Genomic DNA, 57,148 nt, shown 5'->3' with positions numbered 1-57,148 from the left:
GCTGTCCGTGCGGACGGCCGCCGCCGAGAGCCGGCTGCGCACGCTCGAGCGCACGGCCCCGGCCGTCCGTGACACCGTGGCCCACGGCACGCCCTCGGGGCACGACGTGACCGTCGAGCGGGCACGAGCCCGGTGGGCGCCCGGGGGTGCGCTCACGGAGGAGCTGTCCGTGCGCCTCGCACCGGGGGAGCGCGTCGCGGTCGTGGGACCGTCGGGTGTGGGGAAGTCGACCCTGGCTGCCCTGCTGCTCCGCTTCCTGGACCCCTCCAGCGGAAGGGTCGTGCTCGGCGGGTGTGACACCCGGTCGATGCTCCTGGCGGACGTGCGCCGGACGACCGGTCTGGTGGACGACCACCCGCACGTCTTCTGCACCACACTGGTGGAGAACGTGCGCCTTGCGCGTCCCGGAGCCACCGACGCCGAGGTGGAGGCCACCCTGCGGCGGGCGCGCCTCGGCGACTGGTTGGACGCTCTCCCCGACGGGATGCACACGTGGCTGGGTGACGGGCACGCCGCCGTCTCGGGTGGCGAACGCGCCCGGATAGCGATCGCCCGGTCGCTGCTGGCCGACCAGCCGGTGCTGGTGCTGGACGAGCCGACCGCCCACCTCGACAGCGCGACGGCGTCCGAGCTCGCCCGGGAGCTCCTCACCAGTGACCGTGACCGCTCGGTCCTGTGGATCACCCACGGGACCGTCGGCCTGGACCTGGTGGACGGCGTGGTCGACCTCGCCGAGCCGGCGCGGGGCCCGATCCACCGGTGAACGGCATGGTGCGCCGAACGAGCACCTAGGCTGTCCCGCGTGCTCCGCGAGCTGAAGCCGTTGCCCTACCACTCGGCGGTGACCACGATCCTCGAGGGCGAGCACCCGAAGGCGTTCGCCGCCCTTCGCTCGGGCCCCATCGGCGGTGACGACCTCGACCAGGCACTGCTGCGCTCGACCTACCGGCTGGACCCGACGAGCCATCCCGAGGCGCACGCCCAGCTGACGCGCGCGGCCGGGGCACTGGGCGTCACGGTGCCCGTGGAGCTCTACGCGGGGGAGTCGGCCGACAAGCCCAACGCCGAGCTCGTCTTCGTGCCCGACCGCGCGATCGTCGTGCTGACGGGTGGGCTGTCCGACCTGCTCACGGGTGACGAGCTCTGCGCGGTGATGGGCCACGAGCTGTCGCACCACGTGCTCTGGTCGTCCGACGGCGGACGCCACCTGGTCGCCGCGCGCCTGCTCGAGGCGAGCGAGACCGACGCCCGGACGAGCGGGGAGCACCTCGAGACCGCGCGCCGGTTCCGGCTCGCCACGGAGCTCTACGCCGACCGCGGCGCGCTGCTCGCGACCGGGACGGTCGAGCCCGCGGTCGGCGGCCTGCTCAAGCTGGCGACCGGGATGCGGCAGGTCGACCCGGCGGCCTACCTGCGCCAGGCCGCCGAGGTCGACCTGACCTCGGGCAGCGCCGGCCAGACCCACCCGGAGAACGTGCTGCGCTCGTGGGCGCTCCAGCAGTGGCACGACCACGGCGACGAGGCCGAGGAGGCGGTCGCGGCCGCGATCGGCCCGCCGCTGGACCTCGCTGCGCTCGACCTGCTCGGCCAGGATGCGCTGCACGAGCTGACGCGTGAGCTGGCCCGCGAGGCGATGCAGGTCGAGGGCCTGCGGGCGCCCGAGTCGATCGAGATGGCGGAGCGGTACGGCGCCGTGGTGCCACCGACAGCCACCCCGCTCTCCGAGCTGACCGACGACGACCTCGGCGCCCTGCCGCCCGACACCCGCCGCTACCTCTGCGCGGTGCTGGCCGACCTCGCGACGAGCGACCCCGACGCCTCGCGCACGGCGCTGTCCGCGGCCGTCGCGGTTGCGATGGTGAAGAAGCTCGACGGCGACCTGGTGAAGTTCCTCGTGGCCGAGCTCGGTCTGGGCGACCGCGAGCGGACCGCCGTGGTCGCCGGCGCCCGCGAGCTCCTCGCAGGGGTGGCGTGATGCGCGACCTCGTGCTCCGGGCCGTCGAGCTCGGCGGGCTGCCCGTCGACGACGTCCTCGCGTCGACGCTCCCGTTGATGGAGCAGGTGGCCGCGGCGCACCAGCTCGGCAAGGTCGCGCCGCTGCGCGGTCTCGGGCAGCTCCGGCTGACCGAGGACAACCGGATCGAGTTCGACGACGCAGCCGCGAGCGCACCGCAGCACCACCGGTCGGCGATCCACGAGGTCGAGCGCGAGCTCGCCTCGGCGGGCCTGGACGTCCGGCGCGGGGGAGACCAGCTGCTCGACCTGGCCAGCGGTCGGCGTACGGCCACCACGCAGGCCGCGACCGAGGGCACCCGGGCCCGGCTGGTGCCGGGCTGGCAGCGGTGGGAGCACCAGGTCGGTCACCACGACGAGCTCACCGACGTCGCGAGCGTCGGCGAGCTGCTCGCCGCCCTCCTCTGCGGGCTCGACCTCGCCGACGAGGACCACGTGCTGAGCCTCGAGCAGCACCACCGCAACCTCTTCGCCCTCGCGCCCGGGCTGCACCCGGTCGTCGCCGGACTGGTGACCTCGATGATCGAGCCGGACCGTCGCCGCCGTGCCCAGGACCTCGGCGACCTCATCGAGCGGCTGCGCACCTACCGCGACCAGCCGGAGGACTTCGACCTCGAGCGGGTCCTCGGCTCCACCGGCGACCGCGACCGGCGCACGGTCGTGCTCGAGCACCTGCGGGACCGGTTGTTCGACCTCAGCCGTCGCAACCCGCTCCTCCACTTCCGCAGCACCGGTCGCACGCTCAACCTGACGCAGGCCTCCGTGCCGCTGGTGCTCGACGTCCGCTCCATCCGCGCCGAGCAGCTGTTCACCTGGGGCGGCCCGGCCTCGCGCCGCCTCGTGGACGGCAAGACGGTCGAGCTCGGCTCCGTCGTGCGCTGGGACGACGCGCCCTACGCCGAGCAGGCACTCGACGCCGTCCGCTCCCAGGCGCAGCGCGACCGGGCGGAGTACGGCCAGGACCAGCTCCGGGTCGTGGTGGCGTTCCTGCGGTGGCACGACGTGCACGACGACCCCGACGTGCCGATCCTGTCGCCGCTGGTGCTCGCCGCCGCCGGCCTGACGAAGGCCCGTGGGGTCCGGCAGTCCTACAAGCTCCAGCTGGTCGATCCCACGCAGGCCGAGGTCAACCCGGTCCTGCGCCACCAGCTCCGCAGCAGCTACGGCTTCGACCTCCCGCTGACGGTCGACCTCACCGACCCGGGCGCGGTCGACGCCCTCCGCGCCGACATCGAGCGCCAGGCGCAGCAGACCGAGCGCGGCGTCTCGGTCGTGCTGGTCGACCGGCCGCGCATCGACCTGATCCGCTCCCGCGCGCAGGTCGCCCTCCAGGCCTACCGCCGGCGTCGCAGCGGCAGCCGGCCGAGCATCGGTCGTCGGCACTACGCCTACTCCTACACCCGACCTTCGTGGCAGCCGCTGGGGATCCAGATCTTCGAGGACCGCCTCGTCCGCTCCCCGCTGGCGCTCGGGGTCGAGCTCGGTGACGCGCCGGCACCGCGCACCCAGGCGGCCGGCGAGGTCGAGCAGGAGCTCTACACGCTGTCGGAGGGCGAGACCAACCCCTATCGCTGGGAGGTCGACCTGTGCGCGGTGACCCTGGCGAACTTCAACTACCGCACGCTCAGCCTGGTCCGCGACTACGACGCCCTGCTCGAGGCGCCGCGGGCCCAGCCGGTGTTCGACGAGCTGTTCTCGACCGAGCCGCGCGAGACGCCAGCGGCGACGGCGCCGGTGGAGCCGCAGGACCGCTACCTCGTCGTCACCGCCGACGACTCGCAGATGGCCGCGATCGCCCAGGCGCGCGCCGAGGACACGTTCGTCATCCAGGGCCCGCCCGGCACCGGGAAGTCGCAGACGATCACCAACCTCGTCGCCGACTACCTCGCCCGCGGAAAGCGGGTGCTGTTCGTCTGCCAGAAGCGGGCGGCGCTCGACGTCGTGCACGCCCGGTTGCGCTCGCGGGGCCTCGACGAGATCTGCACGCTCGTCCACGACAGCCAGGCGGACAAGAAGGCGTTCGTCCACGGCCTGAAGGACACCTACGAGGCGTGGACCGGGTCCGAGGAGGACATCGCCCTGCTCGAGGGGGAGCGGGACGCCCTCGTCAGTGAGCTGGTCGGCATCCGGGCAGAGGTCGAGAGCTACGACGACGCGCTGGTCGGGCAGGGGCACGACGCCCGGGGGAGCCGGGTCGTCGACCACCTCGACCGGCTGGTCGCCCTCCGCGAGTCCCGCTGGGGCGACGACCTGCCGGCCGACCTGCTCCAGGTCGTCCCCGCGCCGGACGCCTGGAGTGCGGCCCGGCCGGCGGTCGACCGGCTCGGCGACGCACTCGCGCGCACGGGCCGCGACCGCGTGCTGGCCCGTACGCCGCTGGCCGCGATCCGGGGGGACGTGCTTGCCGAGGCGCGCGCCGAGGTCGCCGTCGCGTCGGCGGCCGAGGCGGCCACCGGCTCGTTGGGCCGCGTGCTGGGGCTGCTCTCGACCGCGGGCGGACCCGAACCCGGCTCCCTCAGCGTCGCGCAGGTCCGCGAGGTCGCCGGGCTCCACGCCCTGCTCGACCCGCTCGCCCGCCGTGGTGCCCTCGGCGTGCTCTCGGGCCGGTCGACGGCTGCGACCGAGCTGACCGCTGCCCGGCGGCACCAGGGCGAGGTGCACGCCGCCGCGGCGTCGGCGGCCGAGGCGGCCTCCCGGTGGACCGAGCCCCTCCAGCCCGACGACGCCGTCGACGCGCTCGACGTCGCCCGCCGCAAGGAGGATGCGGCGTTCCGGTTCCTCAGCGGCGAGTGGCGTCGCGTGAAGGCGATGGTCGAGCGCGGGTGGACCGGCGCCCCGATGCCGGCCAGCCAGTCGCTCGGCCTGCTGGTCGCCCAGCACACCTCGTACGCCGCCGCGGTCGCCGCCGACGCCGAGGCCGAGCGCGCCTACGGTCACGTCGACCTGGGCGCGCTGGCGGACGCCCTCGCCGCGGCCCGCCGGCTCGAGGAGCCGCTCGCCCCCTGGCGCGACCTGCTCGCCTCCAGCGACGACCGTGCCCGCGAGGCGCTCGACGACCTGGCCCACGGCCTCGCCCGGCTCGACGAGGACCTCGCCGGAGTGCTCGACGTGGAGCGGCTGACGATCGACGCCGCCCTGGCTGTCGCGGCCGACCTTTCCTCGCCGGCGGGCCGCGACTCCGTACGCGCCGCTGCACCGTCGCTCCACGACATCGCGGCACAGCCCTCGGTCCACCGTGCGCTCCAGGTGCTCGACGCCGAGCCGGACCAGGTCGAGCACGCCGTCCTCACGGCCTCGCTGCGCGCCGCGCGGGCGAGCCACCCCGAGCTCGACCGGCTCGACGGTCGCCGGCTCGGTGACCTCGTCGACCGGGTGGCCCAGCTGGAGCCGGCCCTGCACAGGGCGAACGCCGCGGTGGTCGTCGGGCGCCTGCGTCACCGGTTCCGCGAGCTGGTCGAGCACAGCGGCCGCAGCGTGACCGGCATGGACGACGCGCAGCGGGCGACCAAGAAGACGTGGAGCACCGGTCGGCGCGAGCTCGAGCACGAGTTCGGCAAGGTCCGCGCCTACCGCTCGATCCGACAGCTGGCCAGCGGCGAGTCGGGCGAGGTGGTCGCCGCGCTCCGCCCGGTGTGGCTGATGAGCCCGTCCTCGCTGAGCGACACCCTCGAGATGGCGGGGTCGTTCGACGTGGTGGTGTTCGACGAGGCCAGCCAGGTGCCAGTGGAGGAAGCGGTCCCGGCGCTGCACCGGGCCGGCCAGGCGATCGTCGTGGGCGACCGCATGCAGCTGCCGCCGACCCGCTACTTCCGGAGCAGCGGCCCGGGTGTCGACACCGAGGTCGACGACGGCACCGACGACGAGGCCGCCGCGCAGGTCGGCGTGGTGCTCGACGCCGACAGCTTCCTCACCGTCGCCTCGACCCGGCTGCCGTCGACGATGCTGCTCTGGCACTACCGCAGCCGCTACGAGGCGCTGATCCAGTTCAGCAACGCGGCCTTCTACGAGGGTCGGCTCGCGACCGTCCCGGACCGGGTCCCGATGGCGGAGGGTCGACCCCGCCTGACGGTGACGAGAGGTGAGGCGCCCGACCCCGAGCAGGTGCGGACGACGACCGACGCGGTCCTGGACCGCAGCATCAGCGTGATCCGGGTGAGCGACGGCGTCTACACGCGGCGGACCAACCCGGCCGAGGCCCGCTGGGTCGCCGAGCTGACCCGCGACCTGCTGCTGCGTGGCACCGGGCTCACCCTCGGCATCGTCGCCTTCTCGGAGGCCCAGCAGACCGAGATCGAGAACGCCCTGGCGGCACTGGCCGACTCCGACCCCGCCTTCGCGGTGGCCTACGAGACCGAGGTCGACCGCGAGGAGGACGGCCAGACCGTCGGCCTGTTCGTGAAGAACCTGGAGAACGTCCAGGGCGACGAGCGCGACGTGATCATCATGAGCGTCTGCTACGCCCGCGGCTCCGACGGGCGGATGCGGATGAACTTCGGTCCGATCAACAACAGCGGAGGCGAGAAGCGGCTCAACGTCATCTTCAGCCGCGCCCGTCAGCACATGGTGCTGGTGAGCAGCATCGAGCCGTCGATGATCGTCAACACCTACAACGACGGGGCGGCGTCCCTGCGCGGCTTCCTCCAGTACGCCGACGCGGTGTCCGAGGGCGACCCCGCGGCCATGCGGTCCGCGCTGGGCTCGTGGCGCCAGCCCGGGGCGGGCACGGGGGAGACGCCCGACCTCGTCGACCAGCTCGCCGCGGCACTGCGCGGCCGCGGGCTCGACGTCGCGCTGTCGGTCGGCCAGTCCGGCTTCCGGTGCGACCTCGCGCTGCGCACCGCCGGCGAGCCCACCTGGCACACGGCAGTCCTGGTCGACCACGCCGCACGCGTCGACCGGGCCTCCGGCGAGCAGCGGCGCACGATCCAGCCGGCCGTCCTGCGCTCCGCCGGCTGGAAGGTCGAGCAGGTCCTGGCCACCGACTGGCTCGACGACCCCGACGCCGTGGTCGAGCGACTGGTGCGCAGCGTCGGATCGTGAGCCTGGACGACGTCCATTGACAGGCAAGTGACTACTTGCCTATTTTCGGGGAGTGGCGGACATCTTCAAGGCGCTCGCCGACGGGACCCGCAGGGCCCTGCTCGACGAGCTCCTCGAACGCGACCAGCAGACCCTCTTCGAGCTGTGCTCGCGGCTGGCGATGAAGCACGACCTCACCCCGACCCGGCAGGCGGTCTCGCAGCACCTCGACGTCCTGCAGCAAGCCGGGCTGGTGGTCGCCGAGCGACGAGGTCGCTACAAGTTCCACACCATCAACACCGCACCGCTCGCGCAGATCGCGGAGCGGTGGCCGACACGGAAGGCGGGCTCGTGAAGCTCCAGACCATCAGCATCTTCGTCGACGACCAGCAGCGGGCCGTCGACTTCTACACCGGAGTGCTCGGCTTCCAGGTGACGGCGGACGTCCCCCTGGGCGAGCACCGGTGGCTCACCGTCAGGCTCGGGGACGGCCCCGACGCCACCGAGGTGTCGCTCGAGCCCAAGGGCCATCCCGCGGTGGCTCCGTTCACCGACGCGCTGGCAGCCGACGGCATCCCCTGGTGCGTGCTCGGCGTCGACGACATCGAGGCCGAGCACGCGCGCCTCACCGGACGCGGAGTGACCTTCACGCAGCCCCCGACCGACGTGGGCCCGGTCATCGTCGCGGTCCTCGACGACACGTGCGGCAACCTGCTCCAGCTGGCCCAGCTCACCGGCTGACCTGCTCCCGGGCCGTGGACCACGCGTCCTGCGCCACCGTGCGGTGCACCTCGTCGCCCAGGCGGCGCCACCACGTGCCACCCGCCTCGAGGTCGTAGCGGTCCTCGGTCAGGACCTCCGCCGGGAGGTCGAGGCCCAGGGCCAGCACGGAGGCGACCACCCGGTGCAGTCCGAGGACTCCCCGCGCGGTGGACGGGTCGACGGCCAGCTCCTCGACCACGAGGGGTGACGCGTCCTGGTCGACGACCTCGAGCCGCTGCACCATGCGACCGCCCGGCTCGCCGTGGCGGCCCCGGACGAGGGTCTCCCGGAGCGCCAGGCGCGCCCCGGTCCCCACGCGCACCCGGGTGTGTCGACGGACATCGGCCCCGGCGGCGAGGACAAACGGCTCCCCGCCCCAGACGAGTCGCGCGTGGTCACCGAGCGTGACGTCGACGTCCCAGCGAGCCGTGCCGCCCCTCATGTCGTACGCCACTGTGCCGCCGGGCTCCACGAGCTCGAGGCCGGCGCCGGGTCCGACCTCGACGACGAGCTCGACCTCGTCGTCGGCGAGGAGCAGCGCCCCCTCGGGCACGAGGCACACCCGCGCGGACGTGGTCGTCGACGACAGGAGCACCGGTCGGAGACGAGGCCTCGACGGGTCACCCGACGTCCGGGTGTGCACCCGGACGCGACCGTGCGGATGGAGCTCGACCCGCACCGTCGTGCGCGAACCTGCGGCCGTGCCGGCGTCCCCGACGTGCTCAGGAGGTCGTGCCGAGAGGGAGATGGTCATGGTGCTCCGTCAGGTGGCGGTCATCGCCGTGGTCGTGGCTGTGGCTGTGGCTGTGTCGGGCCATCGGGCCCGGGTCCGCGGGCACGAGCGTCCCCGTCCGTTGCCGGTGGAGCTGGCCGCGGACCCAGGTGACCAGCCGGTTCACCGAGGCACGGTCCGAGCGCGAGAGCCCGATCACGACGCGTCCGTCACGGGCGAGGGAGGCGTCGGCCACCATCTGCTCGTGGTCCACGCTGACGTACGGCGCCAGGTCGGTCTTGTTGACCACCAAGAGGTCCGCGCGCTCGATGCCGGGACCGCCCTTGCGTGCCACGTCACCACCGCCCGCGACGTCCAGCACGAAGACCTGGGCGTCGACCAGGGCCGGCGAGAAGGTGGCGGTGAGGTTGTCACCACCGGACTCGATGAGCACCAGGTCCAGTGGCGCGAACCGCTCCTCGAGGTCCTCGACGGCGATCAGGTTCGCCGTGATGTCGTCGCGGATGGCGGTGTGCGGGCAGGCTCCCGTCTCCACGGCCTCGATCCTGGCCGGGTCCAGGACGCCCGCGGCCCGCAGGAAGCGGGCGTCCTCGTCGGTGTAGATGTCGTTGGTGACCACGGCGATCTCGAGCTCGGCGGACAGCTCGCGACACAGCAGGGCGATGAGTGAGCTCTTGCCGGTGCCGACCGGTCCGCAGACACCGAGCCTCAACGTCCGGCGGGTCGGGTGGGGTTCAGGCACTGAACAACCTCCGGGTCGTGCGGGCGTGGGCCTCTGCCCACGCCTCGATCTGGGGTGCCCCGCTGGCGGGGATGTCCTCGGCGAGCGCCAGGTGTGCGAGGTCCGCGGACATGACGTCGATCGCCGGCAGCGCGCGGAGCACCCACGCGGCGACGTCGGAGGGGTCAAGGGGGAGGAGCTTCAGGGCGGCCGAGGCCACGGTCTGGACGTCGTCGTAGCCGACCAGCCGCGCCAGCTCGCGCGCAGGGAGGTCGCCCGCGGCCGCCACGGCGCCCAGGGCCACGGCCCGCGAGGCCCGGGGCACGCCCGAGACCGTCGCCACGGCGGCGTCATCGGGCCACAGGGTGCGGGCCAGGCGCAGGAGTGCCCGGCCCTGGGCGCGCGACGTACGTCGCATGGCCGGGCTCGGCGTTCGCGCGGCCCACGCCGCCTCGACGACGGACGTCGACAGCCCGGCGCGCAGGTGGTGCCGCGCGACCACGGCCGTGGCCGCCTCCACCCGGGCGATCGTCGACAGCCGGGTCGCGACGTACTGCTCGACCTCGTCGGGCGCCAGCCCCAGGCGGAGCGCCGGTTCGAGCCCGGCGGACTGGGTGTGACCGGCCACGGGCAGCCGGGCGTCGGCCAGCAGCATCAGCAACAGCTCCGCGGACGCCATGGATCAGAACATCGCGTAGAGCTGGGCGAGCGGGAGTCGCTCGGCCGGGGCGGGCTCGACCAGCTCGCCGTCGATCGTGATGGCGAATGTCTCGGCGTCCACCTCGATCATCGGCAGCGCGTCGTTGTTGACCATGGCGGCCTTGCCGACCTCGCGCGTCGGTCGCACGCCGACCAGCCGTCGTCGCAGGCCGAGCCGGTCAGCGAGTCCGTCGGCGATCGCGGCCGGGGCGACGAACGACACGGCGTGGTCGGCGCCGGTGTCCGCGACGAGGGTCGGACGCATCAGCACCGGCTGGGGGGTCGGGATCGATGCGTTCGGGTCACCGAGCGCGCCCCAGACGAGGGCTCCGCCCTTCATCACCACCGACGGGCGGATGCCGAAGAACCGCGGGTCCCAGAGCACGAGGTCGGCCATCTTGCCCGGCTCGACGGAGCCCACCTCGTGGTCGATGCCATGGGCGATGGCCGGATTGATCGTGTACTTCGCGACGTACCGGCGGGCGCGGGTGTTGTCGGCCGGACCGCCGAGGTCGCCCAGCCGGTGCTTCATCACGTGCGCCACCTGCCAGGTCCGGCAGATCACCTCACCGATCCGGCCCATCGCCTGGGCGTCCGAGGACGTGATGGACAGGGCGCCGAGGTCGTGCAGCACGTCCTCGGCGGCGATGGTGGTCGCGCGGATCCGTGACTCCGCGAAGGCGAGGTCCTCCGGCACGCGGGGGTTGAGGTGGTGGCACACCATCAGCATGTCGAGGTGCTCGGCGACGGTGTTGACCGTGTGGGGGAGCGTCGGGTTGGTCGACCCGGGGATGACGTGCGGGTGGGAGGCGATGGCCAGGATGTCGGGCGCGTGCCCGCCGCCAGCGCCCTCGGCGTGGAAGGCGTGGATGCCTCGTCCGGCGATGGCGGCGAGGGTGGACTCGAGGTAGCCGGCCTCGTTGAGGCTGTCGGAGTGGAGCGCGACCTGGAGGCCGTGCTCGTCGGCGGCGCGCAGTGCGGCGTCGATGGCAGCCGGGGTGGCGCCCCAGTCCTCGTGCACCTTGTAGCCTCCGGCTCCGCCCAGCGCCTGCTCGGCCAGGGCCTCCGCGCCGACGGTGTTGCCCTTGCCCATCAGCAGGACGTTGAGCGGCAGCGAGTCCAGCGCCCGGTGGACGGTGCCGAGGTGCCACGACCCCGGCGTGACCGTCGTCGCCTTCGATCCTTCCGACGGCCCCGTGCCCCCACCGCCCACAGTCGTGATGCCGGTGGCGAGCGCCTCGTGCAGCTGCGACCGGGAGAGGAGGTGCACGTGGATGTCGATGGCGCCCGCGGTCAGGATCTTCCCCTCACCGGAGACCACGTCGGTGCCGGGTCCGATCACGAGGTCCGGGTGGACCCCGTCCGCGATGTCCGGGTTGCCCGACCTGCCGAGGGCCACGATCCGCCCGTCGCGCACACCGACGTCGGCACGGACGATGCCCCAGTGGTCGAGGACCACCACGTTCGTGATCACGGTGTCGAGAGCGCCCGCGGCGCGGGTCCTGGTCGACTGGGCCATGGACTCGCGGATCGACTTCCCGCCGCCGAAGACCGCCTCCTCCCCGCCGAAGGTCAGGTCCTGCTCGACCTCGATCCACAGGTCGGTGTCGCTGAGGCGGACCTGGTCACCGGCGGTCGGCCCGTAGAGCGCTGCATAGTCGGTCCGGCTGATCTCAACCATTGCTCACCGGTCCGTCCTTCACCTGGATGCCGGGCACCAGCCGATGGCCGCGGAGGGCGACGATCGCGACCTCGCGGGAGGCGCCCGGCTCGAAGCGCCGGGACGTGCCCGACGGGATGTCGAGCCGGAACCCCGTGGCCAGCTCCCGGTCGAAGGCCAGTGCCTGGTTCACCTCGGCGAGGTGGATGTGGGAGCCGATCTGCACCGGCCGGTCACCGGTGTTGACGACGACCAGCGTGCGACGCTCGTCCTCGCCGCGGTCGGCGTTGAGGACGAGGCGACCCTCGCCGAGGCGCATCGCACCGGGCCCCTCCGAGCGCGTCGACATGGTCGGTCTCCTCACGTGGTCGTCGTGGTGGTGTGGTCGTCGCAGGCGTGGATCAGGCGATGGGCTGGTGGAGCGTGACGAGCTTGCGTCCGTCCGGAAAGGTCGCCTCGACCTGGATGTCGGTGAGCATCTCCGCCACGTCCGGCATGACCTGGTCGCGCGAGAGGACCTCGCGGCCGCTCGTCATCAGCTCGGCCACACCCACGCCCTCACGGGCGCGTTCGATCACCCACGTGCTCAGCAAGGCGACGGTCTCGGGGTGGTTGAGCAGGACGCCGCGAGCCAGCCGGTCGCGGGCGACCATGCCGGCCGTGGCCAGGAGCAGCTTCTCGACGTCGGCGGGAGTCAGGTGCACGACGACCTGCTCGCCACGCCCACCACCGCGTCAGCCTGCACGGCTGTCCCACCGCAGCGCGGAGCACCGGTGGCCGGCGGCGGTGCACCGGGAGCACACCACGATGGACCCGACGACGTCGGGATGCCACACGATCCTCGGCCTGCACCCTCCGCCCGAGCTCATCGACCTGGCAGGGACGATCAACGGCTGTTGCACCCGGGACTCGGCTCGTGGAGTTCGCACCCGGTCGATGATGGACCAGCGATGATTCAGCCGTGTTACGCCGGGTGACGCGCGCGTGACGTCTGGCTGTGCTCGGAGACCGGCTCCTGGCGGACCCTGCGAGAGTGGCGTGGTGCCCTCCATCTCGTCAGCCCTGACCCTCGCCGACTGGCGCGCCCGCGTCGCGTCCCTCTACGAGGCCGTGCGGGCCGCTGCCGATCCAGCCGAGGGGCATCGAGCCTGGCGCGAGGGCCGGGCCGACCTCTTCGCCCACCACCCGCAGAGCCCCACCGCCGGCGACCCCGAGCTGAGGGAGCGTGGCGTGGACTACTGGCCGTACGACCCGACACTCCGCTTCACGCTCGAGATCGAGCCGGCCGACGCCGACGAGCGGGACGTCGACGGTGGTGACGACGGCTCGGTCACGCTGCACCGGGTCGGCCTCGTCCGACTGCCGGAGCCGCTCGGCGGCACCCTCGACGTGTGGTGGCTGCACCAGTACGGCGGCGGGCTCTTCGTGCCCATGCGCGACGGCACCGCGGGCGACGGCAGCTACGGTGCCGGGCGCTACCTGCTCGACACGGCCAAGGGTGCGTGGCTCGGCGGTGACGAACAGAACCTGGTCCTGGACCTCAACTTCGCCTACCACCCGTCCTGCCGCTACGACGACCGGTGGCGCTGCCCGCTCGCCCCGGCCGGCAACACCATCGCGGCCCGCGTCGAGGCGGGGGAGCGGATGTGAGCAGCTGATCGATGCACCCACGCCCTGGTGACGATCAGCCGGTGGTGTGCCCGTCGCCCCACCGCGCGAGCGCGGCGATGGCGTCACGGAGCGCGAGCCCGCGCTCGGTGAGGACGTACGCCCGGGTGTTGTGGTGCAGGGGGATGCGGGAGAGCACGCCTGCCGCCTCGAGCTCGCGCAGCCGGGTGGCCAGCATGTTCGTCGGGACGCCGAGGTCGCGCTGGAGGTCGCCGTAGCGCTGCGGTCCGTCGAGCAGCCGCTCCACGATGAGCAGCGCCCACCGGGCCCCGACGACGTCGAGCGCCGTCGCGAGGTTGCTCACGTGGCGGGGGCGTCGTCCGGCTTCATCCAGAACGGCGAGTAGTGGTAGCCGTCCGGGTCGTCGAACTGGCGTTGGTACATGAACGGGTAGTCGTCCGTGTCGCCGACGCGGCCGCCCGCGGCACCGGCGCGCTCGACGAGCTCGTCGACCGCCTCGCGGCTGGGCAGGTCGAAGGAGACCGTGACCTTCGACGGGGTGTCGGGTCCGCCGACCAGGTCCTCGACGCCACCGACGCTCGCGTACATCTCGCGGCTGCCGAGCATGACGTACTGCTCGGGCGCGAGGGCGAAGCACGACACGTTGTCGTCCGACATGTCGGTGTTCAGGGTGAAGCCGAGGGCGCTGTAGAAGGCGGTCGCGCGCTCGACGCTCGCGACGGGGCAGGTGATGAAGAGGCTCATGGGAAGCGACACTTGCAAAATACAAGTAAGACGTCAAGGATGCGGTCCGAACCTTTGGTCGCTCCGGGAGCGTCGTGTTGAGTGACCACCCGTCACCCGTTCTCAGGAGCACAGATGCCTCGACGCGATCCGGCGGCCTTCGCCGAGTTCGTCGCCGCACGCTCGGCCGCCCTGCACCGCACGGCGTACCTCATGGTCGGCGAGCGCCAGCTCGCCCAGGACCTGTTGCAGGAGGCGTTCGCGAAGACCTACGTCGCGTGGCCGACGTTGCGGGACCCGGCCAAGGCGGAGGCCTACACCCGCAAGGTGATCACCACGACCGCGATCTCCTGGTACCGCCGCAAGTCGTGGCAGGAGCGGCCGAGCGACACGATCCCCGAGACGGCCCACGACGGGCACGCCGACGAGCTCACCCAACGTGAGTGGGTGTGGTCCGCGCTGCAGGACCTGCCCCCGCGGCAGCGGGCCTCGATCGTGCTGCGCTACTACGAGGACCTCACCGAGGCCCAGACCGCCGCCGCCCTCGGGTGCGCCGTCGGCACCGTGAAGAGCCAGGTGCACGCGGGCCTGGCCACCCTCCGCAAGACCCTCGACTCCCGCGGCGGGCACCTCGACCTGCTCCCCGCCGACCTGACGGTGGTGAACCGATGACCGGACTGCTCAAGGACGTCATGCACGACCGCGCCGACTCCCTCGACGCACCCGACCTCGACGTGGCTGCCATGATCCGCGACGGCGACCACCACCTGCAGCGCCGTCGCACGATGGCCGTCGTCGGTGGCGCGGCGGCGGCAGTGCTCGCCCTCGTCGCCGGGATCGCCGTGCCGACCCTGGTGGCCGGCGACTCCCGCGAGCCGGACGCCGCGACCCCGGTGGTGTCCTACGACCTCGCCTACGCCGTCGGCAGCACGATCCACGACGGCTCGCGCACCGTGGAGACGGACGTCGCGATCAGCGGGCTCGTGCAGGCACCCAGCGGGTACGTCGTCGTCGACCGGCAGGGTCGCGTGCTCACCGTCGTCGACGGCGAGTCCGAGACGGTCGGTCGACTCGCGGACGCCGGCCGGGGGCGCCTGGTCTCGGACGACGACGTCGTCGCCTGGGTGGATGCGGCCGACGGCGGCACGGTGAGCGTGCTCGACCTCGCCACCGGCGACCGTACGGACGTCCCCGTCGCGGACCTCCCCGGCGAGCCGGTCGCAGCCGAACCCGGCAGCGTGGACGCCGCAGGTGCCGACATCGCGGCCGTCGACGGTCGCACCGTCTACCTCTCCGACGCGCGGGGCGTGCTGGCCTGGGACGTGCTCGACGGCGAGGACCCTGTGCTCCTGCCCGCTCCGGACGGCGTCGATGTCCAGGTGCTGCAGGTCGAGGAGGGCGAGATCCTCCAGGTGGCGCGCACCTTCGAGCCGCAGGAGGTCGACGGGTCCACGACGATGACGCAGGTCGAGGAGCTGCGGGTCGGCCCCGACCTCCTCGACACCCGCGGCGTGCCGGGCACGGGCGGGGCGCTGTCCCCGGACGGGCAGCGGGCGGTGCTCTGGACGCGGGCGTCCCCGCCGGACGGGCTCAGCCACTACGAGACGGTGGTGGGCGACCTCGGGGGAGGCACGTGGACGCCGGTGGCACCAGGGTCCTACGACGGTGTGCAGGGCTACCAGTGGCTGGATGCCGACACCTTCGCCGCGGCGGCGACGGTCAGCACCGACACCTCCGCCCGCCAGGACCTCCTGACCTGCGAGGCCGACACGGCCACCTGCACCGTCGCGCTGCGCGGGGGTGGCGCCGACCGGCCCGTCGTCGCCACGGGCCGGGTCTCCGGCTGACCGATCAGGGGAGCTCGCGGTCCAGGTTGAGGATCGCGCTGATCATGCTGAGGTGGGTGAAGGCCTGCGGGAAGTTGCCCAGCTGCTCACCGTTGAGGCCGACCTGCTCGGCGTACTGCCCGAGGTGGTTGGCGTAGGTGAACATCTTCTCGAGGGCGAGGCGGGCGTCGTCGACCCGACCGACGCGGGTGAGGGCCTCGACGTACCAGAACGAGCACAGCGAGAAGGTGCCCTCGCCGGCCCCGCCCGAGGACCCGACCCCGTCGGAGAGGCGCTCGGCGTCGTAGCGGAACACCAGGCTGTCGGTGACGAGCCGCTCCTCGACGAGGGCCAGGGTCGAGAGGAAGCGCGGGTCGTTGGGGGCGATGAGCTTCACCATCGGCATCAGCAGCACGCCCGCGTCGAGCGTGTCCGACCCGACGTGGCTGACGAACGCGCGGAGGTCCTCGGACCAGCAGTCCTCCATGATCCGCGCGTAGATCTCGTCGCGGACCCGGGCGAGCTCGGTGAGGTCGCCGGGCAGTCCCCGACGGCGTGCGATGCGCATCATCCGCTCGACCGCCACCCACGACATCAGCCGCGAGGTCGTGTGGGCGCGAGGCTCGCCGCGCACCTCCCACATGCCGGCGTCGTCGCGGTCCCAGTTGTCCATCAGCCAGTCGGCGATGCGCCACAGGTCCTGCCAGGCGTCGTGGCTGATCCCGCGACCGTGCTTGTCGAAGAGGTAGACCGAGTCGATGAGCTCGCCGTAGACGTCGAGCTGGAGCTGGTCGACGGCCGCGTTGCCGACGCGGACGGGGCGCGAGTCGCGATAGCCCGCGAGGTGGTCGAGCTCGCGCTCGTGCGGCATCTCGCCGTCGAGGTCGTACATCACGCGGAGCGGGCCGAGGTCGTCGTCGGCGCCGGCCTCGCCCATCCGCTCGGAGAGCCACCGGACGAACGATGCGGCCTCCTCGGTGAAGCCGAGCCGGAGGAGGGCGTACACGCTGAAGGCCGCGTCGCGGACCCAGACGAACCGGTAGTCCCAGTTGCGCTCGCCGCCGATCTCCTCGGGCAGGCTCGTCGTGGGCGCGGCGACGATACCGCCGCTGGGCTCGTGGCACAGGAGCTTGAGGGTCAGCGCCGAGCGGTTCACCCGCTCGCGCCAGCGACCGGTGTAGGTGCACTGGGAGAGCCACGTGCGCCAGAAGGCGGCCGTGCTCTCGAAGAGGTCGTCGACGTCGTCCTCGCTGCAGCCCGCCGCGTCCTCGCCGGGCTCGAGCACCTCGAGCACGAAGAGTGCCGCCTCGCCCTCGCCCAGGTCGAGCTCGGCCAGGACGTCCGAGTCCTCGACCCTGACCTCCACGGTGCTCGACAGGGCGAGCTCGACGTCGCCGTCCGCGAACCGCACCACGCCCGCGTCCTGGGACAGCGTCGGCGTCACCGACCCGTACTCCGGGCGGGGGGAGACCCGCATCGACATCGCGACCGAGCCACGGACGTTGACGACACGCCGGACCAGACGCTGCCGGTGGTCCGGGTCGTGGGCACGGCGCACCGGCAGGAAGTCGTGCACCTCGGCGACACCGTGCTCGGTCATGAAGCGCGTGACGAGGATGTTGGTCTCGGGGACGTAGTACTGGTGGGTCCTGGCCCCGTCGTCGACCGGCGCGAGGCGCCAGCAGCCGGCGTCCGGGTCGAGCAACGAGCCGAACACGCTGGGACCGTCGAAGCGGCCCGGGCAGAACCAGTCGATCGTGCCGTCGGTGGCGACGAGGGCAGCGGTCCGCAGGTCGCCGATCAGTCCGTGGTCCGCGATCGCAGGCGCGTCCGTCACCCGAGCCGCCATCCGCCGGCCGCGAGGTCGAGCGCAGCCTGCGGGCCCCACGAGCCCGGCTCGTAGGGCTGCGGGTCGGGCATCGCGTCGAGCACCGGCTGGCACACCTCCCACAGCCGCCTGGTCTCGTCGGAGCGGGCGAACAGCGTGTGGTCGCCGCGCAGCACGTCGAGGATCAGCCGCTCGTAGGCCTCGAGCGGCTCGTCGTCGGGGAGCTCGTCGCCGAAGTCGAGCTGCATGGTCGCCGAGGCCAGCTCCATGTCGGGACCCGGCTTCTTGCCGGCGAGGTCGACCGAGATCAGCGCATCGTCGGTGAGCTCCAGGACGAGCTCGTCGCCGTCGGGGTCGCCGAAGACGGCCGACTCGGGAGCCCGGAAGCGGAGGGTGACCGTGCGCCGGGTCTCGGCCATCGCCTTGCCCGTGCGCAGGTGGAACGGCACGTCCTGCCACCGGTCGTTGTCGACGTACGCCGTCAGGGCGACGAAGGTCTCCACGTCGGAGTCGTCGTCGACGTCGTCCTCGTCGCGGTAGCCGTCGTACTGCCCGAGCACGACGTCCGAGGGGTCGAGCGGGCGGAGTGCGGTGAACGCGTCGTGGCGGGCCTGGCGCACCGCGTCGGCGGACCACTCGCCCGGGTCCTCGAGGGCGATGGTGCCGAGGATCTGGAACAGGTGCGTGGACACCATGTCGCGCAGGCACCCGGTCGACTCGTAGAACGAGCCGCGACCCTCCATCCGCAGCGTCTCGGGGACGTCGATCTGCACCTGGGCGATGCTGCGCCTGTTCCAGGCGGGCTCGAAGAGCGCGTTCGCGAAGCGGAGCGCGAAGACGTTCTGCACCGCCTCCTTGCCCAGGAAGTGGTCGATGCGGAAGACCTGGTCCTCGTCGACCTCCTCGTGCAGCGCGTCGTCGAGCTCGACGAACGACTCGAGGTCCAGCCCGAACGGCTTCTCGATCACGAGCCGCGCACGCTCGGTCAGACCCTCGCGACCGAGCATGGCGACCATGCCGGCCATCGCGGTCGGGGGGACCGAGAGGTAGACGAGACGGCGTACGTCGTCGCCGAGCCCGTCCTCGGCCTCGCGCACCGCCGCGGCCAGGTCGGCGCCGTCGTCGGCGTCGGAGGTCTGGAACGACACGCGACCGAGCAGGTCTTCGGCCACGGACTCGTCGAGGTCGTCGACGGTGTCGCGCAGCCCCTCGGCCACCTGCTGGCGGAACTCCGCGTCGGTGCCGGGGGAGTGGCGCCCGCTGCCGATGACCGCGTAGTCCGAGGGCAGCCGGCCCGCTGCGGCCAGGCGGTAGAGACCGGGGAACAACTTGCGGGCCGCGAGGTCGCCCGTCGCGCCGAAGACGAGGAGGACGTGGGGTGACAGGTCGTCACCGATCGGCGCGCTCATGAGGGGGTCCTTCCGTCGTTCGTCGTCGGGCGCTGCCGACGCTAGCGACCACCCGAAGGGGCGACACCGCTCGGAGAGGTGAGGGCAGGTCGCGATGGGCTGCCTACTGTCGACGCATGAGCGACCACCGGCACTACGACCTCGTCATCGTCGGCGCGGGCTCGGGCAACACGATCGTCGACGAACGCTTCGAGGACTTCCGCGTCGCAGTCATCGACAAGGGCCCGTTCGGCGGCACGTGCCTCAACCGGGGCTGCATCCCGTCCAAGATGTACGTCCTTCCGGCCGACACGGCCACGGCCGCGCGCCGTGGCGAGGCCCTCGGTGTGCCGGCGGAGGTGGGACCGGCGGACTGGGCGCGGATCCGGGACCGGGTCGTCGGGCGGGTCGACGAGCAGGCCGAGGAGGGCCGTCGCGGCCGCGAGGAGGCCGACCACATCGACGTCTACCGCGGCACCGCGCGCTTCACCGGCCCGCTCGAGCTCGCGGTCGACGTCGACGGCGAGGTCACCCGGGTCACGGCGGACCAGCTGGTGCTGGCCTCCGGGACCCGACCGGTGGTCCCCGACATCCCCGGGCTCGAGGAAGCGGGCTACGAGACGAGCGACACCGTGATGCGCCTCGACGCGCTGCCGCGCCGGCTCGGCGTCGTGGGCGGTGGGTACGTCGGCTCCGAGCTGGCCCACGTCTTCGCGTCCTACGGCTCGCAGGTCGTGCAGGTGGAGGCCGGCGAGCACCTGCTCGGCGACCAGGACGTCGACGTCGCGCGCCACTTCACGGCCGCTGCCGACGAACGGTGGGACGTGCGCCTCGGCACCGAGGTCACGGAGGTCAGCGGCGGCGCGGGGGAGCCGACGACGCTGCACCTCGATGACGGGTCGACGGTCGAGGTCGACGTGCTGCTGCTGGCCATCGGGCGCCGGCCCAACTCGGACCTGCTCGACCTCGCGCACGGCGGCGTGGACGTCGACGACGCGGGTCGGATCGTGGTCGACGAGCACCAGCGCGCGAGCGCTGCCGGGGTGTGGTCGCTCGGCGACGCCAGCAGCGACGTACCCCTCAAGCACGTCGCCAACCAGGACGCCCGCGTGGTCCAGCACAACGTGCTGCGCGCGCTCACTGACGGCGCGGGCGACACCGCGGGCTGGAAGGTCAGTGACCACCACGCGGTCCCGCAGGCGGTCTTCACGCACCCGCAGGTCGCGCGGGTCGGTCTCACCGAGGCCGAGGCCCGCGAGGAGCACGGTGACGACGTGGTGGTCGGGCGCCACGACGTCGCCGACATCGCGTACGGATGGGCGCTGGCGGGCGAGCTCGACGGCGACGGCGAGGCCACCGGGTTCGTCAAGCTCGTGGCGCTGCGCTCGACCGGGCGGCTGGTCGGTGCTCACCTGGTCGCCCCTGTCGCCTCGGTGCTGGTGCAGCCGCTCGTGATGGCGATGGCCCACGACCTGCCGGTGGCCGGACTCGCGCGCTCGATGTACTGGATCCACCCCGCCCTCACCGAGGTCGTCGAGAACGCCCTGGTGTCCCTCGAGTCGGCGCTGGCCGACCCCGACGACGCCGCGTAGCAGCGCTCGACCCGGCCTTGGCGCGAGCGGCGCGCCGAGCTCTTCGCCACGCATCTCCACTGTCCTTGGTCCCGCCACTGCGGGACCTTCGGCCTGCTCGCCTTCCTCCGGGGCGCTGGCACGCTGGGGGACATGCGCATCGTCGACCTCGCCCACGCCGCCCGCTCGGTGCACGAGCACTGCGGATCCCTCGAGGCCGGTGTCACGCCCCGGGTCGTGACCAGCGGCAACTTCGCGTCCCCGGTCACGCTGCTCGAGCCGCTGCTGGCCGGGCTCGCGACGGTGCGCCTGCACGCGTTGAACGCCCAGCGCGACCTCCCGGTCCACGACGGCGTGACACCGGAGACGACCTTCGTGGGACCGGGCTTCCGCCGGCACCCGCGGTTGTCCTACGTCCCGTGCCGTCTCTCGATGGTGCCGCGCCTCTTCCACGGTCCACTCGCCCCGGACGTCGTCGTCGTCCACACCACGACACCGCGCAACGGAGAGGTCTCCCTCGGCCTGGAGGTCAACGTCCTGCCCGCCGCGATCGAGGCGGCGCGTGCCCGCGGTGGGCTCGTCGTCGCCCAGCTCAACCCGCGGATGCCGTGGACGTTCGGCGACGCCGTCGTGTTCGTCGACGACATCGACCTCGGCGTCGAGGTCGACGTGCCCCTGACGACGCACGTGGCCGGGGCGCCGGGGGACGACGCCCGCCTCATCGGGTCGCGGGTCGCGGCGGAGATCGAGGACGGCGCGACGCTCCAGGCCGGCATAGGGGAGGTCCCGGACGCCACGATCGCCGGTGTCCTCGCGCGTCGGCACCTCCGCGTCTGGACCGAGATGTTCAGCGACGGCGCGCTCACGCTGGAGAAGGCCGGTGCCCTCGACCGCGGGACCCCGCTGCGTACGTCGTTCGTCTTCGGCAGCCAGGAGCTCTACGACTGGGTCGACGACAACCCTCGGGTGCAGATGCTGCGCACCGAGACGACCAACTCGCCCGCCCGCATCGCCGAGCAGCCGGGGATGACGTCGATCAACACCGCCCTCCAGGTCGACCTCTTCGACCAGGCGAACGCGTCGCGGATCGGGGCCAGGATCTACAGCGGCTTCGGCGGCCAGACCGACTTCACCGTCGGCGCCAGCCACGCTCCGGGCGGCCGCGCCTTCATGGCGCTGCGCAGCTGGCACCCCCGGGCCAACGTCTCCACGATCGTGCCGCTCGTCGACGAGCCGGTGACGTCCTTCCAGCACGGGGCGGTCGTGACCGAGCAGGGCATCGCGTGGATGTGGGGGCGTGACGAGCGCCAGCAGGCGCGCAACCTCATCGAGCACGCCGCCCACCCGAGCGCGCGCGACGACCTCTGGGAGGAGGCCCGGGCGCTGGGCCTCGCCTGACCCGTCGGCCCACGGTGAGGTGGGTCCGGCAGGCCGATGGCCTCGGTCAGGGTCGGTACTCGGTGCTCGGCACGACCACCGCGCGGCCCTCGATGGCGCCCGCCTGCAGCAGCTCGTACGCGGTGACCGCCTCGTCCAGCCCGAACATCTGGACCTCGGCGTGCAAGAGGCCTCGCGACGCGAGCCCGAGCACCTCGACCAGCTCGTGCCGGTTGCCCCAGTACGTCGACTGGACGCTCACCTCGTAGGGCAGCGAGAAGAACGACACCGGCAGGGTGCCGCCGCCCAACCCGACGATCGTGAGGTCGCCGAGCTGTCGGCTCATCGCCGCGCCGGCGAGAAGCGTGTCGTCGGACCCGACGAAGTCGAGCACCACGTCCGCGCCCGTCCCGCCGGTGGCCTCGCGGACCTGGGCGGCGAGGTCGGCCCCGGGTGCGAGCACCAGGTCGGCGCCACCGCGCTTGGCCAGCTCACGGGCGGACTCGCGCGGGTCGACGGCGATGACCGTCGCGGCCGTGGTCGCGCGCAGCACCTGCGCGCCGAGGTGACCGAGTCCACCGACGCCGATGACGACGGCGGTCGAGCCGGGCGTGAGCTTCGCCCACGAGCGTCGTACGGCGTGGTACGGCGTGAGGGCCGCGTCCGTGAGAGGGGCGGCGTGGGCCGGGTCCAGGCCGTCGGGGAGGACGACCAGGTGCCGCGCGTCGGGCACGAGGAGGTAATCCGCCATGCCGCCGTCCAGCCCGAGCCCGCCGCCACCACCCGGTGCGCGGGTGCGCTCCGGGTGGTCGCAGTAGGTCTCCAGGTCGGCCCGGCAGCGCGCGCAGGTGCCGCAGCCCCACGCGCCCACGACTGCCACCGGCTGGCCCGGTTCGAGGCCGGTGACGCCGGCGCCGAGGGTGTGGACCCAGCCGGCGTTCTCGTGGCCGAGGGTGAACGGGGGAGCCCAGGGGAGCTGGCCGTCCTCGAACTCGTGCATCAGGTGCAGGTCGGAGTGGCACGCTCCGGCGCCACCCACCTGGACGAGGACCTCACCGGGTCCCGGTACGGGCGTCTCGACGTCCCGCAGGACCGCCGGGCTCCGCCAGCCTTCAAGGCGTAGTGCCTTCATGTCGTCTTCCTCTCGTGGGGTGCCTCCCACGCTGCCGTCCGCACCGGCCGACGGGCAGGGGCCCACGTCGTACCGGTTCGGGACCAAGGTCCCGGTCGACGGGTGACCATCGTCCGGTGACCGCCCGGTCCGTCGTGCCTACCGTGGACGGATGGACGAGCCCACCATTCCCACCGTCGAGGCCCCGATCCGGGTCTTCCTGCTGGACGACCACGAGGTGGTCCGCCGCGGCATCAAGGACCTCCTGGAGTCGGCCGGCGACATCGAGGTCGTCGGGGAGTCGGGGTCGGCCCGGGAGGCCACCGCGCGGATCCCGGCGATCCGTCCCGATGTGGCGATCCTCGACGGCCGGCTGCCCGACGGTTCGGGGATCGACGTCTGTCGCGACGTCCGCTCGGTGGACCCGACCATCCGGGGCCTCATCCTGACCTCGTACGACGACGACCAGGCGCTGTTCGCCGCGATCATGGCCGGTGCGTCGGGCTACATCCTCAAGCAGGTCCGGGGGCACGACCTGGTCGACTCGGTGCGCAGGGTCGCCGCCGGGCAGTCCATGCTCGATCCCGCGATGACGGCACAGGTCCTGGACCGGATCCGCAACGGGCCGCCGTCGGACCACGAGCTCGAGGTGCTGACCGCGCAGGAGAAGCGGATCCTCGAGCACATCGGGGAGGGCCTGACGAACCGCGAGATCGCCCGCAGCATGGAGCTGTCGGAGAAGACGGTGAAGAACTACGTCTCCGCGGTGCTGACCAAGCTGGGTCTCACCAGCCGTACGCAGGCCGCCGTGTTCGCGGCCAAGCACCCGCAGGGGTAGCCGGTAGAAATGGCAGAACCGCTCACGTCCGGGGGGAACCGTGAGCGGCTCTGCGATCGCGTGGGTGTCCGTCGACACCACACGACTCAGGGGTGAGACGTGAGCAGTCGCGGATCCTGACGCGATTCCGGGGCTGAATTTCCGAGAAGCAGCAGGATCAGGTCGAACGGTTGAGCGTGTCCGAGGGTGCCTCACCGAAGGCGTTGCGGTAGGCGGCGGCGAAGCGGCCCAGGTGCAGGGCCCGAGCCCGGAGGCCACGGCACCGACCGTGGTGGCCCCTGGGTCGGTCGCTAGGAGAGTCTCGCGCGCTCGGCGGAGCCGGACGTCGCGCAGGTACGTCATCGGCGACGTGGCGAGGTCTCGACGGAATCCCTCCTGCAAAGTGTCAGCGCCATCGGCAAGGGCGGGCGCATCATCCGGCTCGCGTGTCGCGGGTGCCAGACAGGGACAATCGCTCCTGGACGCGATAGGCAGTGACGATGACCGACATGACGGACCCCTTCGTGCACGTCCGCGGCGCCAGCGAGCACAACCTGCGGGACGTCGACGTCGACCTCCCGCGCAACGCGTTCGTCGCGTTCACCGGGGTTTCGGGGTCTGGCAAGTCCTCGCTGGCCTTCGGCACGCTCTACGCCGAGGCCCAGCGACGCTACTTCGAGTCGGTGGCGCCGTACGCGCGGAGGCTGCTGCAGCAGGTCGGCGCTCCGCACGTGCAGGAGATCACCGGCCTCCCGCCGGCCGTCGCGCTCCAGCAGCGGCGTGGGGCACCCAGCTCGCGCTCGACGGTCGGCACGATCACCACCCTGTCCAACCTGTTGCGGATGCTCTACTCGCGAGCAGGTGACTACCCCGACGGTGCCGAGCACCTCCCCGCGGAGGCCTTCTCGCCCAACACGGCCGCCGGCGCCTGCCCGCGCTGTGGCGGCCTCGGTGTCGAGCACGACGTCGCGGAGGACCTGCTCGTCCCCGACACGTCGTTGAGCATCCGCGAGGGCGCGATCGCCGCGTGGCCGGGCGCGTGGCAGGGCGCCAACCTGCGCAGCATCGTCATGGGTCTGGGCATCGACGTGGACCGGCCGTGGCGGCGGCTGGCGAAGAAGGACCGCGACTGGCTGCTCTTCACCGACGAGCAGCCGTCGGTGCTGATCAAGCCTGAGCGCGACCGGGTCGACCACAGCTACTACGGGACGTTCTGGAGCGCGCGCAAGCACGTGATGCACGTGCTGGCCGACTCGCAGAGCGAGCGGATGCGCGAGCGTGCGCTGCGGTTCGTCCGCGACTCGAGGTGCACTGTGTGCCACGGCAGCGGGCTCAGGCCGGAGTCCCTGGCGGTGAGCTTCGCCGGTCGATCGATCGCCGAGGTGAACACGTTGCCCTTCGGTGACGTCGTCGCGCTGCTGCGCCCGGCCGCGAGCGCCACGGTGGACGACGGGACCACTGAGGCGGCGGTCCGGATCTGCACCGACCTCGTCGCGCGCCTGGAGGTGCTGCTCGATCTCGGTCTCGGATACCTCAGCCTGGGCCGCGGGTCGACGACCCTGTCGCCCGGCGAGGCGCAGCGCTTGCGGATTGCCACCCAGCTGCGGTCCGGTCTCTTCGGGGTGGTGTACGTGCTCGACGAGCCGTCGGCCGGCCTGCACCCCGCCGACGCCGAACCGCTGCTCGACGTGCTCGACCGGCTCAAGGCCGCAGGCAACACGTTGTTCGTGGTCGAGCACGACCTCGACGTCGTACGCCGTGCCGACTGGGTCGTCGACATCGGCCCGGGAGCGGGGGAGGGGGGAGGACGGGTGCTCTACAGCGGTCCCGTCGACGGCCTCGAGGCGGTGGCCGGGTCGGTCACCGGTGACCACCTGTTCGGGCGCATCGCACCGCTGGAGCACGAGCCCCGCGAACCCCACGGCTGGTTGCGCCTGCGCGGGGTCACCCGTCACAACCTCAGCGATGTGTCGGTCGACGTCCCGCTGTGCGTGCTCACCGCCGTCACCGGGGTCTCCGGCTCGGGCAAGTCGACGCTGGTGACCCAGGTGCTCGCCGAGCTGGTGCGCGACCGGCTCGGGCTGGCTCACGACGACCCCGACGACGCCGCGCTCGAGATCGATGTCGATGACGTGACCGGGCTCGAGGCGTTCGACCGCGTGGTGCGTGTCGACCAGCGCCCGATCGGGCGCACCCCGCGGTCCAACCTGGCGACGTACACCGGCCTGTTCGACGCGGTGCGCAAGGTCTTCGCCGCGACCGACGAGGCCCGTGCCCGGGGATACGGCGCCGGGCGCTTCTCGTTCAACGTCGCGGAGGGTCGGTGCGACACCTGCCAGGGCGAGGGGTTCGTGTCGGTCGAGCTGATGTTCCTGCCCGGCACCTACGCGCCGTGCCCCACCTGCCACGGCGCGCGCTACGACGCCACGACCCTCGAGGTGGCCTACCGCGGCCGCAACGTCGCCGAGGTGCTGGCGATGTCGGTGGACGAGGCGGCCGTCTTCCTGGCCGACGTCCCGGCGGCCGCGAGGAGCCTGGACACGCTGCGCGAGGTCGGGCTCGGCTACCTGCGGCTCGGCCAGCCCGCCACCGAGCTGAGCGGCGGCGAGGCCCAGCGGATCAAGCTCGCCACGGAGCTGCAGCGCGCCCGGCGAGGCCACGCGCTCTACCTGTTGGACGAGCCCACGGCCGGGCTGCATCCGGCGGACATCGCGCTCCTCGTGCGGCAGCTGCACCGGCTCGTCGAGGCAGGCAACACCGTCGTCCTGGTCGAGCACGACCTCGACACGATCGCCACCGCCGACTGGGTCATCGACCTCGGACCCGGCGGGGGAGACGCCGGCGGCCGCGTCGTCGCGACCGGCACCCCGGCCGCTGTCGCGAAGGCCGAAGGCAGCGCCACGGCGCCGTACCTCGCGCGCCGGCTCGTGCGATCCTGATGGGTCGACGGCGACCTGTCTCATCCTGGGCGAGACGCTCGGTGCCCCGGTAACTGGGCGCCGCCGAGAATCCACGAGAAACGCCACCGAACGACCGGAAGTCTGAAGAGCTCCGATGGCCCCTCGCTCGCCCAGACCGAGGCTCGAGGCTCAGTGGTCGCGGAGCGCGTCGATGAGTTCGGATCTCGTCATCGTCGAGCGGCGGACGCGTTGGCGATCCGCGCCGCCTTCTCCTTGCTCGCACCGTCGGCGCGGAGCGCTTCGTAGATGTCGGGGTCCAGCACGGACGACCCCGGCGACGTCCTCCTAGTCTCGGCCATGCGTCCACGGTGCCACCGGGCCGCACGAGGGTGCTCACCCGTGCGGGGGTGGGCGCCGCCGCCCGGCTGAGTAGCGTCCGGAGGATGTCCCCCGGCCGACAAGACGAGACCGAGCAGGAGCGGGCGGACCGCAACTGGAACGACCTGCTGCAGGAGCTCCGCGTCAGCCAGACCGGCGTGCAGCTGCTCGCAGGGTTCCTCGTGACGATCCCGTTCCAGTCGCGCTTCTCCGAGCTCGATGGGTTCCAGCGCGGCTGGTACGTCGGGCTGCTCTGCCTGGCTTTCGCGACAGTCGGGGTGACGCTCGCGCCGGTGGCGATCCATCGCCATGTCTTCCAGGAGGACGCGAAGCCTGAGCTGGTGCAGGCGGGTCACCGGCTGACATCGACCGCGCTCGTCATGATCGGTCTGCTTCTGGGGGGGATCCTGTTCCTCGTCGTCGACATGGTCTACGACCGTGCGGCGGCCGCAGCGGGCGGGATCGCGGCCGTCGTCGTGCTGGCTGTGCTGCTGCTGGTCCTGCCCACGCGGGTGTCGAGCCAGAAGAGGCGGTGAGGTCGGGCCTCCGCGTCATGGCTCGAGCGCAGCACACGCGCGGGACTCGGAGCTCTCAGGGCGTTACAGCGCCGGCCGCATCGTTGGCTGATGCGTGGAGCACCTCGAGCATGTCGTGCGCCGAACCTGGTTGGTGCTTGGTCGGCGTGTCGTCACGGCTCGCGGCCGCCACCAGCACGGGCGCGATGTCTCGCACCTTGCGGTTCGTGTCGGCCGAGAACGCGCGCAACAGCGCGAACGCGGTGTCGGCATCGACGCTGTAGAGCTGCATGAGCACGCCCTTGGCCTGCTCAATCACCGCACGGTGCTCCGAGAAGTCCTGCACTGCCGATTGAAGATGGACGTTCGTGTCCTGGTCGCGGAGGTTCGTCCCGTCGATCAGGTGCCCATGAACCACGAGCGTTCCGTCCTGGTCCTCCAAGTGTCCGGCCGCCAGCACGACCCGCTCCTCGTCCGACGCGGTGCGGATGCGGTGCAGGAACGAGAAGGGTCTGCGGTGCTTCACGACCGTCTCGCGCGACTCCCATGCGGCAGGGACGTCGTCCGGATGGATGTGCCGCATCACGAGCTCGGTCGTCGGGACCACATCACCCGGTTCGAAACCGTGGATGCGGTACATGGCGTCCGACCACGTCCACTCATCAGCATCAGGCCGGTAGGTGTAACGGCCGACGACGGCGGCGTGCGACGCGTGGAACTCGTCACCGCGACTCGACTCGACCATGAACGAAGTCTTGCCCAAGTTCTCGCTGGTCGACAAGCACCGGACATCGGCCCAACCCTGGACCAACCCGATGGTTGGCCTCGGAAGGAAGGGCACGCGACTGACAGCCGGCCACCGGCCGCGCGGCGTCTCACGCCGTCGGCAACTGCTCGTGGATGTCTGTTGGTGAGCCGCTGTCCTCCGGTGACCGCGAAATCGCCGCCTCGGCATGAGGGCGACGGTTTCGCAGTGCGGGAAATGGTGACTCCGGACTGATGGGTCAGCGGGTGGGTGAGGCGGGCGGCGGCATGTGCTGCGTGGCCTCGGGGTCGAACGCGCGGTCCGACGTGATGGCCTCGTCCGCATCGTAGGTGGGGCCCGCGGTGGTTCCGGTCGAAGTGCCGGGGGTGCTCTGCGCCTGGTCGTACTCGGAGCGCGCGCGCTGCGCGCCGACGTGGGTGTCGTGCTTGGCCTGGCTCGCCGCGTCCGCGCTCCTGTCCTTGGCCTGGCGCAGCATGTCGGCGGCGAGGTCGCGGCCACCCAGGCCGAAGGCCAGGGCGAGGCCGAGCGCGAGGGCGAACATGATGGCGGTGAACGCGATGCGTACGATCTCGGGGGCGATCTGGAGCTGCTCGAGGATCATGAAGAAGGCGATGGTCATGATGACCGCGGGGGCGACGGTGCCGACGACCTTGCCGGTGGGGGTGTCTCCCATGAACTTCACGACGGCGCCGGCGATCGCTCCGGAGAGCAGGGCGGCGATGATGAAGATCAAGATGGCCACGATGACGTTGGGCAGGTAGGCCAACACGTCGTTCATGAACCCGGTCGCCGCGGGGATGCCGAGCGCCCCGATGGCGGCGGTGATGAAGAAGATGAAGATGAGCCAGAACACGATGCGGGCGATGCCGTTGGCCGGTGAGGCGCCCGGGAGGACTGCGTCGACGTATCTGCGAGCCGAGCTCTCATGCAGACGCCGGTCGATGTGCACCTTGTCGAGAAGCTTGCCGACGATTCCGGCCACGATCCGCGAGATGATGTAGCCGATTACCAGGATGAGCAGGAAGCCCACCAGATTGGGCAGGAAGTCGAAGATCCCGTCCGTCGTGTTCTGAAAGCTGTCACCGATGTCCATGAGGGTGTCCTTTCGTTCGGTGACTACGACTTTGGTCGCAGTCACGGACGCAGAACACCTCCCGATGATCCGTATGTCGCGCGCTGAAAGGGGTATCTCGCGCCGGCGAAAGCGGTGACGCGGAGCGCTTTGCTGCCAAAATTGACGTTGGGTGTGGCGACGCCGAGCGATGATTGCCTAGCCTTTGGTCAACCTTGAGGTGGAGGCGACGAGGGCGACCCGAAGAGCCTGGGTCAGGAGCCGTTGGGTGACGAGAGTGCGAGGACGACCTCGCGGAGGCCGAGCGCGAGATCAAGCAGCTGCATCGAGCAGTCGAGAGTCGTACGGTGATCGGCCAGGCCGAAGGCATCTTGATGGAGCGCCTCGGGGTCGGCCCGGACGAGGCCTTCACCTACTTGCGTCGGGTGTCGTCGCACACCAACCGCAAGCTCGCCGACATCGCCGCCGACATCGCCGAGCATCGGGGCCAGCTGTCGGCTCCGCCGTCCGCGCCGCCATCCTGGACGCCGGGAGTGCCGTCGGCACCACCGTCTGCTGGACCTTCGCTCACGGACTGACTCATGTCGTCCTCCCTCTTGCACGTCTGGGCCGTCCGGCCCGCCATGCGAGCGCAGCTCGCCCGTCTCACCTATGGACCCGGCCGGTTTGCGCTTCCCCGGAGCCCACCGGCTGCGTCCCCAAGACGCTGAGTAAAGGATGACGTCCGTCACTGCGGCGGATCGGACGCACACATTCCGGGTACGCACCCGGGTAGGTCATCAGTTCTGTCCGGACGGTCCTGACGATTAGGCCCGGGTGGTCAAGAACGAGGGCGCCCGGGCCGCCCCTACTTTCGGGATTCGTCAGACGCCGGCGCCGCCGGGCATTAGCCTCGTTACAGGACTTGCCGCCGGTGCTGACGAAGCCGACCCGCGGCAGTCCCTCTACCTTTCGCCGTCGACCGCGGGCAGCTGCTTTGTCTCGACGATCTCCGCCGCGATCTCGATCACCTTGCGGTTCGTCACCGACGACACCCGCTTGAGGTACGCGATCGCCTGGTCCGGGTCGACACCGAAGCTCGCCATCAGGATGCCCTCGGCCTGACCAATGACCAGCCGACTGTCCAGTGCTTCCTGCAACTGTTTGATCTCTTGCTCGGCTTCAGCAAGCGAGGCCTCCACCGAGGGTGCTTGTGCGTCGCCGGGTTCCTCCACCGGGACCATGCTCTTATGCCTTCCTGACCCGATCCAAGACTTGCCCGAGGTTAGACAAGGTGTCGCCCTGGCGACTCATCCTCAGCTGCTGACAATATCGTCGTTCGACCAAGGGGGCACACCCGCAGACCGGCATCTATCGACGTGCGCGTATGGTCAGAACGCCCTCACCTCGCCGGGTGGCGCCACCAGTGGTCCCCTCGGATGCCGAGACCCCGTGTTCGAGTGGGACTGCCACCTAGGTCGGGTGTCGCAGCCGAGCGGCCTCGGCGCGGACGACCAGCTCGAGCAGGTTCCAGCCGGAACTACCCTCGCACTGCACACACAGCAGGCCCGCGTCACGACGTAATGGGGCCAATCGCACCGATTGCCTCGAACGTACGGACCTGCCGCGAAGAGGGTGTCGCTTGTCAAACGGGCGTCAGGGACCACCGAGCGAGCTCGCAAGTAGGCCCTCGCCCCGCTCACCAGTTGGCTCACCGACGCTCGGCGCTGACCCGATGCAGCAGACACCACACGTGTGATGCTCACACGCAGCGAACGGGCCATCTGACTGCTCGCACTTAGTTTAGCTGCACGGTCTTCAACGTACGCACAGCTTCCGACAGTTCTGACGCTCGTGTCAGCGGCGCCCCTCGGGCAGCTGTCACGGCGGAAGACCGCGCGCTGCCGATGGCTGCCGAAGCTTCGCCGGTCCACTGCCGGGCGGCGACTGACTACTGCTACTCGGGCTGGAGATAGAGGCATTGGTGACGTGGTCGAGCAGGATTGTCTTCGTGGTGCATGTACCTAGTCCAGCCTGTCTTATCCCAGAAGCCGTCGGCCTCACTGAACGCGAGCAATCGGCGATCCGGATACAACTCGGCAAGTAGTTGCAGCGTTGCGAAGCCGACACGTCGTCCGCGGTGTCGTTGACGGACCTCGATGAACTGGATCTTTACGAACTGACGTGGGTCCACGTCTTCGAGGTACTCGCCGGGATGGGTGCGCTCGATCATCTCGACCCCAGCGAGCTCAACACCGCGCTCGTCATGAACAGAGAGCAGCGTCGAGTCATGCTGAAAGATGCGGGGACGCCACCACTGCTCGTTGAATCCAGTCGGGTCGCTGAAGCCGTCTGTTCGCTCGGTCAAGGTGAGGTGCACGGGACATCCTTCACCCCGCGGTTACTCGAAGTACTGGCGGCGAGGGTGAGGCAAGGCACGAGTGCGCCCATTGCTGATGAGCGGACGGATCAACCACCCCGCCGAGCCGTTGACTACTCACGCACCTACTCGTCGTCGGGCCATGCCTCGCCGGGTGGCCAGGGGTCCGGAAGTCCGAAGAACTGGTCCGCCCCGTTGGAGCTGGGACCTCAATCAGCGTGCTGTCGGCAAGGCTTAGCGTGTCGCTCGGCAACGGAACCAGGTCGGGAAGCTCGTAGACCGGGTTGGGGTGCCGCCACAGGGTCGTCTCCGCTCGCTGCACGTGGTACGGCATGAGCCGATTCACGAGGAGAACCCCTGAGACGTTGCGGTTTGGCCCACTCCGGCGGTGTGCCGAAGTGGCCGTCCGGCTGCCGGACTTCGCGGGTCACCATGGAGCCGTCGGGCGCCTCGCCGATCTGCACGGCGACGCGCCCGTACATGGCGTTGCCGCTGTGCCATCGGTCCCTGTCGTGGATGTACGTGCCGACCGCGATGATGAAGGGCGCCCCGAGGTCCCCGTACTCGTGGTGTTTCGTCGCCAGTGCCTTCTTGATCGCCGGTGCGTCATCGATGAAGTCGACGCCCGTGTGCCCGTAGACACCAATCGCCCGGTCGTTCGGTCTCGTACCTCTGGCCTCGGGCTTCTTCGGAACCGCCCTGAATGTCGCCGCCCAGCCGTCGTGCTCCCATCGACGCGTCGGCGCCGCCATCACAACCGGCGACGACGGCCAGGGGACGTTCGCGAGTGGCGCTGCTCAGGTACGCACCTGGTACGACCTTGAGATGACCGTTCTGGCGATCACGCAGTTCGTCTGCCAGGAGGTGTCACTCGAGTTGCAGGAGACGATCCCAGGGGCGCTTCGCGGCCAGGACCCCTGGGAGTACCTGCAGTACGACGTGAAGATCTGGGAGTAGGTCAACGCTGACGAGCTTGTAGCTCGCGAGCTGCCGCCGCAGCCTGATCCGTGAGTTCGTCGCACCTCGCGTGCGACTCGGCGAGAGGGCTCGGATTGGGCTCGCTTTCATGGCTCTTCCCAGATGAGGGTGTAGGTCGGCCGGGCGCGTCGGTCCGCAGATAGACATCGAGGTCCCGACGATGGAGGTTCCTACGCCATCCATCCGAAAGACCTCGACGTGACCGACGCTACCCCGCCGGCCGGCTTCGGCCGCCCTGACCTGACCGCCTTCGCGTCTCATCCCAATCGACCCTGATCGAGTCTGCTGACCCCCTCGACGAGAACGCAGCGACATCACAGCCACCCAACCCCGACCGTCCGGGAAGCCGGGACACGTCACATGGCCTGTGCTGCGGGCGTGTCGAGTGGGTCGTCCAAGGGCGACGCAGGAGCGTCGACGCGACGTGCTGAGAGGTGGTTCCAGTCGAGCACTAGGACACCGGCTACAGGCATGGCGATAGGTCAGGAACGGCGTCGCTCCCTACGCAGGAGGGAGCGCAGAGTCTCGGCGTTCGCGTAGCCGACCCGTAGCGCGATCTCGGCGGAGGTAAGGTCCGTGGTTGCTGAGAGGTGCCGAGCTCGTTCGATGCGAAGCCGTTGGACGAAGCCGAGCGGAGTGAGGTTGAGCGCCGCACGGACTCGTCGTTCGAGGGTGCGCCGGCTGGTGCCGAGCGACTGCGCGACGAAGGCGACGTTGAACGGTTCGTCTAGGCGGGCGCGCACGAAGCGTTCGAACTCGACGACGATCGGGTCCTCGTGCCGGAGATGTTCGTAGGCGACGAAGGCCGCCTGCGACGGACGCTCGTCGATGATGAGGAGCTTGGCGACATGTTGGGCCAGGTCGGGGCTGATCGATCGCACGAGTGAGAGCGCGAGGTCGATGTGGGCGAACGCGGCGCCGGCGGTGACGAGGTTCCCGTCGACCACGACCATGGTGTCGAGATCGAGGGCGACGGTCGGATAGCGCTTCAGGAACTCCGGCCCCAGGAACCAGCTGGTCGTCGCCCGCCGATGATGCATCCGTCCGGTCTCGGCGACAGCGAACACGCCGGTGCACGCCGCGGCGATCCGGGTGGTCGCGTCGTCGAGGCGCCCGAGCGAGGCGATGACCGAACGAGCATCTCGGCTCTGGAGGGCGTCGTTGGTAGCGGCGGCCGTGAGGGTTCCAAGCGCAGGGACGACGACCACGTCGAACTCTGCGGACTCCGACAGCGGGTGGTCCACCGACAGGGTCATCGATGCCGTTGTGGTCACTCTCCGTTTCGGTCCGAGGATGGCGAGTTCGATCGGGCCGATCCGCGGGTCGACATCGCCGCGGGCTCCGTCGGCCACCCGCACGATGTCGATGACCGACGCGACAGCCGAACCGAAGCAGCCGTCGATCGCGATCAGTCCGATACGCATGGCGCGAACAATAGCAATACTGCCGTATACGCCACTTCTCACATGCCCTTGCTCGTCATACGCTGAACTCGCTTCACCAAGAAACCTCGACACCTAGGAGAACCCCTCATGTCCACACCCGCATCACTTCCGTATGCCTTCGTCGCCAAGATCGTCGCGGCCGATGGACAGCACGACGCGCTCGCCGATCTGCTCGCCGGCGCTGTCGCGCTCGCCAACGAAGAAGTAGGAACGATTGTCTGGTTCGCGGTCAGGACCCACGCCGACACCTTCTGGATCTTCGATGCATTCCCCGACGAGGCCGCTCGCGACGCCCACGCCAACGGCGCCATCGTCGCAGCCCTGATGGCCAACCAGCACCTCCTCGGCGCAGCACCCGAGATCCTGGCGGCCGACGTCCTCGCGTCCAAGCTCCCGTAGTCCGCCAACGCACGAGACGATCGCGCCCCGCCGAGCCGTCGCCAGGTCGCGACGCAACGCCACGCTGCGTTGCCGAGCGGTGCGAGGCCTATCGGCACACGGACAGGATGCCGGCCGCGAGCGCTCAGCCGGCGAGGGGTCCGTCGCAGAGGAGAGCGACGTCGGTGTCGGGCAGAGCCGTGAGGCCAGCGCATCGCGCGACCACCAGAACCGAACCGTCCCTGCCCTGCGTTTCCGCAGGTCAGGGGCTGTTCGCCGGAGCCGCCTGTCGGAATCGAACCGACGACCTAATCACGTCGGCTTTGCGTCTATCGCTTGATGCGCCCACTGGCGAACGAGCCGCTGACCTGCGCAAACGCCGAGCGTGGGGGACGCCGCCATCTGGTGGTGACCGACGACGACCGACCAGTACCGACCGTTTCACCGGAGCTTGCGGCGGCGTCGAAGCCGAGCAAGCTCCATTCCTTTAGCTCACCGCGCCCTCCTCCTCGCCGGTCCCGTCGTCGTCGAAGACGTTTCAGGGGTCTTCTCAGATGACGCTGTAGGTCGGCCGGGCGCGTCGGTCCGCAGATAGACGTCGAGGTCTCCCGACGACGGAGGTTCCTACGCCATCCATCCGAAAGACCTCGACGTGTTCGACGCTACCCCGCCGGCCGGCTTCGGCCGCCCTGACCTGACCGCCTTCGCTCGACTCGACGGCCTCGGTCTGAGCGTGACCGGACAACGACTTGAACCGGATCGTGCGGTCCTCGCGTGCCGCGTGGTGGAACCAGATCAGTGGTGCCGACGGTGCGGCAGCGAAGGCGCTGCTCGTGACACCGTGATCCGGCGGTTGGCCCACGAGCCGCTGGGCTGGCGACCGACCGTGCTGGAAGTTGTAGTGCGCCGCTACCGCTGTGCCGACTGCGGACACGTGTGGCACCAAGACACCAGCGCCGCGGCGGAGCCACGCGCGAAGCTCTCGCGCACCGGGCTGCGGTGGGCGCTGGAAGGGATCGTGGTCGCACACCTCACCGTCGCCCGTGTCGCCGAGGGACTCGGGGTCGCGTGGGACACCGCCAACAACGCGGTCCTGGCTGAAGGCAAGCGGCTGCTGATCAACGACCCCACGCGGTTTGAGGGCGTGAAGGTCATTAGCGTCGATGAGCACGTCTGGCGCGATGGCGCCGGCCCAGCAAGGCTGCTGGACATGGTCGAGGGCCGGTCGAAGGCGGCGTTCAAGACCTGGCTCGCCGACCGCGACGACGCCTTCCGTGACGCGGTCGAGGTGGTCGCGATGGACGGCTTCACCGGGTTCAAGACCGCCGCTGCAGAGGAGATCCCGGACGCGGTCACGGTGATGGATCCCTTCCACGTCGTGCGCCTGGCCGGTGACGCCCTCGACAGGCGTCAGCCGCCGGGTCCAACTCGCGATCCACGGGCGCCGTGGGTGCAGGGACGACCCGCCCTACAAGTCGCGGCGCACGCTGCACACCGGCGCGGACCTGCTCACCGACAAGCAGAGCGACAGGCTACGCGCGCTGTTCGTTGATGACGCTCACGTCGAGGTCGAGGCGACCTGGGGTGTCTACCAGTGCATGATCGCCGCCTATCGCCACGAGGACCGGCAACGTGGCCGCGAGCTCATGGAGAAGCTGATCACCGACCTCAGCGCCGGCGTCCCCAAGGTGCTCACCGAGCTCACCACCCTGGGCCGGACCCTGAAGAAGCGAGCCGCTGACGTGCTCGCCTACTTCGAACGACCCGGCACCAGCAACGGGCCGACCGAGGCGCTCAACGGACGGCTCGAACACCTGCGCGGCTCCGCACTCGGGTTCCGCAACCTGACCAACTACATCGCCCGAAGCCTGCTCGAGACCGGCGGCTTCAGACCCCAACTCCTACACCCCCGATTGGGATGAGCCGCTTTCATTCGCAATCCCGCGCAGATGGAGGCCGACGCGTACGCGCGTCCCAGACGGCATCGCCACAGGTCACGGGCTCGTTCGGCCCCAGGAGTGCCGACGACCGCAAGCGATGGCACCTACGCTCAGGGTCATGTACCTCTTCTCGATGACGCACCACGTTGAGTGTGCCGCGCTCGTCCGTGTGGAACCCGGGTGCTCGCCCTGATGCTCCCCGCCGTGGGGTGCACTGGGTACGCACAAGGATGAGAAACGACGTCTGACGCTGGAAGACGTTGAAAGACGTTTTCGCAGGTCAGACGCCGTTTCAGGCATCTAGCCGCAGGTCACAGAGACCCCCGACTTAAATGTCGTAGTAGAGCTCGAACTCGTGCGGGTGGGGCCGCAGCTGGACCGGGGCGATCTCCTGGGTCCGCTTGAAGTGGATCCACGTCTCGATCAGGTCGTCGGTGAAGACACCGCCGGCCGTCAGGTACTCGTGGTCCTCCTCGAGCGCGTCGAGGACGGCACCGAGCGACGTGGGCACCTGGTCGATGTCGGCCATCTCGTCCGGCGGCAGCTCGTAGATGTCCTTGTCGATCGGGGCCGCGGGCTCCGTCTTGTTCTGGACTCCGTCGAGGCCGGCGAGCATGAGGGCCGCGAAGGCGAGGTAGGGGTTCGCCGACGGGTCGGGGAAGCGGGTCTCGACGCGCTTGGCCTTCGGGTTCGCCCCCGTGATCGGGATGCGGACCGACGCCGAGCGGTTGCGCGAGGAGTAGACGAGCGAGATCGGCGCCTCGAAGCCCGGCACCAGGCGGTGGTAGGAGTTCACCGTCGGGTTGGTGAACGCCAGCAGCGACGGCGCGTGCTTGAGGATGCCGCCGATGTACCAGCGGGCCGTGTCGGACAGGCCGGCGTAGCCGGTCTCGTCGAAGAACAGCGGCTCGCCGTCCTTCCACAGCGACTGGTGCACGTGCATGCCCGAGCCGTTGTCGCCGAAGATCGGCTTCGGCATGAAGGTGACCGACTTGCCCTGCTCCCAGGCGGTGTTCTTGATGAGGTACTTGAACTTCATCACGTCGTCCGCGGCCTTGAGCAGCGTGTCGAAGCGGTAGTTGATCTCCGCCTGGCCGGCGGTGCCGACCTCGTGGTGGGCGCGCTCGACGAGCAGGCCACACGACTCGAGGTTCTTGACCATGTCGGCGCGCAGGTCGCTGTAGTGGTCGTAGGGCTCGACGGGGAAGTAGCCGCCCTTGAGGCGGGTCTTGTAGCCGAGGTTGTCCTCGCCCTCCTTGCCCGAGTTCCACCAGCCCTCGACCGAGTCGATGTGGTAGTAGCCCTCGTTGACGCCGGTGCTGTAGCGGACGTTGTCGAAGATGTAGAACTCCGCCTCGGGGGCGAAGTAGGCGGTGTCCGCGATGCCGGTGGAATCGAGGTAGGCCAGCGCCTTGCGGGCGATGTTGCGCGGGTCGCGGCTGTAGGCCTCGCCGGTGATCGGGTCGTGGATGAAGAAGTTCACGTTGAGCGTCTTCGACTTCCGGAACGGGTCGACGTACGCCGTGGTGGGGTCCGGGAGGAGCGACATGTCCGACTCGTTGATCGCCTGGAACCCGCGGATCGAGGAGCCGTCGAAGCCGAGGCCGTCGTCGAAGACGCTCTGGTCGAAGGACGACACCGGCACCGTGAAGTGCTGCATGATGCCCGGCAGGTCACAGAAGCGGACATCGACCATCTCGACGCCCTCGTCCTTGATGAACTTGAGCAGCTCATCGGAGTTGTTGAACATTCGGTTCCTCCTTGACGGCGACCAGCGCACGTCGAGATTGCAGCGTCACGGAACGGAGCCTCGTTGCACCGTGCGCGTCACGCTAGCCAGTGGCAGTTTCTAGACCGTATCCCGTTTGTTTCGGCCGTGTTACGCCTCGTCCGAGCAGTGGCCGCCCTCCGGCGGCGTGTTGCGGCCACGTCACGGCCCCACCCCTGGGGAGGCTGGTCCACCGTCCCGGACCGGTCCTACCGTCAGGCATGACTCGGGGACAGGCAGTACGACGGTGGGCGATCATCCCGGCGACAGCGATCGTGCTGGCCGGGTGCGGCGGTGGCGAGGACGACGAGCCCGCCAGCCAGTCCTACGGCCTCGAGACACTGGCGCCGGCCGTGGCGAAGGCCGTGGGCGCCGAGGGCTCCGTGCGCCTCAACATCGGCGACCACCGCGGCCGGGGCGAGGTGCAGATGGACCTCACCTGGACCGACGGGCAGACCGAGTTCCGCGCGATCACCGGGGACACCCCCGGCGAGTTCCTCGAGTTCGTCCGCACCGGCGGCAAGATCTACGTCGGTGGCGAGGCGGCCGACAACGAGTGGACCTACACCGCCGACGACGATCCGCGCGCGACCGGCGACGAGGAGGGCTTCGACGCCGGCTACTCGCCCGCGCTGCTCGCCCTCGACCTGCCGGGGGAGTACGACGCCCTCGCCGACGCGGTCGACAAGGTGCAGAACAAGGGTCAGGAGGAGATGGCTGGCGTGGCCTCGACCCACTACGTCGTCACCGTCGACACGCAGGCCTGGCACGACGCGCTGCCCGAGGACTCGATGCACCGGCAGGTCGACGTCGAGGACACCGTGGCGATGGACCTCTGGATCGACGAGGCCTCGCTGCCGGTGCGGCTGGAGTACTCCGGCGCCAGCGACAAGGTGAGGGTCGACTACACGAGCTGGGGCGCGCCGATCGCTGTCGTCGCCCCGAAGGGCGCGACGCCGCAAGGTGGAGGCGCCGCCTAGTCTGGGCGCGTGCCCCAGCCCGACCCGACGTACGCACCATCCGCCGGACCGACGCCCGCGAGCTGGGGGAGGCGGATCCTGGCGCTCCTCGTGGACTGGGTGACCTGCCTCGCCGTCGTCGAGGGTCTCGTCGCGGTCGGCGTCCTCGCCGGCAACCCCAACGGCCTCGGCACGCTGGGACTCTTCGTCGTCGAGTCGGCTCTTTTCACCGCGGTGGCCGGCGGCTCGTTCGGCAAGCTCGCGACGCGGGTGCGCGTCGTACGGCAGGACGGGTCGGGACAGCCGCCGTCACTCCTGCGGGCGCTGCTCCGCTCGGCGCTGGTCGGACTACTGGTGCCACCGCTGCTCACCATGGGCGGCCGCGGTCTGCACGACGTGGCCGCGGGGACGCGGACCGTCACGCTGTAGGGCTCAGCGACCTCGCTGCTGCGAGCGCATGCCCTTCATCGAGGTCGGCACCGGGCCCTTGGGCACGGGCAGCTTGCCGCGCTGGGCGTCGAGGGCCTTCAGGCGCTGGAGGATGTCGGTCATCTCGGCGGGCTTCACGGCGCGGCCGAGCTTCTGCACGTGGCGCACGAGCTTGGGCAGCGGCACCTCGCCCTCGCCGCGACCGGCGACGATCTCGTGGATCGGGACGCCGTAGGCGACGCGCTCGTGCTTCTTGCGCTCAGTGACCAGCAGCTGGCGTACGCGGGTGGCGCTGGCGCCCTCGCCGACCAGGACGATGCCGGGAGGGCCGACGACGCGGTGCACGACGTCCTGCTGCTTGGTGAAGCCGACGACCGGGTCGAGCTTCCAGCCGCGGCGCAGCATCTGCAGGGCGCCGGCAGCAGCCGCCGGCTGGCCCTCCATCTGCTTGTAGGCAGCGGCCTGGGCGCGGCGGCCGAAGACCAGCATCGCGAGCAGCAGGCCGATCATGAGGGCGCCGACGATCGAGATGACCAGCGAGATGACGCCCTCGCCCGGCAGGACCCACATCAGTCCGAAGCCGAGCGCCGCCCCGACCAGGAAGGTGCCGAGGATGATCCAGCCCAGGCGCGGGTCGCTGCGCTTGGCCATCCGGTAGGTCTGGGCGATCTGCCCTCGGCGCGAGGTGGGGGTGGAGTCGGGCGTCGACATGGTGCCGACTCTACTTCCGTGGGCCGTGACGGACCCAACCGGACGGGTCGGTGATCAGACCGCGGCGGCGGAACGGGCCTCGATGGCCTGCTTGTAGAGGCGCCCGGCGCGGTAGGAGGACCGCACGAGCGGGCCGGAGAGCGCACCGGCGAAGCCGATCTCGTCGGCCTCGTCCTTGAGCTCGACGAACTCCTCGGGCTTGACCCAGCGCTCGACGGGGTGGTGCCGCGGCGACGGGCGGAGGTACTGGGTGATGGTGATCAGCTCGCAGCCGGCGTCGTGGAGGTCGCGCAGCGCCTGGCTGACCTCCTCGCGGGTCTCGCCCATGCCGAGGATGAGGTTGGACTTGGTCACCAGGCCGAAGTCGCGGGCCTGGGTGATCACGTCGAGGGAGCGCTCGTAGCGGAAGGCCGGGCGGATCCGCTTGAAGATCCGCGGCACCGTCTCGACGTTGTGCGCGAGCACCTCGGGGCGGGACTCGAAGACCTCGGTCAGCAGGTCGGGCTTGCCGTTGAAGTCGGGGATCAGGTTCTCGACGCCGGTGCCCGGGTTGAGCTCGTGGATCGCACGGACCGTCTCGGCGTAGAGCCAGGCGCCGCCGTCGGGCAGGTCGTCGCGGGCGACGCCGGTGATCGTGGCGTACTTCAGGCCCATCGTCTGCACGGACTCGGCCACGCGGCGCGGCTCGTCGCGGTCGAGCGGCTGGGGCTTGCCGGTGTCGATCTGGCAGAAGTCGCACCGCCGGGTGCACTGGTCGCCACCGATGAGGAACGTGGCCTCCTTGTCCTCCCAGCACTCGAAGATGTTGGGGCAACCGGCCGACTGGCACACCGTGTGGAGTCCCTCGGACTTCACCAGGCTCTGGAGGGCCGTGTATTCGGGCCCCATCTTCGCCTTGGTCTTGATCCACTCCGGCTTGCGCTCGATCGGGGTCTCCGCGTTGCGGACCTCCAGTCGCAGCAGCTTGCGTCCTTCGGGTGCAGTGGCAGTCACCCGTTCACTCTACGGCGCGTCGGATGGGCTCCCAACTCACGGGTCAGGGCAGGTCGCGCCGCCGGAACGACAGCACCGAGGCCGCCACCACGACCACCAGCACGACCGCGAGGTACGCCGATCCGGCGCCCAGCGAGATCGTCTGGGTGCACGGGTCGCTGCCGCCCACGACCATCGTGTCGCAGGCGGGCGAGTAGACGTAGTAGTCGTAGCCGTTGTTGAGCACCGCGAAGGCGTTGGTGGGCAGCAGCCAGCGCTGGGAGCCCTCGCCGAAGACCGCCACCACGGCGAGCGAGCCTGCTGCCGCGACGCCCAGGCCGATCCCGAGGGTCGCCACGGTGCTGCGCAGCAGCATCGTCAACGCGTAGCCGAGGACTCCCGCGAGGGCGATCAGGAGCACACCACGCCCTGACGAGTTGCGTACGGCGGCCCACTGGCCCGCCTCGACCGCGATGTCGCGCTGCCCGAGGACCACCGCGATCGCACTCCAGAACACGAGCAGGGCGACGGCTCCCGCGACGAGTCCGACGAGCAGGACCGCGAGCCCCTTCGCTGCCCAGACCCGCTGCCGGCGGGGCTCGAAGAGCAGCTGGTTGCTGATGGAGCCGGTGTTCCAGTCGTGGCCCACGAAGGTGGTGCCGAGGATGAGGAGGAGGATCGCGAGCAGGGACACCACGGCCAGGGCTTCGTTGTCGAGCACGGAGCCGAGGTCGAGCGTCTGCCGATAGAGGTAGTTCTCCGCGCTCGGCGTGATCAGCTCGACGCAGTCGACGTCGGCGGAGCCGCCGTACATCTGCGGGTCCTCCTCGCAGCGTGCGATCTCCTCCTCGATGTAGGGCTGGTCGGCCTCGGACTGCGCCAACCGCTCGGCGGCGGCGACGTCGGCGTCGGAGAACGGCCGGGTGTTCCAGGCTGTGCCGGCCCAGATGGCGATCGGCACGAGCAGGCACCCGATGAGGAGCACGACGACGGCGCGGCGCCAGCGCAGCCGGGTGAGCTCGACGAGCAGCAGGTCCTTCATCGGTAGTCCTCCCCGCTCGGCATGGCACCCATCCGGTTGCCCTCGGTGAGGTCGAGGAACACCGACTCGAGGTCGGCGCGCAGCGGGGTCAGCTCGTCGAGCCAGACGCCGGCCTGGCCGAGGACCCGGCTGATCTCCGAGCCCGGCCGGTCGGTCTGGACGACGAGCGCGCCGTCGTCGGCGGTGGCCGCGAGTCCGGCAGCCTCCAGCACCTGCATGGCGTCCTCCGGACGGTCGACGACGACGCGGTAGGCACCGGTCGCCGCCATCAGCTCCTGCACCCGTCCGGAGGCGAGCAGCCGGCCGTTGCCGATGATCGTGACGCTGTCGCAGACCTGCTGCACCTCGGCCAGGATGTGCGAGCTCAGCAGCACGGTCACCCCGCTCTCGCCGAGGGCCTTGACGAGGTCGCGGATCTCGCGGATCCCGGCCGGGTCGAGGCCGTTGGTGGGCTCGTCGAGGATCAGCAGCCGGGGCCTCTTGAGCAGGGTGGCGGCGATCGCGAGGCGCTGCTTCATGCCGAGCGAGTACGCCCGGAAGCGGTCGTCGGACCGGTGGCCCAGCCCGACCTTGTCGAGGGCCTCGTCGACGTCGGCGGTGGTCCTGCCGACGCTCGCGGCGAGCAGGCGGAGGTTCTGGCGGCCGGTGAAGTTGGGCGCGAACTTCGGCGACTCGACCACCGCACCCACGCGCTCCATCACCTCGGGAAGCCGGTCCGGGACCGGCTCGCCGAAGAGCGCCATCGAGCCCGACGTCGGCGTGGCGAGGCCGAGCAGCATCCGGATCGTCGTGGTCTTCCCCGACCCGTTGGGGCCGAGGAACCCGTGCACCCCGCCCGCCGGGACCGCGAGGTCCAGGTCGTCCACTGCCACGTGCGTGCCCCTGTGTCCGCCGAACTCCTTGCGGAGCCCGCGCGTCAGGATCACTGTCTCGCTCATCCGTCCCCCCGGCGTCGATGTCTGCGCCGAAGACTGACAGGTGTCGACCGGTGTCGGGCGCACGGCACGCCGGACGCGGTCAGGGTCCGGCGTCGGGCGAGGCGCCCGGAGGCCTCAGAGCAGCAGGTCGGGCGTGATCGGCAGGCGCCTGACGCGCCGGCCGGTGGCGTGGAACACCGCGTTGCCGATCGCGGCTGCGACGCCGCACAGGCCGACCTCACCGACGCCCTTCACCCCCACGGGGTTGAGCCGGTCGGGACCGCCGACGAACTCCACCTCGAGATCCGGCACGTCGGCGTTGACCGCCATCAGGTAGTCGGCGAGGTGGGCGTTGGTGATGCGCCCCGTCTGCGGGCCGGCGTGCAGGTCGGTGACGGTGTGCTCCAGCAGCGCGTGCCCGATGCCGCCGACGGTGCCTCCGACGACCTGGCTGCGAGCCGTGCGCTCGTTGAGCACCTGGCCGCAGTCGATGACGGAGACCAGGCGCTCGACGCGCACCAGTCCGAGGTCGGCGTCGACCCGCACCTTGGCGAACTTGGCCCCGAAGGCACCCGAGGGGGACATCCCGAGCTGATCGGGGTCGGGCTGGTCGGCCGTCGCCTCGGCGCTGACGTCGTCGCGGCCGCCGACAGCGCCGGCGAGGGCATCGCGCCCCGGTGCTGCGCGGGGGTCGAGACCGAGGTCGTCGAGCACCTGGGCGACGGCGAGCGCCGTGGCGTTGGAGATCGCGGTCGCGAGACCCGACCCACCGGCCGGCGGCGAGGGCGGCAGCGAGCTGTCACCCAGGACGACCTCGACGTCACCCACCTCGAGACCGAGGCGGTCCGCGACCACCTGGGTGACGATCGTGTAGGTGCCGGTGCCGATGTCCATCGCCGCGCAGTGCACGGCGGCCGTTCCGTCACGGCGTACGACGACGCGCACCGTGCACGGCTGCTGGAAGTAGAAGAACGACACCGCGGCCATGCCGTAGCCGACGAGCTGGTCGCCCTCCCGCATCGAGCGCGGGGCAGGGTCACGCTCGTCCCAGCCGATCAGCTCGGCGCCACGGCGCAGGCACTCGTCGAGGGCCTTGCTCGACCACGGCAGGTCGCCCTGGTCGGGGTTGGTGACGGCCTCGTTGCGCATCCGCAGCTCGACGGGGTCGATGCCGAGCTCGACGGCGAGCTCGTCGAGCGCCGTCTCGAGCGCGAAGTTGCCCTGCGCCTCGCCCGGTGCCCGCATCGAGCCGGGCGGGGACACGTGCAGCCGCACCTGGTCGACGTCGGCGCGCAGGTGCTCGACCGCGTAGCCCTGCCGGGTGCCGGACACGACGTTCTCGGGGTTGTCGTCGTCGACGGCGACCGGGATCGTCGCCGTGTGCTCGACCGCCGTCAGCGTTCCGTCGCGACGAGCGCCGAGGCGTACGTGCTGGACGGTCTCGGGACGGTGGCCGACACCGGTGAACATCTGCGGGCGGCTGAGGACGACGCGTACGGGCCTGCCGACGGTCCTGGCGGCCATCGCCGCGGCGTGGATGTAGGGCCACGGTCGCAACCCGGAGCCGAAGCCGCCGCCGAGGTAGGGGCACTCGACGCGTACGTCCTCGCGCGGGATGCCCCACGCCTCGGCGAGGCAGTCGGCGACGTTGGAGGGCCACTGGGTGGTCGCCCACATGTGCAGCGCTTCGCCGTCCCACTCCGCGCAGGCGGCGAAGAGGCCGAGGGGGTTGTTCGTGTTGTCGCCGGTGACGAAGTCGGCCTCGATGACGACGTCGGCCTCCGCGAGCCCGCGGGCGAGGTCTCCGCGGACGCTGTCAGCGCCGGCCGGGTCGTCGGTCTCCCGCGGCGCGCGCGGGTCGTTGATGTCGACCACCGGCTCGTCGACGTCGTAGCTCACGTGGACCAGCGTCGCCGCGTGCTCCGCCTCCTCGCGCGTCTGCGCGACGACCAGGGCGACGTAGTCGCCGCGGAACCGCACGACCGGGTCCTGGAAGGGGGGACGAGGGGCACGATCGTCGGCGGACGCCTCGTTGGGGCGCACCACCGACGGAGCGTCGTGGTGCGAGAGGACGGCCACGACGCCGGGCGCAGCAAGGGCGTCGCTGGCGTCGACCAGCGTCACCGTGCCGGAGGTGATGGTCGCACCGACGAGCACGCCGACCAGGGCGTCGCGGGGGGCCAGGTCGTCGGCGTAGGAGACGGCCCCGGTGACCTTGAGCGGACCGTCGACGCGGGTGATCCCGGCCCCGATGACGGGGGTCGTGGAGGCGGGAGCGGTGGGCGTGGTGGTCATGCGGTCACCTCCGTGACGTCGCGGAGCTGGCGCACCAGGGTGCGCCGCGCCAGCTCGGGCTTGAAGTCGGTGCCGGGCACGGTGAACGCGTCGGCGAGCTCGGCGGTCGCGGCCTCCTCGAAGAGTGCGAGCGAGGCGCGCTGACCGCGCAGCACCGCCTCGGCCCGGGTGGCCCGCCACGGCACCGACCCGACGCCGCCGAGCCCGATCGCGATGTGCTCCAGCACTCCGTCCTCGACCCGTGCCACCACCGCGGCCGAGGTCAGCGCGAACTCGTAGGACGCGCGGTCGCGCACCTTCAGGTATCCGGAACGGGCCTCGGGCAGCGGGACCTCGAGGTGCGTGATGAGCTCACCGGCGGCGAGGACGTTGTCGCGCGAGGGGTCCTGGTCGGCGCGCACGTGCAGCTCGGCGACCGGGAGGGTGCGGGTGCCGCCGGGGCCGCTGAGGCGTACGCGCGCGTCGAGCGCCACCAGCGCCACGGCCAGGTCGGACGCGTGCACCGCGATGCAGCCGGCGTCGACACCCAGCACGGCATGGGTCCGCGCCGTGCCCTCGATCGCGGCACACCCGCTCCCGGGCTCGCGCTTGTTGCACTGCGTGACCGTGGGGTCGCGGAAGTAGCGGCAGCGGGTGCGCTGCAGGACGTTGCCGCCGATGGTGGCCATCTCCCGCAGCTGGGGCGAGGCCGCGAGCAGCAGCGAGTCGCGCAGGACGGCGACGTCGCGCACGGCAGCGTGGCGGGCGAGGGCGGCCATCGTCACGGTCGCGCCGACGACCAGGACGCCGTCGTGGACCTGGACGTCGGTGAGCGGCAGCCGGCTGATGTCGACGAGGGACCCGGGCGACCACACCCCGTCACGCATGAGGTCGAGCTGGGTCGTTCCTCCGGCGATGAAGGCGACGTCGTCGGGCGTCTGCACGGCGCGCGCGACGACGTCGGTGGTCACGGCGGCGCTCGCGGCGGCCACGTCGTCGACGCGGGTGTAGGTGAAGGGATGCACGTCAGGCCTCCCGGCTCTCGCGGGCGGCCAGCACGGCGTCGACGATGCGGGGGTAGGCGCCGCAGCGGCACAGGTTGCCGCTCATCAGCTCGCGCACGTCGTCGCGGGTCTCCCAGTCGGGCTCGTCGAGCAGGGCGACCGCAGACATCACCTGGCCGGCGGTGCACGCACCGCACTGGAAGGCATCGCAGTCGAGGAACGCCTGCTGGACCGGGTGGAGGTCGCCGGCCGTGCCGATGCCCTCCACGGTCGTCACCTCACGCCCGTCGGCCTGGGCGGCCAGCGTCAGGCAGGACAGGACCCGGCGACCGTCGAGGTGGACGGTGCAGGCGCCGCAGGCACCTTGGTTGCAGCCCTTCTGCGTTCCGGTCAGGCCGAAGGTGTCGCGCAGGAGGTCGAGCAGGGAGCGGCGCGGGTCGACCTCGACGGACCGCGGCTCTCCGTTGACGGTGACGGACAGGGGGAGCTGGCTCATGGGTCGAGCCAAGCAGGCGCCGGCGCCGGGGACACCAGCCCTCGGGGCGGGTTGTTCAGGCTCCGGGGCGGACCAGCTCGATGCGCGGTCCGCGACCGGGCTCGGGACGAGCGTCGTAGTCGGGCGTCGCGGTGTAGGGATGCCACGAGAGGTACGCCGACAGGTGCCGGCGCACGCTCGGCAGCACGTCGGCGACGGTGACGTCGTGACCCAGCTCCCCGGACAGGGACGTGACGCCCGCGTCGGCGATGCCGCACGGCACGAACCGGTCGTACCAGCCGAGGTCGACGTCGCAGTTGAGCGCGAAGCCGTGCATCGTCACGCCGCGGCTGACCCGGATCCCGATGGCGGCGACCTTGCGCTCCGGCCCGCGGTGGTCGGCCTGCAGCCAGACGCCGCTGCGGCCCGGCACGCGGGCGGTCGTCACGCCGAAGTCCGCGCAGACGGCGATCAGCGCCTCCTCGACCCGGCGCACGTAGTCGACGACCTTGACGTGGTCGGGGAGCGTGACGATGGGGTAGCCGACGAGCTGGCCGGGGCCGTGGAAGGTGATCTTGCCGCCGCGGTCGACGTCGATCACGTCGGCACCGCCGGGGTCGGCGGGGCGCTCGTGGGCGTCGGTGCGCTTGCCCGCGGTGAAGACCGGCGGGTGCTCGAGCAGGAGGACGGTGTCGGGACGGGTGCCCGCCACCACGGCCTCGTGGACGCGCCGCTGGAGGTCCCAGGCGGCGAGGTAGTCAACGGCGTCGTCACCCAGTCCGGCGACCTCGTAGTCCAGCTCGAGCGGCATGCGACGAGCCTACGCCCCGCGACGTCGTGGCCCGCCTGTGGATGACCGGACGCACGAGACGCGCGGATCGGCGAGGGTGGCGGGGTGGACCCGCGCCGACTCCTGCCCGCCCTGGCCGCCGTCGCGTGCGCCTGCGTCGTCGCGACGCTCGTGGTCACGCTGGTGCCGTGGCGGGACCCGCCGCGCGACGTCCGACGCCCGTCGGTGTCGGCGTCGGGGGAGCCCGGGAGGCCGTGGGGTCCGGCAGAGGTCCTGGCCGCGTGGGACGAGCAGCGCGCGGCGGCGTGGGCCTCGGGTGACGTGGACGGGCTCGCGCGGCTCTACGTCGACGGGTCCCGCACCGGCGCGGCCGACGTGCGGCTGCTGCGCCACTACCGCTCGCGCGGCCTCACGGTGGAGGGCCTGACGACGCAGGTGCTGGGCCTCGAGGTCGTCGACCACACGCCGTCGCGGCTGGTCGTGGTCGTCACCGACCGGGTGGTCGGTGGTCGAGCGGTGGGCGGCAGGTCGCCCGTCGCGCTGCCGGCCGACCGTGCCTCGACCCGTCGAGTGGTGCTGACGCGGGACGGCGGTCGCTGGCGGGTGGTCGAGGCGCGCGATCAGGCGAGCGCGGCGGCCAGCACGCTCGACACGTCCTCGTCCTCGAAGTCGTAGCCGGCCCGCTCGAGGGCCGCCGGGCGCGCGTTGACCGAGCCGAGCAGCTCGGGGGCGAGGTCACCGGCGGCGACCTTCATGATCGGGGCCGGGACGGCGAGGAACGCCTTGCGGTGCAGGGCCTTGGCGAGCGCGTCGGTGAACTCGGCGTTGGTCGGGGTCTGCGGGCAGCAGAGGTTGAACGCCCCGGAGACGTCGCGCGACCCGAGGAGATAGCTGACCGCGCCGATCCAGTCGCGCAGCGAGATCATCGGCATGTGCTGGCGACCGGAGCCGAGCCGCGCCCCGCCGCCCGCCTGGAAGAGCAGGCGCAGCTGCTTGAGCGGGGGAGAGGTGCGGTCCATCACGGGCGACGTCCGCAGCACGCACACGCGGGCGCCGGCCTCGCGCGCCGGGTCGGCGGCCGCCTCCCACTCGCGGGAGACCCGGGTCAGGAATGCATCGCCCCGGCTCTCGGAGTCCTCGGTGACGGGTGCGTCGCCGTGGTCGCCGTAGTAGGCGATGCCGTTGCCGGCGAGGAACGCCGCGGGTCGCTCGCTCGCCGCGATCGCCGTGGCGAGGGTGCTCGTGGTCGACACCCGCGACTCCAGGACCTCGGTTGACCACTTCCGTGAGTGCGGGTTGCCGGCGATGCTCGCACCGGCGAGGTTGACCACGGCGTCGGCCCGCGCGATGACGGCGCCGTCGACCTCGCCCGCGGCGGGGTCCCAGCGCGACTCCCGTGACGAGGACGGCTCGCGCCTCACCAGCGCGGTCACCTCGTGCCCGTGGACGCGCAGGTGGTCGCTCAGGTGGGTGCCGAGGAAGCCCGAGGCTCCGGCGATGACGACGCGCATGCCACCACCCAACCAGAGGCGCCAAGCCTCAGCCGGCGAGGTGGGCCCAGCGGGGCGACAGCTCGCGCCACGGCCCCTGGTCGACCACCCGGCCCGAGTCGAGCACGACGACCCGGTCGGCCTGGGCCAGCGCGGCCGCCTTGCTGGTCGCGCCGATCACCGCAGCGCCCCGCTCGCGCAGCGCCCGCCAGAGCTCGATCTCGGTGGCGGCGTCGAGGGCCGACGACACGTCGTCGGCCAGCAGCACGTCGGCCTCGGCGGCCAGCGCCCTCGCGAGTGCCAGTCGCTGCACCTGCCCGCCGGAGAGGCGTACGCCGCGGTGCCCGACGAGCGAGTGGGGACCACCGGCCTCCGACACGTCGCGACCCATCCGCGCCGCCTCCAGCGCCGGCATGACGGAGCGGTCCGCATGGGCGAGCGCGACGTTGTCGGTGAACGTGCCGGAGAGCACCCGCGGGACCTGGGCGACGTGGGCGACCCGGCTCGGGCGCATCTCGGTCTCCGGGTCGGTGACGGGCTGGTCGTTCCAGCGGATCTCACCGGTGCTGCTGATCAGGCCGGCGAGCGCGCCCAGCAGGCTGGACTTGCCGGACCCGACCTGGCCCAGCAGGAGGACCAGCTCGCCGGCGTTGACCTCGAGGTCGACGTCCTGGACCCCGAGGGTGCCGTCGTCGTGGACCGCGCTCACGTCGCGCAGCGTCAGCGTGCGCAGCGGGTCGCGCTCGGCGCGGACCGGATCGTCGGCGGTCCCGGTGGACAGGTCCATCCCGGCGGGCAGCACCATCAGGTCGCCACCGCCGGCGAGCGCGCTGGTGGCGTTCATCCACGCGCGGGTGCCGGGGGCCTCGGTGACGACGGCACCGGCCACGCGGCCGAACCAGTCGAACCCGCTGACCGCGTTGGCGACGAGCAGCGCGGTGGCCAGCTCCCAGTGGCCGGTGAGCAGTCCGGCCCACGCGGCGACCACGCCGCACTGGACCATCACGACCGGCACGCCGTCGAGCAGCGACTGCACGCGGTGCTCGCGCACGGCCGCGTCCACCCGGCCGCCGTCGACCTCACGCAGGTGGCGGTGCAGGTGGGGCGTGGCGGCGGCGAGCTTGACGGTGCGGATCGACTCGAGGGTCGAGACCAGCGCCTGGCCGAAGCCCGCCCGGGCGGTCGAGGCGGCCGCCGCGGAGCGTCCGGCGACCGGCCGGCCCAGGGAGGACGCGACGGCGGAGGCCGCCATCACGGCGAGCAGGATGGCGCCCGCCAGCCAGCTGCCCGCGATCAGGGAGGTGAGGGTCGCCACCAGCAGTCCGTTGACGAAGTCGACCCAGCGGTCGGTGTAGCGGGCGATGCGGTCGGCGTCCATGGCCCGTGCGACGACCTCGCCCGGCGGCGTCCGGACCAGCCGGCGCTGGGAGGTCTGGCCGGCCAGCACGGCGGCGCGGACCCGCATGCGTACCTCGACCCACCAGTGCGGATAGGTCCAGAACGCCTGCGAGAGCAGCAGCGGCCCGATCATCAGCGAGGCGACGAGCGCGACGAGCATCAGGGCGGGCGTCTCGCCACGCTGGAGGGCCGTGACGACGTGACCCCAGACGAACCCGGTGATGGCGCCGTAGGCCCCGGTGATCGAGGCGGCGAGGAACAGGCTCGCCCCGAGCAGGCCCCACTCGGGCTTGACCGAGATGACCCTCCAGACCTGCCGGGCCAGGCTCAGCGGGGGCTCGACGTGGGGAGGCGGGGGCGGCGTCGTGCTGCGGCGTACGGACCCGATCGAGGCCTCGTCGTGGTGGTGCTCCTCGACGACGGGCTCGTGGGCGGCGGCCTCGAGGAGCTCGCGGAACGGGCCGGGCTCGGCGGCGAGCCGCCCGCGCGGCCCCTGCTGCACGACACGGCCGGACTCGAGCACCGCGACCTGCTCGGCCCGCTCGGTGGTGGAGAGCCGATGGGCGACCAGGATGCCGGTGCGACCGGAGATCAGCCGGTCGGCGGCGCGGACGACGCGCGCCTCGGTGACGGGGTCCATCCGGGCGGTGGCCTCGTCCAGGACGACGACGCTGACGTCGCGGACCAGGAGCCGGGCGAAGGCGACGAGCTGCTCCTCGCCGGCCGAGAGGCTGGTGCCGCCGGGGCCGAGCAGGGTGTCGAGGCCCTCGGGCAGCCCGGCCACCCAGTCGACGAGGCCGAGCTCGGCGACGGCCGCCTCGACCTGGTCGCGCGGGGCGTCGCCGAACAGCCGGATGTTGTCGGCCAGCGTGCCGGCCAGGATCTCGGTGCGCTGGGTGACCACGCCCACGGCGGCGCGCAGCTGCTGGAGGTCGAGGTCGCGCACGTCGATGCCGCCGATGAAGACCGATCCGGCGGGCGGCTCGACCGCCCGGGACAGCAGCGACGCCAGCGTGGACTTGCCCGAGCCGGTGCGTCCGACGAGCGCGCACGTGTGGCCGGCGGGCACGGTGAGGTCGACGTCGCGCAGGGCGAACGTGCCGGTGCCGTAGGAGAACGCGAGGCCGCGCAGCTCGACGTCGAGCGGCCCGTCGGGGACCGGGAGCCCGCCCACCGGCTCGGCGGGCACGGACATCATCGACCGCAGGCGCAGCACCGCGCCCATGCCCTCCTGGAGGTCGGGCAGGTGACGGGCGAGCATGTCGACCTGGCCGACGAACATCGTCGTGACCAGGAACAACGTGACCAGCCGGGCGGTGCTCAGGTCCCCGTGGACGACCAGGGCCACTCCGATGAGGCCGGTGGCGGCGAGCACGCCGTGGAGCAGCGCACCGCTGCGGCGGGTGATGCTGACCTCGACGGCCAGCACCGCGCGCAGGCGACGGTGGATCTCGGCGGCGAGCTGCGCGTTGCGGCGCAGCACGTGGGCCTGCCCGAGCGAGGTGCGGATGTCGTCGCGCGCGGCGACGCCCTCCTCGGTCGAGGCGGCGTGGTCGGTCCAGGCCGCCTCCTCCAGCACCTTGCGCTCGGCGATCTGCGGGAGGATCCGGCGGATGGCGAGCCAGACCAGCAGGCCGCACAGCGGGAACAGGAACGCCGCCGGCCACCAGGTGATGCCGGCGACGATCCAGAGTGGTCCGGCCGACAAGGTGGTGCGGATCGCCATCCACACGCCCCAGCGCATCAGCTGGCCGACCTCCCAGGTGTCGTCGTCGATGCGGTCGAGCACCTCGCCGACGGCCTGCTCGGACAGCTCGGAGAGCGGCTGTGCCATCGCCGCGTCGATCAGGTCGGCGCGCAGCCGCCCCTCGGCCCGGTCGACGACCACGCCCCAGATGGTGCGGGCGGCCGTGTCGACGAACGCCCCACCGACCACGCACAGGGCGAGCACGGTGACGAGCATGGAGGTGGGGGAGTCGGCCAGGCGGCCGGCCGCCACGCTGCCGAGCGACGAGGCGATGGCGCCGACCAGCGCCATCACCAGGCAGACCACGGTCAGGGGACGGCGCACGCGCCGCCAGTCGACGGGCTGGCGGTCTGCGGGGAGCTCCGACACGGGGGTGGTCGCGTCAGCGGAGCGGAAGGCTTCGATGGTCGTCACGGTGACCTCAGGCTAGGTGGTGGGACCGACATCACGCCCCCGGTTTTCCCGCGTGCGTCGAACGCCACAGGACCCCGGCCGCCAGCGGCGACCGGGGTCCTGCGGGTGTCGTGCCTCAGACCTCGAAGCTGCCGGCCTCGAGGCGCTTCTTGACCTCCTGGAGGAACCGACCGGCGTCGGCGCCGTCGACCAGGCGGTGGTCGTAGGTCAGCGACAGGTGGACCATGTGGCGCACCGCGATCGTCTCGCCCAGGTTGGGGTCGTCGATCACGACGGGCCGCTTGACCACGGCACCCGGACCGAGGATCGCGACCTGCGGCTTGTTGATGATCGGGGTGTCGAAGAGCGCCCCGAAGCTGCCGAGGTTGGTGATCGTGAAGGTGCCGCCCGACAGCTCGTCGGGGGTGATCTTGTTGGTGCGGGTCCGCTCGGCGACGTCGGCGATCTTCTTCGCCAGCCCGGCGATCGAGAGGTCGCCCGCCTCCTTCACGACCGGCGTCAGCAGGCCCTTCTCGGTGTCCACCGCAAACGCGATGTTCTCGCGGTCGAAGTAGGTCACCTCGCCCTTGTCGGTGTCGATCGCCGCGTTGAGCTTGGGGTGCAGCTTGAGCGAGTCGATCGCCGCCTTGGCGAAGAACGGCAGGTAGGTCAGCTTGACGCCCTCACGCGCGAGGAAGTCGTTCTTCGACGCCTCACGCAGACGGGCGATCGCGGTGACGTCGACCTCCATCACCTGCGTCAGCTGCGCGGCCTCCTGCAGCGACTCCACCATGCGGGTGGCGATCACCTTGCGCAGTCGCGAGAGCGGCTCGGTCGTCCCGCGCAGCGGCGACGGCGAGGCCGACGACGGTGCGGCGGCGGCCGGGGGGGCGCCCGCGGCGGCGGGTGCCGCAGCAGCGGGGGCAGCCGGTGCGGCCTGCTGCTTCGCCGCGGCGGCAGCGTCGAGGACGTCCTGCTTGCGGATCCGGCCACCGACACCGGTGCCGGTCAGCGAGCCGAGGTCGACACCGTGCTGGTCGGCCATCTTGCGCACCAGCGGAGTGACGTACGCCGTCTGGTCGCGGCCGCCGCTCTCGCCGCCGGCAGGTGCGGCCGGGGCCGACTCCGTGGCCTGGGTGGCCTGGCTGGCCGGCTCGGCCTGGGGCTTCGACTCCTCCGCCGCCTCGGGCTCGGGCTCCGCGGCGGGCTCGTCCTGCTTCTCGGCCTCGGGGGTCTCGTCGCCGGGGGGCAGCTCGCCGGTCTCCTCGGCGATCTGCTCCTCCTGCTCGGCCTTCTTCTCCGCCTGCTCCTCGTCCTTCGGCTGTGCCTCGGGCTCGGCCTGCGCGGGAGCGGCGTCGCCGGACCCGATGACGGCGAGCTCGGCACCGACCTCGACGGTCTCGTCCTCCTCGGCCTTGATCTCGAGCAGCGTGCCTGCGACGGGTGAGGGGATCTCGGTGTCGACCTTGTCGGTGGAGACCTCCAGCAACGGCTCGTCGACCGCGACCTCGTCGCCGACCTGCTTGAGCCAGCGGGTGACGGTGCCCTCGGTGACGGACTCACCGAGCGCCGGGAGCGTCACTGACGTGCCGGAGCCGCCCGAGGAGCCGGCGTCGGAGGCCTTCTCGGCAGCGGGCTCCTCCTGCGCGGGGGCGTCGTCCTTCTCGGACTCGGGGGTCTCGTCGCCTGCCGGGAGGTCGCCGGTCTCCTCGGCGACCTGCTCCTCCTGCTCGGCCTTCTTCTCCGACTCCTCGTCGTCCTTCGGCTGGGCCTCGGGCTCGGCGCTCTCGGAGGCGTCGCCGGCGGACTCGCCCTCCTCGCCGATCACGCCCAGGACCGCACCCACCTCGACGGTGTCGTCCTCGTTGGCCGTGATCTCGAGCAGGGTGCCGGCGACGGGGGACGGGATCTCGGTGTCGACCTTGTCGGTGGAGACCTCCAGCAACGGCTCGTCGACGGCAACCGTGTCACCGACCTGCTTGAGCCAGCGGGTGACGGTGCCCTCGGTGACGGACTCGCCGAGTGCGGGGAGGGTGACTTCGGAGGCCATGTGGTTCCTTCGCTCGCGGATGGTGGTTTCAGAAATTCGTGTGGTCAGGAGTGCGCGTGCAGCGGCTTGCCGGCGAGGGCCAGGTGGGCCTCGCCGAGCGCCTCGTTCTGGGTGGGGTGCGCGTGCACCAGAGGAGCGACGTCCTCCGCGTGCGCCTCCCAGTTGTAGATCAGCTGCGCCTCGCCGATGAGCTCGCCGACCCGGTCTCCCACCATGTGGACGCCGAGCACGGGCCCTTCCTTGAGGCCGACGAGCTTGACGAAGCCCTGGGTCTGGAGGATCTGGCTCTTGCCGTTGCCGCCGAGGTCGTAGGTGACGGTGGTGACGTCGTCGCCGTGCAGCTCGCGGGCACGGGCCTCGTCGAGGCCGACGGAGGCGATCTCGGGGTGGGAGTACGTCACCCGCGGGATGCCGGCGTCGTCGACCGGGCGGGGATCGAGTCCGGCGATGTCCTCGGCCACGAAGATGCCCTGCTGGAAGCCGCGGTGCGCCAGCTGGAGGCCGGGGACGATGTCGCCGACGGCATACACGCCCTCGACGTTGGTGCGGCAGCGCTCGTCGGCGAGCACGAAGCCGCGCTCCATCGCGATGCCCTGCTCGGCGTAGCCCAGGCCGTCGGTGGACGGGCCGCGACCGACGGCGACGAGGAGCACCTCGGCCTCGATCACGTCACCGCCCTCGACGGTGACGGCGACACCGGTGTCGGTGGTCTTCACGCTCTGGAAGGGCGTGCCGGTGAGGAAGGTGATCTTCCGCTTGCGGAAGGCCCGCTCAAGCGCCTTGGAGGATGCCTCGTCCTCGGCCGCGACGAGTCGCGGCAGGGCCTCGACGATGGTGACGTCGGCGCCGAAGGACTTCCAGACGCTGGCGAACTCGCAGCCGATGACGCCGCCGCCGAGGACGATCGCCGAGGCGGGGACGCGGTCGAGTCGCAGGGCGTGCTCGGAGGTGATGACGCGCGTGCCGTCGACCTCGAGCCCGGGGAGCGTACGGCTGTAGGAGCCGGAGGCGAGGACCACGTGGGCGCCCGTGTGCTCGGTGCCGTCGACGGTGACCGTGCGGGGGCCGGTCAGCGTGCCGGTGCCCTCGATGACCGTGATGCCGCGCGACTTGATCAAGCCGGTGAGGCCCTTGAAGAGCCGGTCGACGACCTTGTCCTTGTAGGCGTTGACGCCCGGCATGTCGATGCCGTCGAGACTCGCGTTGACGCCGAACTGCGCGGCCTCACGGGCCGAGTCGGCGACCTCCGCGGCGTGGAGCAGCGCCTTGGTCGGGATGCAGCCCACGTGGAGGCAGGTGCCTCCGAGGTTGCCCTTCTCGACCAGCCCGACCGTCAGGCCCAGCTGGGCCGCCCGCAGGGCACAGGCGTAGCCGCCCGACCCTGCCCCGAGGACGAGGACGTCGAACTCCGCCACAGACTTTCCTCCACATGCTCAGTCGATGTGCCGCGCCCCGGAGGCGTGGCTCCGCCCATCTTTGCACTTGTTCGTTGGGCGGCGTGAGGGGCGTCCCGGCAGAATGTCCGGCATGGGCATGTTCGACCGATTCCGGCGCAAGGGGCGCGTCAGCCGTCCTGCACGCGACGCCGCACGCACCGGATCCACCACCGTCCGGGCCTCCGATGGCGAGGACGTCCGGCACCTCGAGAGGTTCGTGACGACCAAGCAGGGCGTCGAGGGCTTCGTCGAGCCGCGGACGGCCGTCAGCGACGTGACGCTGCTGCTGGTCGCGCACGACGGGGAGTGGACGCGGCGACGGGTGCCGAGCGTCAAGTGGGCGCACGACTTCGCCAACCGCCACCAGGTGCCGTCCTACGACGCCGCCGTCGTGGGCGTGCCGCAGCGGATGCGCGACTACAACCGGCGCAAGAAGGCCGGAGGGATCTGACCTACGCCATCGACCGGGCGAGCTCGACCAGGGTGGTCACCCCGAACCCGGTCGCGCCGCTCGGCACGTGGCCGTAGGGGCCGCCGAGGTTCATCTCCTTGCCGGCGATGTCGAGGTGCGCCCAGGGCAGCCCGCCGGTGAACTCGCGCAGGAAGGCCGAGGCGTAGAGCCCGCCGCCCCAGCGCACCCAGTCGTGCTGGAGCAGGTCGGCGACCTTGGAGCTGGTGATCCGCT

General features: G+C 71.5%; 51 protein-coding genes and 1 pseudogene (2 of these 52 only partly in view). 21 read left to right on the top strand and 31 right to left on the bottom strand.

What is annotated here, in order from left to right; all coding sequences use genetic code 11:
* The 5 genes in view from cydD to JI751_RS12100 are tightly spaced (at most 52 nt apart) and all read left to right on the top strand, a layout consistent with a single transcriptional unit that may run on beyond the window.
* Positions 1-763: the 3' end of a thiol reductant ABC exporter subunit CydD gene (cydD, locus tag JI751_RS12120; protein WP_201936526.1), read on the top strand. The gene continues 2,549 nt to the left of window position 1, outside the view; 763 of the gene's 3,312 nt are visible here — the last part of the coding sequence; the start codon falls outside the window, past its left edge; the stop codon is at positions 761-763.
* 39 nt (positions 764-802) lie between these two features.
* Positions 803-1,975 (top strand): M48 family metalloprotease, encoded by a 1,173-nt coding sequence (locus JI751_RS12115; protein ID WP_201936525.1) that lies wholly within the window; start codon positions 803-805, stop codon positions 1,973-1,975.
* Positions 1,975-7,053: an AAA domain-containing protein gene (locus tag JI751_RS12110; RefSeq protein ID WP_201936523.1), complete on the top strand. Its 5,079-nt coding sequence runs from the start codon at positions 1,975-1,977 to the stop codon at positions 7,051-7,053. Before JI751_RS12115 ends, JI751_RS12110 begins: the two co-directional genes overlap by 1 nt.
* 52 nt (positions 7,054-7,105) lie before the next feature.
* Entirely contained in the window at positions 7,106-7,387 is a 282-nt protein-coding gene (locus JI751_RS12105) for an ArsR/SmtB family transcription factor (protein ID WP_201936521.1), read from the top strand.
* On the top strand, positions 7,384-7,773 hold the full coding sequence (locus JI751_RS12100) for a VOC family protein (protein WP_201936518.1): 390 nt from the start codon (positions 7,384-7,386) through the stop codon (positions 7,771-7,773). Before JI751_RS12105 ends, JI751_RS12100 begins: the two co-directional genes overlap by 4 nt.
* On the opposite strand, the gene JI751_RS12095 is transcribed toward JI751_RS12100, so the two are convergent.
* Genes JI751_RS12095 through JI751_RS12070 form a run of 6 tightly spaced genes read right to left on the bottom strand, consistent with a single transcriptional unit; the run spans position 7,763 to position 12,311 of the window.
* Positions 7,763-8,548, bottom strand: a complete 786-nt coding sequence (locus JI751_RS12095; RefSeq protein WP_504739128.1) for an urease accessory protein UreD — start codon at positions 8,546-8,548, stop codon at positions 7,763-7,765. The two genes, JI751_RS12100 and JI751_RS12095, sit on opposite strands and share 11 nt — an antisense overlap.
* Positions 8,517-9,269, bottom strand: coding sequence for an urease accessory protein UreG (gene ureG / locus JI751_RS12090; protein WP_201936511.1), 753 nt, complete (start codon positions 9,267-9,269; stop codon positions 8,517-8,519). The genes JI751_RS12095 and ureG overlap by 32 nt, the downstream gene beginning before the upstream one ends.
* Positions 9,262-9,927, bottom strand: coding sequence for an urease accessory protein UreF (locus tag JI751_RS12085; RefSeq protein ID WP_201936508.1), 666 nt, complete (start codon positions 9,925-9,927; stop codon positions 9,262-9,264). Before JI751_RS12085 ends, ureG begins: the two co-directional genes overlap by 8 nt.
* A gap of 3 nt (positions 9,928-9,930) precedes the next feature.
* Entirely contained in the window at positions 9,931-11,628 is a 1,698-nt protein-coding gene (locus JI751_RS12080) for an urease subunit alpha (protein ID WP_201936506.1), read from the bottom strand.
* Positions 11,621-11,956 (bottom strand): urease subunit beta, encoded by a 336-nt coding sequence (gene ureB / locus JI751_RS12075; RefSeq protein WP_236666075.1) that lies wholly within the window; start codon positions 11,954-11,956, stop codon positions 11,621-11,623. The genes JI751_RS12080 and ureB overlap by 8 nt, the downstream gene beginning before the upstream one ends.
* Positions 11,957-12,008: 52 nt before the next feature.
* Positions 12,009-12,311: an urease subunit gamma gene (locus tag JI751_RS12070; RefSeq protein ID WP_201936504.1), complete on the bottom strand. Its 303-nt coding sequence runs from the start codon at positions 12,309-12,311 to the stop codon at positions 12,009-12,011.
* 337 nt (positions 12,312-12,648) lie between these two features.
* Between JI751_RS12070 and JI751_RS12065 the strand changes: the two genes are divergently transcribed.
* Positions 12,649-13,257 (top strand): DUF1684 domain-containing protein, encoded by a 609-nt coding sequence (locus JI751_RS12065; protein ID WP_201936502.1) that lies wholly within the window; start codon positions 12,649-12,651, stop codon positions 13,255-13,257.
* A gap of 34 nt (positions 13,258-13,291) precedes the next feature.
* On the opposite strand, the gene JI751_RS12060 is transcribed toward JI751_RS12065, so the two are convergent.
* Both JI751_RS12060 and JI751_RS12055 read right to left on the bottom strand, forming a co-directional pair.
* Complete coding sequence (locus JI751_RS12060; RefSeq protein ID WP_307814149.1) at positions 13,292-13,579, bottom strand: winged helix-turn-helix transcriptional regulator; 288 nt, start codon at positions 13,577-13,579, stop codon at positions 13,292-13,294.
* The gene (locus tag JI751_RS12055) at positions 13,576-13,980 is read right to left on the bottom strand and encodes a VOC family protein (RefSeq protein WP_201936499.1); all 405 of its coding nucleotides are present in this window, start codon (positions 13,978-13,980) and stop codon (positions 13,576-13,578) included. The genes JI751_RS12060 and JI751_RS12055 overlap by 4 nt, the downstream gene beginning before the upstream one ends.
* 114 nt (positions 13,981-14,094) lie before the next feature.
* Here JI751_RS12055 and JI751_RS12050 point away from each other — a divergent pair, with 114 nt between their 5' ends.
* Together JI751_RS12050 and JI751_RS12045 are read left to right on the top strand one after the other, a co-directional pair.
* Positions 14,095-14,631 carry a SigE family RNA polymerase sigma factor gene (locus JI751_RS12050; protein WP_201936496.1) on the top strand — a complete coding sequence of 179 codons (537 nt, stop codon included), beginning with the start codon at positions 14,095-14,097 and terminating at the stop codon, positions 14,629-14,631.
* Positions 14,628-15,806 carry a hypothetical protein gene (locus JI751_RS12045; protein ID WP_201936492.1) on the top strand — a complete coding sequence of 393 codons (1,179 nt, stop codon included), beginning with the start codon at positions 14,628-14,630 and terminating at the stop codon, positions 15,804-15,806. Before JI751_RS12050 ends, JI751_RS12045 begins: the two co-directional genes overlap by 4 nt.
* A 4-nt stretch (positions 15,807-15,810) precedes the next feature.
* Here the strand turns inward: JI751_RS12045 and JI751_RS12040 are convergent, their stop codons facing one another.
* Positions 15,811-17,622, bottom strand: coding sequence for a glycoside hydrolase family 15 protein (locus JI751_RS12040; RefSeq protein WP_201936489.1), 1,812 nt, complete (start codon positions 17,620-17,622; stop codon positions 15,811-15,813).
* Positions 17,619-19,022 (bottom strand): glucose-6-phosphate dehydrogenase, encoded by a 1,404-nt coding sequence (zwf, locus tag JI751_RS12035; protein ID WP_201936486.1) that lies wholly within the window; start codon positions 19,020-19,022, stop codon positions 17,619-17,621. Before zwf ends, JI751_RS12040 begins: the two co-directional genes overlap by 4 nt.
* Positions 19,023-19,138: 116 nt before the next feature.
* On the opposite strand from zwf, the gene JI751_RS12030 reads away from it, so the two are divergent.
* Together JI751_RS12030 and JI751_RS12025 are read left to right on the top strand one after the other, a co-directional pair.
* Positions 19,139-20,593, top strand: coding sequence for a mycothione reductase (locus JI751_RS12030; RefSeq protein WP_201936484.1), 1,455 nt, complete (start codon positions 19,139-19,141; stop codon positions 20,591-20,593).
* Between the two features lie 132 nt (positions 20,594-20,725).
* Positions 20,726-21,970: an acetyl-CoA hydrolase/transferase family protein gene (locus tag JI751_RS12025; protein WP_201936482.1), complete on the top strand. Its 1,245-nt coding sequence runs from the start codon at positions 20,726-20,728 to the stop codon at positions 21,968-21,970.
* 46 nt (positions 21,971-22,016) lie between these two features.
* Here the strand turns inward: JI751_RS12025 and JI751_RS12020 are convergent, their stop codons facing one another.
* Complete coding sequence (locus tag JI751_RS12020; protein WP_201936479.1) at positions 22,017-23,081, bottom strand: NAD(P)-dependent alcohol dehydrogenase; 1,065 nt, start codon at positions 23,079-23,081, stop codon at positions 22,017-22,019.
* Positions 23,082-23,232: 151 nt separating this feature from the next.
* On the opposite strand from JI751_RS12020, the gene JI751_RS12015 reads away from it, so the two are divergent.
* Complete coding sequence (locus JI751_RS12015; RefSeq protein WP_201936477.1) at positions 23,233-23,898, top strand: response regulator; 666 nt, start codon at positions 23,233-23,235, stop codon at positions 23,896-23,898.
* A gap of 479 nt (positions 23,899-24,377) precedes the next feature.
* Entirely contained in the window at positions 24,378-26,816 is a 2,439-nt protein-coding gene (uvrA, locus tag JI751_RS12010) for an excinuclease ABC subunit UvrA (protein WP_201936476.1), read from the top strand.
* Between the two features lie 188 nt (positions 26,817-27,004).
* Here the strand turns inward: uvrA and JI751_RS21540 are convergent, their stop codons facing one another.
* The gene (locus JI751_RS21540; RefSeq protein WP_269090460.1) at positions 27,005-27,136 is read right to left on the bottom strand and encodes a DUF7218 family protein; all 132 of its coding nucleotides are present in this window, start codon (positions 27,134-27,136) and stop codon (positions 27,005-27,007) included.
* A gap of 84 nt (positions 27,137-27,220) precedes the next feature.
* Between JI751_RS21540 and JI751_RS12005 the strand changes: the two genes are divergently transcribed.
* On the top strand, positions 27,221-27,691 hold the full coding sequence (locus JI751_RS12005) for a DUF6328 family protein (protein WP_201936475.1): 471 nt from the start codon (positions 27,221-27,223) through the stop codon (positions 27,689-27,691).
* Between the two features lie 55 nt (positions 27,692-27,746).
* On the opposite strand, the gene JI751_RS12000 is transcribed toward JI751_RS12005, so the two are convergent.
* Together JI751_RS12000 and JI751_RS11995 are read right to left on the bottom strand one after the other, a co-directional pair.
* Positions 27,747-28,415, bottom strand: a complete 669-nt coding sequence (locus JI751_RS12000) for a PAS and ANTAR domain-containing protein (RefSeq protein ID WP_201936474.1) — start codon at positions 28,413-28,415, stop codon at positions 27,747-27,749.
* A gap of 259 nt (positions 28,416-28,674) precedes the next feature.
* Complete coding sequence (locus JI751_RS11995) at positions 28,675-29,529, bottom strand: mechanosensitive ion channel family protein (RefSeq protein WP_201936473.1); 855 nt, start codon at positions 29,527-29,529, stop codon at positions 28,675-28,677.
* Between the two features lie 290 nt (positions 29,530-29,819).
* Between JI751_RS11995 and JI751_RS11990 the strand changes: the two genes are divergently transcribed.
* Complete coding sequence (locus JI751_RS11990; protein ID WP_307814187.1) at positions 29,820-30,086, top strand: ANTAR domain-containing protein; 267 nt, start codon at positions 29,820-29,822, stop codon at positions 30,084-30,086.
* A gap of 366 nt (positions 30,087-30,452) precedes the next feature.
* On the opposite strand, the gene JI751_RS11985 is transcribed toward JI751_RS11990, so the two are convergent.
* A complete protein-coding gene (locus JI751_RS11985; RefSeq protein ID WP_201936468.1) occupies positions 30,453-30,731 on the bottom strand; it encodes an ANTAR domain-containing protein in 279 nt (92 codons plus the stop codon).
* Between the two features lie 713 nt (positions 30,732-31,444).
* On the bottom strand, positions 31,445-31,867 hold the full coding sequence (locus JI751_RS11980) for a hypothetical protein (protein ID WP_201936466.1): 423 nt from the start codon (positions 31,865-31,867) through the stop codon (positions 31,445-31,447).
* Between the two features lie 825 nt (positions 31,868-32,692).
* Between JI751_RS11980 and JI751_RS21535 the strand changes: the two genes are divergently transcribed.
* Positions 32,693-32,824: a hypothetical protein gene (locus tag JI751_RS21535; protein ID WP_269090459.1), complete on the top strand. Its 132-nt coding sequence runs from the start codon at positions 32,693-32,695 to the stop codon at positions 32,822-32,824.
* A gap of 503 nt (positions 32,825-33,327) precedes the next feature.
* Here the strand turns inward: JI751_RS21535 and JI751_RS11975 are convergent.
* Positions 33,328-34,269: a GlxA family transcriptional regulator gene (locus JI751_RS11975; protein WP_201936464.1), complete on the bottom strand. Its 942-nt coding sequence runs from the start codon at positions 34,267-34,269 to the stop codon at positions 33,328-33,330.
* A gap of 108 nt (positions 34,270-34,377) precedes the next feature.
* On the opposite strand from JI751_RS11975, the gene JI751_RS11970 reads away from it, so the two are divergent.
* A complete protein-coding gene (locus JI751_RS11970) occupies positions 34,378-34,689 on the top strand; it encodes a putative quinol monooxygenase (protein ID WP_003941073.1) in 312 nt (103 codons plus the stop codon).
* A gap of 631 nt (positions 34,690-35,320) precedes the next feature.
* A pseudogene (locus tag JI751_RS11965) lies at positions 35,321-36,590 on the top strand (ISL3 family transposase).
* 346 nt (positions 36,591-36,936) lie between these two features.
* On the opposite strand, the gene glnA reads toward JI751_RS11965, so the two are convergent.
* Positions 36,937-38,358 (bottom strand): type I glutamate--ammonia ligase, encoded by a 1,422-nt coding sequence (glnA, locus tag JI751_RS11960; protein WP_201936462.1) that lies wholly within the window; start codon positions 38,356-38,358, stop codon positions 36,937-36,939.
* A 239-nt stretch (positions 38,359-38,597) separates the two neighbouring features.
* Between glnA and JI751_RS11955 the strand changes: the two genes are divergently transcribed.
* Both JI751_RS11955 and JI751_RS11950 read left to right on the top strand, forming a co-directional pair.
* Positions 38,598-39,356: a hypothetical protein gene (locus JI751_RS11955; RefSeq protein WP_201936459.1), complete on the top strand. Its 759-nt coding sequence runs from the start codon at positions 38,598-38,600 to the stop codon at positions 39,354-39,356.
* Between the two features lie 9 nt (positions 39,357-39,365).
* A complete protein-coding gene (locus JI751_RS11950; protein WP_201936458.1) occupies positions 39,366-39,764 on the top strand; it encodes an RDD family protein in 399 nt (132 codons plus the stop codon).
* Between the two features lie 3 nt (positions 39,765-39,767).
* Here the strand turns inward: JI751_RS11950 and JI751_RS11945 are convergent, their stop codons facing one another.
* The 8 genes from JI751_RS11945 to lipB all read right to left on the bottom strand — a co-directional run bounded on the left by JI751_RS11945 (position 39,768) and on the right by lipB (position 47,970).
* On the bottom strand, positions 39,768-40,475 hold the full coding sequence (locus tag JI751_RS11945) for a DUF4191 domain-containing protein (protein WP_201936457.1): 708 nt from the start codon (positions 40,473-40,475) through the stop codon (positions 39,768-39,770).
* Positions 40,476-40,529: 54 nt separating this feature from the next.
* Positions 40,530-41,468, bottom strand: coding sequence for a lipoyl synthase (gene lipA, locus JI751_RS11940; RefSeq protein WP_201936456.1), 939 nt, complete (start codon positions 41,466-41,468; stop codon positions 40,530-40,532).
* A 43-nt stretch (positions 41,469-41,511) separates the two neighbouring features.
* Positions 41,512-42,489 (bottom strand): DUF2705 family protein, encoded by a 978-nt coding sequence (locus JI751_RS11935; RefSeq protein WP_201936455.1) that lies wholly within the window; start codon positions 42,487-42,489, stop codon positions 41,512-41,514.
* Entirely contained in the window at positions 42,486-43,427 is a 942-nt protein-coding gene (locus JI751_RS11930; RefSeq protein WP_201936454.1) for an ABC transporter ATP-binding protein, read from the bottom strand. The genes JI751_RS11935 and JI751_RS11930 overlap by 4 nt, the downstream gene beginning before the upstream one ends.
* Before the next feature lie 114 nt (positions 43,428-43,541).
* A complete protein-coding gene (locus tag JI751_RS11925) occupies positions 43,542-45,701 on the bottom strand; it encodes a xanthine dehydrogenase family protein molybdopterin-binding subunit (protein WP_201936453.1) in 2,160 nt (719 codons plus the stop codon).
* Positions 45,698-46,705, bottom strand: coding sequence for an FAD binding domain-containing protein (locus JI751_RS21835; RefSeq protein ID WP_201936452.1), 1,008 nt, complete (start codon positions 46,703-46,705; stop codon positions 45,698-45,700). Before JI751_RS21835 ends, JI751_RS11925 begins: the two co-directional genes overlap by 4 nt.
* Before the next feature lies 1 nt (position 46,706).
* A complete protein-coding gene (locus JI751_RS11915; protein WP_201936450.1) occupies positions 46,707-47,180 on the bottom strand; it encodes a (2Fe-2S)-binding protein in 474 nt (157 codons plus the stop codon).
* Between the two features lie 55 nt (positions 47,181-47,235).
* A complete protein-coding gene (lipB, locus tag JI751_RS11910) occupies positions 47,236-47,970 on the bottom strand; it encodes a lipoyl(octanoyl) transferase LipB (RefSeq protein WP_201936448.1) in 735 nt (244 codons plus the stop codon).
* 84 nt (positions 47,971-48,054) lie between these two features.
* Between lipB and JI751_RS11905 the strand changes: the two genes are divergently transcribed.
* Positions 48,055-48,624, top strand: a complete 570-nt coding sequence (locus tag JI751_RS11905) for a hypothetical protein (protein WP_201936444.1) — start codon at positions 48,055-48,057, stop codon at positions 48,622-48,624.
* Here JI751_RS11905 and JI751_RS11900 read toward each other — a convergent pair.
* The 4 genes from JI751_RS11900 to lpdA all read right to left on the bottom strand — a co-directional run bounded on the left by JI751_RS11900 (position 48,570) and on the right by lpdA (position 56,442).
* Complete coding sequence (locus JI751_RS11900) at positions 48,570-49,460, bottom strand: TIGR01777 family oxidoreductase (protein WP_201936441.1); 891 nt, start codon at positions 49,458-49,460, stop codon at positions 48,570-48,572. The two genes, JI751_RS11905 and JI751_RS11900, sit on opposite strands and share 55 nt — an antisense overlap.
* A 28-nt stretch (positions 49,461-49,488) precedes the next feature.
* Positions 49,489-52,998: an ATP-binding cassette domain-containing protein gene (locus tag JI751_RS11895; RefSeq protein ID WP_307814145.1), complete on the bottom strand. Its 3,510-nt coding sequence runs from the start codon at positions 52,996-52,998 to the stop codon at positions 49,489-49,491.
* A gap of 115 nt (positions 52,999-53,113) precedes the next feature.
* The gene (sucB, locus tag JI751_RS11890; protein ID WP_201936439.1) at positions 53,114-55,027 is read right to left on the bottom strand and encodes a 2-oxoglutarate dehydrogenase, E2 component, dihydrolipoamide succinyltransferase; all 1,914 of its coding nucleotides are present in this window, start codon (positions 55,025-55,027) and stop codon (positions 53,114-53,116) included.
* 44 nt (positions 55,028-55,071) lie between these two features.
* Positions 55,072-56,442, bottom strand: a complete 1,371-nt coding sequence (lpdA, locus tag JI751_RS11885; RefSeq protein WP_201936437.1) for a dihydrolipoyl dehydrogenase — start codon at positions 56,440-56,442, stop codon at positions 55,072-55,074.
* Between the two features lie 112 nt (positions 56,443-56,554).
* On the opposite strand from lpdA, the gene JI751_RS11880 reads away from it, so the two are divergent.
* Positions 56,555-56,914 carry a hypothetical protein gene (locus JI751_RS11880; RefSeq protein ID WP_236666074.1) on the top strand — a complete coding sequence of 120 codons (360 nt, stop codon included), beginning with the start codon at positions 56,555-56,557 and terminating at the stop codon, positions 56,912-56,914.
* A gap of 1 nt (position 56,915) precedes the next feature.
* On the opposite strand, the gene JI751_RS11875 is transcribed toward JI751_RS11880, so the two are convergent.
* On the bottom strand, positions 56,916-57,148 hold the 3' portion of the coding sequence (locus JI751_RS11875; RefSeq protein ID WP_201936434.1) for a leucyl aminopeptidase. The gene runs 1,276 nt beyond the window's last position; only the last 233 of its 1,509 coding nucleotides appear in the window; its start codon lies off the right edge, out of view; its stop codon occupies positions 56,916-56,918.

The organism is Nocardioides baculatus, assembly GCF_016735675.1.
In the GTDB taxonomy this organism is placed as follows: domain Bacteria; phylum Actinomycetota; class Actinomycetes; order Propionibacteriales; family Nocardioidaceae; genus Nocardioides; species Nocardioides baculatus.
The sequence above is the reverse complement of the archived record's forward strand: the minus strand, read 5'-3'. Positions and strand labels throughout refer to the sequence as shown.

What these genes read in the sequence shown, in the direction of transcription:
- lipB (WP_201936448.1), bottom strand. Translation starts at nt 47,970, where the DNA reads ATGCCGCTCGAGCTGGACTACGAGGTCGCCGGACTGGGTGACGACGCC.
- JI751_RS12025 (WP_201936482.1), top strand. Translation starts at nt 20,726, where the DNA reads ATGCGCATCGTCGACCTCGCCCACGCCGCCCGCTCGGTGCACGAGCAC.
- JI751_RS11925 (WP_201936453.1), bottom strand. Translation starts at nt 45,701, where the DNA reads ATGACCACCACGCCCACCGCTCCCGCCTCCACGACCCCCGTCATCGGG.
- JI751_RS11985 (WP_201936468.1), bottom strand. Translation starts at nt 30,731, where the DNA reads ATGGTCCCGGTGGAGGAACCCGGCGACGCACAAGCACCCTCGGTGGAG.
- JI751_RS12055 (WP_201936499.1), bottom strand. Translation starts at nt 13,980, where the DNA reads ATGAGCCTCTTCATCACCTGCCCCGTCGCGAGCGTCGAGCGCGCGACC.
- JI751_RS12110 (WP_201936523.1), top strand. Translation starts at nt 1,975, where the DNA reads ATGCGCGACCTCGTGCTCCGGGCCGTCGAGCTCGGCGGGCTGCCCGTC.
- JI751_RS11970 (WP_003941073.1), top strand. Translation starts at nt 34,378, where the DNA reads ATGTCCACACCCGCATCACTTCCGTATGCCTTCGTCGCCAAGATCGTC.
- JI751_RS11995 (WP_201936473.1), bottom strand. Translation starts at nt 29,529, where the DNA reads ATGGACATCGGTGACAGCTTTCAGAACACGACGGACGGGATCTTCGAC.
- JI751_RS11935 (WP_201936455.1), bottom strand. Translation starts at nt 42,489, where the DNA reads ATGAAGGACCTGCTGCTCGTCGAGCTCACCCGGCTGCGCTGGCGCCGC.
- JI751_RS11930 (WP_201936454.1), bottom strand. Translation starts at nt 43,427, where the DNA reads ATGAGCGAGACAGTGATCCTGACGCGCGGGCTCCGCAAGGAGTTCGGC.
- JI751_RS11880 (WP_236666074.1), top strand. Translation starts at nt 56,555, where the DNA reads ATGGGCATGTTCGACCGATTCCGGCGCAAGGGGCGCGTCAGCCGTCCT.
- JI751_RS12030 (WP_201936484.1), top strand. Translation starts at nt 19,139, where the DNA reads ATGAGCGACCACCGGCACTACGACCTCGTCATCGTCGGCGCGGGCTCG.
- JI751_RS11915 (WP_201936450.1), bottom strand. Translation starts at nt 47,180, where the DNA reads ATGAGCCAGCTCCCCCTGTCCGTCACCGTCAACGGAGAGCCGCGGTCC.
- JI751_RS12005 (WP_201936475.1), top strand. Translation starts at nt 27,221, where the DNA reads ATGTCCCCCGGCCGACAAGACGAGACCGAGCAGGAGCGGGCGGACCGC.
- ureB (WP_236666075.1), bottom strand. Translation starts at nt 11,956, where the DNA reads ATGTCGACGCGCTCGGAGGGGCCCGGTGCGATGCGCCTCGGCGAGGGT.
- JI751_RS12050 (WP_201936496.1), top strand. Translation starts at nt 14,095, where the DNA reads ATGCCTCGACGCGATCCGGCGGCCTTCGCCGAGTTCGTCGCCGCACGC.
- JI751_RS11900 (WP_201936441.1), bottom strand. Translation starts at nt 49,460, where the DNA reads ATGCGCGTCGTCATCGCCGGAGCCTCGGGCTTCCTCGGCACCCACCTG.
- JI751_RS12045 (WP_201936492.1), top strand. Translation starts at nt 14,628, where the DNA reads ATGACCGGACTGCTCAAGGACGTCATGCACGACCGCGCCGACTCCCTC.
- JI751_RS11945 (WP_201936457.1), bottom strand. Translation starts at nt 40,475, where the DNA reads ATGTCGACGCCCGACTCCACCCCCACCTCGCGCCGAGGGCAGATCGCC.
- glnA (WP_201936462.1), bottom strand. Translation starts at nt 38,358, where the DNA reads ATGTTCAACAACTCCGATGAGCTGCTCAAGTTCATCAAGGACGAGGGC.
- uvrA (WP_201936476.1), top strand. Translation starts at nt 24,378, where the DNA reads ATGACCGACATGACGGACCCCTTCGTGCACGTCCGCGGCGCCAGCGAG.
- JI751_RS12000 (WP_201936474.1), bottom strand. Translation starts at nt 28,415, where the DNA reads ATGGTCGAGTCGAGTCGCGGTGACGAGTTCCACGCGTCGCACGCCGCC.
- JI751_RS12095 (WP_504739128.1), bottom strand. Translation starts at nt 8,548, where the DNA reads ATGACCATCTCCCTCTCGGCACGACCTCCTGAGCACGTCGGGGACGCC.
- JI751_RS21535 (WP_269090459.1), top strand. Translation starts at nt 32,693, where the DNA reads ATGACCGTTCTGGCGATCACGCAGTTCGTCTGCCAGGAGGTGTCACTC.
- JI751_RS11975 (WP_201936464.1), bottom strand. Translation starts at nt 34,269, where the DNA reads ATGCGTATCGGACTGATCGCGATCGACGGCTGCTTCGGTTCGGCTGTC.
- zwf (WP_201936486.1), bottom strand. Translation starts at nt 19,022, where the DNA reads ATGAGCGCGCCGATCGGTGACGACCTGTCACCCCACGTCCTCCTCGTC.
- sucB (WP_201936439.1), bottom strand. Translation starts at nt 55,027, where the DNA reads ATGGCCTCCGAAGTCACCCTCCCCGCACTCGGCGAGTCCGTCACCGAG.
- JI751_RS12080 (WP_201936506.1), bottom strand. Translation starts at nt 11,628, where the DNA reads ATGGTTGAGATCAGCCGGACCGACTATGCAGCGCTCTACGGGCCGACC.
- JI751_RS21540 (WP_269090460.1), bottom strand. Translation starts at nt 27,136, where the DNA reads ATGGCCGAGACTAGGAGGACGTCGCCGGGGTCGTCCGTGCTGGACCCC.
- JI751_RS12020 (WP_201936479.1), bottom strand. Translation starts at nt 23,081, where the DNA reads ATGAAGGCACTACGCCTTGAAGGCTGGCGGAGCCCGGCGGTCCTGCGG.
- JI751_RS12085 (WP_201936508.1), bottom strand. Translation starts at nt 9,927, where the DNA reads ATGGCGTCCGCGGAGCTGTTGCTGATGCTGCTGGCCGACGCCCGGCTG.
- JI751_RS11955 (WP_201936459.1), top strand. Translation starts at nt 38,598, where the DNA reads ATGACTCGGGGACAGGCAGTACGACGGTGGGCGATCATCCCGGCGACA.
- JI751_RS12015 (WP_201936477.1), top strand. Translation starts at nt 23,233, where the DNA reads ATGGACGAGCCCACCATTCCCACCGTCGAGGCCCCGATCCGGGTCTTC.